This window comes from Mycobacterium sp. (assembly GCF_025965855.1).
GTDB lineage: Bacteria > Actinomycetota > Actinomycetes > Mycobacteriales > Mycobacteriaceae > Mycobacterium.
In genome coordinates, this window is sequence record NZ_JAOPWB010000007.1 from 1 (window position 1) to 57,578 (window position 57,578).

At 68.5% G+C, this 57,578-nt stretch carries 38 protein-coding genes and 3 pseudogenes; 17 read left to right on the plus strand and 24 right to left on the minus strand.

Features of this window, described 5'->3' with window-relative positions; translation table 11 throughout:
• The first annotated feature begins 94 nt into the window (after positions 1-94).
• The 4 genes and pseudogenes from JWP83_RS00495 (at position 95) to JWP83_RS00510 (ending at position 2,528) form a co-directional block, all read left to right on the plus strand.
• Positions 95-523 (plus strand): hypothetical protein, encoded by a 429-nt coding sequence (locus JWP83_RS00495; protein WP_297724534.1) that lies wholly within the window; start codon positions 95-97, stop codon positions 521-523.
• Positions 524-611: 88 nt separating this feature from the next.
• Positions 612-743, plus strand: a pseudogene (locus JWP83_RS00500) (dihydrodipicolinate reductase); the annotation flags it as partial.
• A gap of 63 nt (positions 744-806) precedes the next feature.
• Entirely contained in the window at positions 807-1,244 is a 438-nt protein-coding gene (locus tag JWP83_RS00505; protein WP_297724633.1) for a hypothetical protein, read from the plus strand.
• A 252-nt stretch (positions 1,245-1,496) separates the two neighbouring features.
• Positions 1,497-2,528 (plus strand): fused (3R)-hydroxyacyl-ACP dehydratase subunits HadA/HadB, encoded by a 1,032-nt coding sequence (locus tag JWP83_RS00510; protein WP_297724537.1) that lies wholly within the window; start codon positions 1,497-1,499, stop codon positions 2,526-2,528.
• A gap of 83 nt (positions 2,529-2,611) precedes the next feature.
• Here the strand turns inward: JWP83_RS00510 and JWP83_RS00515 are convergent, their stop codons facing one another.
• The 3 genes from JWP83_RS00515 to JWP83_RS00525 form a co-directional block, all read right to left on the minus strand.
• On the minus strand, positions 2,612-5,245 hold the full coding sequence (locus JWP83_RS00515) for a sugar epimerase family protein (RefSeq protein ID WP_297724540.1): 2,634 nt from the start codon (positions 5,243-5,245) through the stop codon (positions 2,612-2,614).
• A 7-nt stretch (positions 5,246-5,252) separates the two neighbouring features.
• Positions 5,253-17,837, minus strand: coding sequence for a type I polyketide synthase (locus tag JWP83_RS00520; RefSeq protein ID WP_297724542.1), 12,585 nt, complete (start codon positions 17,835-17,837; stop codon positions 5,253-5,255).
• Between the two features lie 313 nt (positions 17,838-18,150).
• Positions 18,151-18,501 carry a hypothetical protein gene (locus JWP83_RS00525; RefSeq protein ID WP_297724545.1) on the minus strand — a complete coding sequence of 117 codons (351 nt, stop codon included), beginning with the start codon at positions 18,499-18,501 and terminating at the stop codon, positions 18,151-18,153.
• A gap of 160 nt (positions 18,502-18,661) precedes the next feature.
• Between JWP83_RS00525 and rbpA the strand changes: the two genes are divergently transcribed.
• Positions 18,662-18,997, plus strand: coding sequence for an RNA polymerase-binding protein RbpA (gene rbpA / locus JWP83_RS00530; RefSeq protein ID WP_297724636.1), 336 nt, complete (start codon positions 18,662-18,664; stop codon positions 18,995-18,997).
• Here the strand turns inward: rbpA and lnt are convergent.
• The 3 genes and pseudogenes from lnt to JWP83_RS00545 form a co-directional block, all read right to left on the minus strand.
• A pseudogene (lnt, locus tag JWP83_RS00535) lies at positions 18,965-21,669 on the minus strand (apolipoprotein N-acyltransferase); the annotation flags it as partial. The gene rbpA and the pseudogene lnt sit on opposite strands and share 33 nt — an antisense overlap.
• Before the next feature lie 199 nt (positions 21,670-21,868).
• A complete protein-coding gene (locus JWP83_RS00540) occupies positions 21,869-23,401 on the minus strand; it encodes an amidohydrolase (protein ID WP_297724639.1) in 1,533 nt (510 codons plus the stop codon).
• Between the two features lie 159 nt (positions 23,402-23,560).
• Positions 23,561-24,097: an FxsA family protein gene (locus JWP83_RS00545; protein WP_297724548.1), complete on the minus strand. Its 537-nt coding sequence runs from the start codon at positions 24,095-24,097 to the stop codon at positions 23,561-23,563.
• A gap of 73 nt (positions 24,098-24,170) precedes the next feature.
• Between JWP83_RS00545 and JWP83_RS00550 the strand changes: the two genes are divergently transcribed.
• Positions 24,171-24,878 carry a dienelactone hydrolase family protein gene (locus tag JWP83_RS00550; protein ID WP_297724551.1) on the plus strand — a complete coding sequence of 236 codons (708 nt, stop codon included), beginning with the start codon at positions 24,171-24,173 and terminating at the stop codon, positions 24,876-24,878.
• Positions 24,879-24,927: 49 nt separating this feature from the next.
• Here JWP83_RS00550 and JWP83_RS00555 read toward each other — a convergent pair whose 3' ends face one another.
• Positions 24,928-25,782, minus strand: a complete 855-nt coding sequence (locus JWP83_RS00555) for a type 1 glutamine amidotransferase domain-containing protein (protein ID WP_297724554.1) — start codon at positions 25,780-25,782, stop codon at positions 24,928-24,930.
• A 19-nt stretch (positions 25,783-25,801) separates the two neighbouring features.
• Entirely contained in the window at positions 25,802-26,188 is a 387-nt protein-coding gene (locus JWP83_RS00560; RefSeq protein WP_297724557.1) for a PPOX class F420-dependent oxidoreductase, read from the minus strand.
• 129 nt (positions 26,189-26,317) lie between these two features.
• Here JWP83_RS00560 and JWP83_RS00565 point away from each other — a divergent pair, with 129 nt between their 5' ends.
• Genes JWP83_RS00565 through JWP83_RS00580 form a run of 4 tightly spaced genes read left to right on the plus strand, consistent with a single transcriptional unit; the run spans position 26,318 to position 30,170 of the window.
• Positions 26,318-27,550 carry a hypothetical protein gene (locus JWP83_RS00565; protein WP_297724560.1) on the plus strand — a complete coding sequence of 411 codons (1,233 nt, stop codon included), beginning with the start codon at positions 26,318-26,320 and terminating at the stop codon, positions 27,548-27,550.
• Positions 27,547-28,692 carry a sulfotransferase gene (locus tag JWP83_RS00570; protein ID WP_297724563.1) on the plus strand — a complete coding sequence of 382 codons (1,146 nt, stop codon included), beginning with the start codon at positions 27,547-27,549 and terminating at the stop codon, positions 28,690-28,692. The genes JWP83_RS00565 and JWP83_RS00570 overlap by 4 nt, the downstream gene beginning before the upstream one ends.
• A gap of 55 nt (positions 28,693-28,747) precedes the next feature.
• Complete coding sequence (locus tag JWP83_RS00575) at positions 28,748-29,335, plus strand: TetR/AcrR family transcriptional regulator (protein WP_367185558.1); 588 nt, start codon at positions 28,748-28,750, stop codon at positions 29,333-29,335.
• A gap of 31 nt (positions 29,336-29,366) precedes the next feature.
• Complete coding sequence (locus tag JWP83_RS00580) at positions 29,367-30,170, plus strand: SDR family oxidoreductase (protein WP_297724568.1); 804 nt, start codon at positions 29,367-29,369, stop codon at positions 30,168-30,170.
• 74 nt (positions 30,171-30,244) lie between these two features.
• Here JWP83_RS00580 and cobN read toward each other — a convergent pair whose 3' ends face one another.
• Both cobN and JWP83_RS00590 read right to left on the minus strand, forming a co-directional pair.
• Entirely contained in the window at positions 30,245-33,820 is a 3,576-nt protein-coding gene (cobN, locus tag JWP83_RS00585) for a cobaltochelatase subunit CobN (RefSeq protein WP_297724571.1), read from the minus strand.
• Between the two features lie 3 nt (positions 33,821-33,823).
• Entirely contained in the window at positions 33,824-34,492 is a 669-nt protein-coding gene (locus JWP83_RS00590) for an alpha/beta fold hydrolase (protein WP_297724574.1), read from the minus strand.
• A gap of 123 nt (positions 34,493-34,615) precedes the next feature.
• Here JWP83_RS00590 and cobG point away from each other — a divergent pair, with 123 nt between their 5' ends.
• Genes cobG through JWP83_RS00605 form a run of 3 tightly spaced genes read left to right on the plus strand, consistent with a single transcriptional unit; the run spans position 34,616 to position 37,851 of the window.
• A complete protein-coding gene (cobG, locus tag JWP83_RS00595; RefSeq protein WP_297724578.1) occupies positions 34,616-35,725 on the plus strand; it encodes a precorrin-3B synthase in 1,110 nt (369 codons plus the stop codon).
• Positions 35,726-35,734: 9 nt separating this feature from the next.
• Entirely contained in the window at positions 35,735-36,361 is a 627-nt protein-coding gene (locus JWP83_RS00600) for a precorrin-8X methylmutase (RefSeq protein WP_297724581.1), read from the plus strand.
• Positions 36,358-37,851 (plus strand): precorrin-2 C(20)-methyltransferase, encoded by a 1,494-nt coding sequence (locus JWP83_RS00605; RefSeq protein ID WP_297724584.1) that lies wholly within the window; start codon positions 36,358-36,360, stop codon positions 37,849-37,851. The genes JWP83_RS00600 and JWP83_RS00605 overlap by 4 nt, the downstream gene beginning before the upstream one ends.
• Positions 37,852-37,895: 44 nt before the next feature.
• On the opposite strand, the gene JWP83_RS31090 is transcribed toward JWP83_RS00605, so the two are convergent.
• The gene (locus JWP83_RS31090) at positions 37,896-38,360 is read right to left on the minus strand and encodes a hypothetical protein (protein WP_367185559.1); all 465 of its coding nucleotides are present in this window, start codon (positions 38,358-38,360) and stop codon (positions 37,896-37,898) included.
• Here JWP83_RS31090 and JWP83_RS00610 point away from each other — a divergent pair.
• Both JWP83_RS00610 and sigC read left to right on the plus strand, forming a co-directional pair.
• Positions 38,267-38,884, plus strand: a pseudogene (locus tag JWP83_RS00610) (DUF2275 domain-containing protein); the annotation flags it as partial. The gene JWP83_RS31090 and the pseudogene JWP83_RS00610 sit on opposite strands and share 94 nt — an antisense overlap.
• A 168-nt stretch (positions 38,885-39,052) precedes the next feature.
• Positions 39,053-39,607 (plus strand): RNA polymerase sigma factor SigC, encoded by a 555-nt coding sequence (gene sigC / locus JWP83_RS00615; RefSeq protein WP_297724642.1) that lies wholly within the window; start codon positions 39,053-39,055, stop codon positions 39,605-39,607.
• Here the strand turns inward: sigC and JWP83_RS00620 are convergent.
• The 4 genes from JWP83_RS00620 to JWP83_RS00635 are packed head-to-tail and all read right to left on the minus strand — an operon-like array spanning position 39,604 to position 42,996.
• A complete protein-coding gene (locus JWP83_RS00620) occupies positions 39,604-40,329 on the minus strand; it encodes a cobalt-precorrin-6A reductase (protein WP_297724587.1) in 726 nt (241 codons plus the stop codon). The two genes, sigC and JWP83_RS00620, sit on opposite strands and share 4 nt — an antisense overlap.
• Positions 40,329-41,081 carry a precorrin-4 C(11)-methyltransferase gene (cobM, locus tag JWP83_RS00625; protein ID WP_297724645.1) on the minus strand — a complete coding sequence of 251 codons (753 nt, stop codon included), beginning with the start codon at positions 41,079-41,081 and terminating at the stop codon, positions 40,329-40,331. Before cobM ends, JWP83_RS00620 begins: the two co-directional genes overlap by 1 nt.
• Positions 41,078-42,250 carry a precorrin-6y C5,15-methyltransferase (decarboxylating) subunit CbiE gene (gene cbiE / locus JWP83_RS00630; protein ID WP_297724591.1) on the minus strand — a complete coding sequence of 391 codons (1,173 nt, stop codon included), beginning with the start codon at positions 42,248-42,250 and terminating at the stop codon, positions 41,078-41,080. Before cbiE ends, cobM begins: the two co-directional genes overlap by 4 nt.
• Positions 42,247-42,996, minus strand: a complete 750-nt coding sequence (locus JWP83_RS00635) for an SDR family NAD(P)-dependent oxidoreductase (RefSeq protein WP_297724594.1) — start codon at positions 42,994-42,996, stop codon at positions 42,247-42,249. The genes cbiE and JWP83_RS00635 overlap by 4 nt, the downstream gene beginning before the upstream one ends.
• Before the next feature lie 35 nt (positions 42,997-43,031).
• Here JWP83_RS00635 and JWP83_RS00640 point away from each other — a divergent pair, with 35 nt between their 5' ends.
• On the plus strand, positions 43,032-43,442 hold the full coding sequence (locus JWP83_RS00640) for a F420-dependent biliverdin reductase (RefSeq protein WP_297724597.1): 411 nt from the start codon (positions 43,032-43,034) through the stop codon (positions 43,440-43,442).
• A gap of 154 nt (positions 43,443-43,596) precedes the next feature.
• Here the strand turns inward: JWP83_RS00640 and JWP83_RS00645 are convergent, their stop codons facing one another.
• The 4 genes from JWP83_RS00645 to JWP83_RS00660 form a co-directional block, all read right to left on the minus strand.
• Complete coding sequence (locus tag JWP83_RS00645) at positions 43,597-43,875, minus strand: hypothetical protein (protein WP_297724602.1); 279 nt, start codon at positions 43,873-43,875, stop codon at positions 43,597-43,599.
• Complete coding sequence (locus JWP83_RS00650) at positions 43,865-46,990, minus strand: ADP-ribosyltransferase (protein ID WP_297724605.1); 3,126 nt, start codon at positions 46,988-46,990, stop codon at positions 43,865-43,867. The genes JWP83_RS00645 and JWP83_RS00650 overlap by 11 nt, the downstream gene beginning before the upstream one ends.
• 86 nt (positions 46,991-47,076) lie before the next feature.
• The gene (locus tag JWP83_RS00655) at positions 47,077-49,323 is read right to left on the minus strand and encodes an alpha/beta hydrolase-fold protein (protein WP_297724609.1); all 2,247 of its coding nucleotides are present in this window, start codon (positions 49,321-49,323) and stop codon (positions 47,077-47,079) included.
• Positions 49,324-49,356: 33 nt separating this feature from the next.
• The gene (locus JWP83_RS00660) at positions 49,357-50,484 is read right to left on the minus strand and encodes a Xaa-Pro peptidase family protein (RefSeq protein WP_297724612.1); all 1,128 of its coding nucleotides are present in this window, start codon (positions 50,482-50,484) and stop codon (positions 49,357-49,359) included.
• Between the two features lie 103 nt (positions 50,485-50,587).
• Here JWP83_RS00660 and JWP83_RS00665 point away from each other — a divergent pair, with 103 nt between their 5' ends.
• Positions 50,588-51,544, plus strand: a complete 957-nt coding sequence (locus JWP83_RS00665; protein WP_297724615.1) for a 5'-3' exonuclease — start codon at positions 50,588-50,590, stop codon at positions 51,542-51,544.
• Between the two features lie 6 nt (positions 51,545-51,550).
• Here JWP83_RS00665 and JWP83_RS00670 read toward each other — a convergent pair whose 3' ends face one another.
• The 5 genes from JWP83_RS00670 to JWP83_RS00690 form a co-directional block, all read right to left on the minus strand.
• On the minus strand, positions 51,551-52,312 hold the full coding sequence (locus JWP83_RS00670) for a DUF4333 domain-containing protein (protein ID WP_297724618.1): 762 nt from the start codon (positions 52,310-52,312) through the stop codon (positions 51,551-51,553).
• Positions 52,313-52,368: 56 nt separating this feature from the next.
• Positions 52,369-55,158, minus strand: coding sequence for an RNA helicase (locus JWP83_RS00675; protein WP_297724621.1), 2,790 nt, complete (start codon positions 55,156-55,158; stop codon positions 52,369-52,371).
• Between the two features lie 87 nt (positions 55,159-55,245).
• Complete coding sequence (gene tatC / locus JWP83_RS00680; RefSeq protein ID WP_297724624.1) at positions 55,246-56,214, minus strand: twin-arginine translocase subunit TatC; 969 nt, start codon at positions 56,212-56,214, stop codon at positions 55,246-55,248.
• Between the two features lie 50 nt (positions 56,215-56,264).
• On the minus strand, positions 56,265-56,519 hold the full coding sequence (tatA, locus tag JWP83_RS00685; RefSeq protein WP_297724627.1) for a Sec-independent protein translocase subunit TatA: 255 nt from the start codon (positions 56,517-56,519) through the stop codon (positions 56,265-56,267).
• A gap of 108 nt (positions 56,520-56,627) precedes the next feature.
• A partial coding sequence (locus tag JWP83_RS00690) for a YafY family protein (protein ID WP_297724630.1) occupies positions 56,628-57,578 on the minus strand: 951 nt, incomplete at its 5' end.

Sequence of the window (57,578 nt, forward strand, 5' to 3'; positions counted from 1 at the left end):
ACATCTTCTACCTCACCCCCTTCCTCGCTCTCCCGAATCACCACACCGACAACCCAGAAATATTCACCGACTAAACGGGATTAGGAGCATTGCGATGATCGAACCGTCGCCAGCCGAGGAAAAGGACCCGACGCAGGATCTCGAGCCGGGGACGACGCCGTACTACGCACGAATGCATAAATGGATCAAGCGGGCCGTCTTGGTGTGCCTGGTGGCGCTGGTGATCGAGGGTGCGTTCACGTTGCCGTTCATGGCGGTCTATTACGGCTACCCCACGCTTAGCCTGACCGAAATCTGCAGTGAGCTGCTGAAGATTCGGTACTCCAATGACACCTTGGAGTGCAAGTACCCCTACCCGCCATTGGGGCCGCCAGAGGGTGCCGAGGGTAAGGCCACCGCACAGGACGTGTGGGGCATCCAGCCGATACCGAAGTACCACAGGCTTGGGTTCCGCGAACTCGTCAGGATCCACAACGAAAGGCTCACTCGCCAAGCGGCCCAACAGCACGCCGCGGCGCACTAGTGACAGGACTGACCCGTTGACCTATCGGGTCGTTCAGTGAACGACGGGTAACGTCGGCAAGATTCCGGTACGGTTTTCCCATCGATGGGTTCAAGGTCAACCGACAATCACGACCATGCTGAGCTTTCTTCCGCCGCCGGACTTTCGGGGCTAGACGTTGGACGACTACATCATGCTGGGTCTCACCATCACCGCTATGCCGGCGATCACCGCGATACCCGCCGCTACTACTTCCTCGTGGGGTACTTTGCGCCAATCCACAGCCTTCGACAGGAAGACGTCCATGCCTGAGCAAACGACCCCAATAGACTCATCGCCTCTGCTTCATCACGTGGTGTTCGCCGTGGCACCCGAGCGGCATGCCGCTGTCGGGCAACTATTCACCGACCTGGGATTCGCCTTCGAGAATTTCCAGCTGACCGAACTCGGCTTGGACATTCGCCTCGACTGGAATCGCGGTATCGAGCTGATCAGCCCGATCCCAGGATCGCCCGGGCCGGTGGCCACTTCGGTGAATGAGTTCCTCGAAAGTCACGGCGACGGCGTGTACAGCGTGGTGATCCGGGTTCCGGCAGCCTCGGCGGCTGAAGTCGTTGCCGAGCGCTACGGCGCGACAACGCGTTTCCGGCAGAACTCCGAGGGCGAGGGCTCCTATCTCGACGAAATCGACTTGTCAGTTTTGGGCCTGCCACTCACGTTTCTGGCGACCAATATTCCGTGACCGCCGACGAGCCAACCGATTAGGAACAGACTGGCGCGGGCGGCAGGGTTGACGGCGGCGTTCATGCACCTGCTCGGCAGGTGAAATTGGTGGGCGCCCAAACCCCTGCCGAAACTACCCGAGCGCCTCGTATCGACGATCACGCGGACGCGAACCGGCGAAGCGTAGCGGTGTCTATTACTACGGTGTCCGCACGTTAGTGTGCTTTGGTCGGCCCCAGCGAACCCGCCGATAGAAAAGTGGAGCAAATTTATGACCGCAGCAGCAGAAACGTCAGAAATTGAAGCGCGGGTCGGCCACTACTATCGGGTGGACGACACCTACCGGGTCGGCCGCGAGAAGATCCGCGAGTACGCCCGCGCAGTGCAGGACTATCACCCCGCACATTGGGATGCGGCCGCCGCCGCGGAGCTGGGCTACTCGGGCCTGGTGGCGCCGCTGACGTTCACGTCGATCCCGGCCATGGCGGCCAACCGGCACCTGTTCGAATCGGTGGTCGTCGGTTATGACACCTACGTGCAGACCGAAGAAGTCTTCGAGCAGCACCGCCCGATCGTGACCCACGACGAGCTGCACGTCGACGTCGAGCTGTCGTCGGTGCGCAGGTTCGCCGGCAGAGACCTGATCACCGTGACCAACACCTTCACCGACACTGCCGGCGAGCGGGTACACACCTTGCACACCACCGTCGTCGGCGTCACCGCCGAGGATGTCGATCCGGCGATCACGATGGCCGTGCAGAACGTGATCATGCACGACGTGAACATCCTCGGAATCGGCGAATCCGATGCGGTCTACGAGAAGACGGTGCGCCCCGAGGGTGAGGTTCGAATCGCCGAGGGAGGCGCGAGCCGCACGCCTGGGACGCCATACTTCGATGACCTGAAGGTCGGCGACGTGCTACCGGCGCACCACGTCCGACTGTCCCGCGGCGACCTGGTGAACTATTCCGGAGTGGCGGGCGACGCCAACCCGATCCACTGGGACGAGGATATCGCCAAGCTGGCCGGGCTGCCCGATGTGATCGCGCACGGAATGCTCACCATGGGTGTGGGTGCCGGATTCGCGTCGGCATGGTCGGGCGACCCCGGTGCGGTTACCCGCTACGCGGTGCGTCTGTCCCAGCCCGCGATCGTCTCTGCCGCCGACGGCGCAGACATCGAGTTCAGCGGCCGGATCAAGTCGCTGGACCCGGCCACCCGCAGCGGTGTCGTCATTCTCGCCGCGAAATCCGGTGGCCGGAAAATCTTCGGCCTGGCGACGTTGAACGTCCGCTTCCGCTGACCCCCGCGGACCTCAGCCTGCACCTGAGCCGACATCGACGATTTAGGGCGCCGCTTCGAGTTCGACGCGGCCCCAACCGAGTCTTAACCGATGCGGCCGCTCGCCGGAGATGACGGGTTGTCTTCGGGGGCCAGCTCAAGCACTTGAATTTCGCCGGTCGTCCCGTCGACCTCGATGAGGGCACCCGGCGGCAACGACCTGGTAGCTCCCTGAACGTCCACCACACAGGGAAACCCGAATTCACGCGCCACCACCGCGGCGTGCGACATCGGGCCGCCGAGCTCGGTCACCACGGCAGCGGCGTAGCAGAACGCGGCGGTGTACCCGACGTCGGTGACCTCCGCGACAAGGATTTCGCCGGGTTGCAAGTCGTCGATGGTTTCGGGCCGAACGATGCGCACTCGGCCGCGCACCTTCCCCCCGCACACGCCGACACCGCGGGTGGTGTCACCGCTGCTCAGAGTGGGCGACGTCGTCGTGGTTGGCTGCCAACTCCCGCTGAACACCGTCGGTGGAACGACGGCGACCAGCCGGCGGTGTTCGGCGCGGCGCCGGGCCACCAATCCCCCGACATCTGCTGGGAGTGCGTCGAGCTCGTCGACGAGCAGATAGAACACATCGTCGGCGGCGTCGAAGGTTCCGGCCCCGACCAGCCTGCGCCCATACTCGCGCAACAGGTTGCGTAGCACCCAGTTGGCCCGCACCACCTTGTCGCGACGGACCTCTCGGTCGCGCAGCTGTTGCGCTGCCAGGGCAGCAATAGGCTTGGCCCGCAGCGGAATCCGTGGCCGTTGCGGCTGCGGTGCCCCGGCCGCGCTGATCGATTTCGCCACCATCCGGACCAGCAGCTCGGGATCGTCGGAGTAGCTGGTGGACAGCATCTCGAGCTCGGCCGGTCCGCGGTGCCCGATCAGCGCCAGCTCGGCCAGCAGCGCGGCGTGGAACTCCGGTGCCTCGACCGCCAACTTGCCCAGCCGGTTTCCCGGTTCGGCCAGCAGCGCCGTAACTTTCGGATCGCACTGTGCGGCGAGCACCAACCGCTGCATCGCCTCCACCGATCGCGCGCTGACCAATTCCGGCCCGGCAGCTGGGGCGGTGTCTCGCCCACACAAACCGCGCAGCAACACGTTGAACGCCGCGCACAGCAGGAATGAGCCCGCCGCCAGCACCCAGCCGTGCACGACATCGTCGCGCGCCAACGAGATCAGGCTGAGCAGCCGGCGATCGTCGAGCCGAGAGAGGTCGTCGTCGGCAAGGCGTTCCAGCCGATCGACATCAGCCACGAATTCGCGGGTGTCCAGGGGCGAGCCGGCGCTAAGGCCGATCAGGTTGATACCGAACACCCCGATGTTGCGAACGGTCCGCAATTGCTTTCGCAGGCGGCCGGTTTCGGAGCGTAGACGCTCCTCGCCGAAGATCGGCAACGACGCCATACTCGGACCAAAGAATCCACTGTTGCTGACGACCGTCGCCGGCTTCACGAAAGGCACAGTTTCGGCCATGAAATGCGCGGTCGTGATGGCGCCGTACAGCCGGTGGGCGAACACCGCGACCATGCGCATCGCGATTTCGCGCTCGATCGTCCCCCCTGGCCGCAACCGCTCGGCTACGCACACGGCGCTGGCCCGCAGCCCGCGAACCGTTGCCGACGCCGATGACGGCGAGAACGGGCCGGGTAGTGCCTCCGACAAATTGGTGGCCAAAAACGTGGGAAAGCGCGGGTCGATCGGTGTGTCGAATTCTCCGTTATCTCCTGCTGGGCCAGCCCAAGTGGGCTTCACCCCGTCGTCGGTCGGCGCGTCGACCGACGGCAGCTCCTGGATATTGGCCAGCCGCCATGGTAACGAAACCACCCGCTTGCCCAGGGTGACCCGACCCCGCACCGCGAGTGCGAAATCTTCGATACATTCGTCGGACTCCCACGCGGGGCGGAATCCCCACTGCTCGCGCATCTTCGAGGTATCCATGAGCGGAGCGCTGCGCACCAGTTGCAGCTGCGCCGGCCCAACGCCCAGCCGCACGACGCGGCGGCCGAGCGCGGCGGCGATCTGCCCGAATGTCAACTCGCCCGGTGCAGCGAGATTGACTGGGCCGCTGTCGATCCCGGTGTCAACGATCGCGTGGTTGAACAGCCGGAGTGCGTCATCGAGGTGGACGACCTGCATGCGGGCATCGTCCGACACGCCGGGGAACGCCGGTAACGCCAACAGCCGGCGCACCCAGTTGTCGACGCTTCGGCCGAGGATCAGCGCGGAGCGGATCGCGAGCCATTCCGCCCCCGAGTCCGCGAGCATGCGTTCGACCCGAGCTTTGAGCTGGCCGTCGGCACTGACCGGAGTGATGGAGTCGTGCTCGGTCTTCGGCGTGTCTCCCCCGCCGTAGACATGTGCCGACGACGCGAAAACGATCCTCCTGGCATCGGTTTCAGCCATCGCCGCCAGCACGTTGCGGGTGCCTTCGATATTGACCTGGTGGCTGATCCGGCCGTCGTGTCCGGGGCTGTTCGCCCACGCGCAGTGCGCGACGACGTCCGCGCCGGCAAGGGCGCGTTGCACGGCGTCCCCGTCCCGGATGTCTGCGGCAACGAAATCGGCGGCACTGGGCCAGCTTTCGGGCCGGTGCCGGGCGATACCCGCCACAGCGTGGCCCTGGCTGAGCAGTCGGCTGGCCAGACCACGGCCGAGCACGCCGCTGGCGCCGGTGACCGCGATTCTCACCTAATGCCTACTCGTCATCGTCGCGCAACGCCGCGTTGACCAGAGCGTCGAGGTCCATGTCCGCGATGTCCTTTTCGGAAGTCAGCGCCGGTGTCGCCGGCTGCGCGGCACCCTCGGACTCGTTCGCCAACGCGAGCAGCAGTTCCAGCACTCCCGCCTGGCGCAGGCGCTTGACCGGAATGGACCCCACAACGCGCTGGATTTCGGCCTCGCCCGGCGCGGCTGCCGGGGTGTTCTGCTCGGATGTGCCGACGAGTTCGCGGTGCATGTAACCCGCCAGCGCGACCGAATTCGGGTAGTCGAAAATCAGCGTCGGCGAAAGCGCCAGTCCACTCGCGGACTTGAGCCGGTTGCGCATCTCGACGGCGGTCAGCGAGTCGAAGCCCAACTCCTGGAACGCACGGTCCGGGTCGATGGACTCGGGGCTCGAGTTGCCCAGCACGGTGGCGATGTTGGAGCGCACCAAGTCCAGCAGCACGGCATGCTGCTCGTCCTCGGGCAGCCCCTCGAGGCGCTGCAGCAGAGCCGATTTCGATTTCGCCGCGGCCAGCGAATCGTCAACCTGACGCCGGGTCGGCGCGTTGATCAAATCGACGAACATGGGCGGCAACGTGCCATTGTCGAACTTGACGCGCAGCGCCGCGAGGTCGATATGAGCGGGCAACATGAATGGCTCGTCGACAATCAGGGCGGTGTCCATCAATTCCAGCGCCTCGTCGGAGGACATCGCGACGATCCCGTCTCGACCGAACCGGGCACGGTCGGCGGCGCCCAGCGCACCGGTCATGGCGCTGGACTGGTCCCACAGGCCCCACGCCAGTGATATCGCCGGCAACCCTTGATTCCGTCGGTGCACGGCCAACCCGTCGAGGAACGAGTTGGCCGCCGCGTAGTTGGCCTGTCCCGACGCTCCCGCCAACCCGGCCATCGACGAGAACAGGACGAAAGCCGACACATCGAGCTCACGGGTCAGCTCGTGCAGGTTCCACGCCGCATCGACCTTGGCGCGCAACACCGCATCAATGCGTTCCGGCGTCAGCGACGAGATCACCGCGTCGTCGAGCACCCCTGCCCCGTGAATCACTCCGGATAGCGGTCGCTGCACCGGGATATCGGCGAGCACCTTGGCGACGGCCTCTCGGTCTGCCGCGTCGCAAGCGACGACCTGTACCTGGGCACCGGCCGCGGACAGCTCGGCCATCAGCTCCGCGGCTCCCGGCGCATCCAGTCCGCGCCGACTCATCAGCACCAGGTTGCGCGCACCGTGCCGGGCCACGACGTGGCGTGCCAACGCCGAACCCGCCATCCCGGTCGCACCGGTGATCAGCACGGTGCCCGCCGCCCAGGCGTCGGGCATGCTCATCACGACCTTGCCGACATGGCGGGCCTGGCTCAAGTACCGCAACGCGGCCGGCGCGCGCCGTACGTCAAACCTGGTGACCGGCAACGGTTGTAGTACGTCGTCACCGAACAGGGTGGCCAACTCGTCGAGCATCTGCGCAATGCGCTCCGGTCCGGCCTCGAAGAGGTCGAAGGCGCGGTAGCGCACACCGGCGTGGTCCCGGGAGACGGTCTCGGGGTCGCGGATGTCGGTCTTGCCCATCTCCAGGAACACCCCGCCGGGGGCAACCAGTCGCAGGGAAGCATCCACGAAATCGCCGGACAGCGAGTCGAGCACCACATCCACGCCTCGCCCACCGGTGACGGTCCGGAACTTGTCCTCGAACTCCAAACTGCGCGAGTCGGAGATGTGGTCGTCGTCAAAGCCCATGGCCCGCAGCGTGTCCCATTTGCCACGGCTGGCCGTCGCGAACACTTCCAGTCCGAAGTGCCGGGCCAATTGGACCGCGGCCATGCCGACGCCACCGGCGGCGGCGTGCACGAGTACCCGCTGACCGGGCTTGACGCCCGCCAGGTCGACCAACGCGTAGCACGCGGTGGCGAACACCACCGAAGTTGTCGCGGCCGCGGTGTGTGACCATCCGGCCGGAACCTTGACCAGCAACCGCTGGTCGGTGGTGGCGATCGTCCCGGTCCCGTCCGGGAACAGGCCCATGACGCGGTCGCCGATCGCGAAACGGCCATTGTCCGAGGCGGTTTCGGGCCTAGTTTCCAAGACGACGCCGGAGGCCTCGATACCCATGACGGCGTCTGGGTCAGGATAGAGACCCAACGCGATCATCACATCGCGGAAGTTGGCGGCGATGGCCGACAGGGCGACCCGCACCTGGCCGGGGCCCAGCGGCGCATCGGCATCGGGGATCGGCTCCAATCGCAGATTCTCGATCGTGCCGTAGCTGCTCATGCCCAGCCGCCACGGGCCATCGTCGGGTGGCACCAAAAGACCGCCGACGGCACGGCTGCCGCGCACCCGCGCGGTGTAGACCGTCCCATTCCGCCGCAACACCTGCGGCTCGGCCGCCGCCAAAACCGCCGCCATTACGTCAGGATCCAGCGGCGAATCGGTGTCGACGAGCACGATCCGGCCGGGATGCTCCGTCTGCGCCGACCGCACCAGCCCCCACACCGCCGCACCCGCCAAATCGGTGACGTCCTCCCCCGGCAACGCCATCGCGCCACGGGTCGACACCACCAACGTTCCTGCCCCTTCACGGGCCAACCACGACTGCAGCACCGGCAGCACCGCGCGCGTGGCCGCGTACACCTCCGTCAGGATGTCCCCGGCCACCGGTGCCGATTCGAACAGCACGGCCGAACCTTCGGAATTGTCTGATTCCTCCAACTCCCCGGCGCCCCAGGCGCACACCGACACCGGCTGCACCGCGGGGGACGACAGAGCGGACCAGACAACCTCGAAGAGCCGGTCCGGCCCCGAATTGGACACCGCGGCCAGCAGCTGCTGATCGGTCACCGGCCGGGCCACCATCGACGCCACCGAGAGCACCGGCAGCCCCAACCCGTCGGCCAACTCGATCGATACGGCCGAATCGCCCACGGGCACGATCCGCGCACGCACCGCCGCCGCGCCCGCGGCGTGCAAGGACACCTGCTGCCAGGAGAACGGCACCAGCATCGAACCTTCGGCGAGCTCGCCGCTATCCGACGCCAAGATCACCGCGTGCAATGCCGCGTCGAGCATCGCGGGGTGGATCCCGAACCCGGCCACCGAAACTCCGGCGTCCTCGGGCAGCGCGACTTCGGCAAACACCTCATCGCCGCGGCGCCACATCGACGTCAAGCCGCGGAATGCGGGCCCATACGCGTATCCCCGCTCGGCCAGCTGCTCGTATCCGTCGCCGATATCCACCGGGACCGCACCCACCGGCGGCCACGCCGACAGGTCCGCGGTCGGCTGGACCGACCCCGGGCGAAGTACGCCTTCGGCGTGCAGCGACCAGCCGGACCCCGCCTCGGCGCGCGAGAAAACCGACACCGCGCGGGCGCCCGAATCGTCCGCACCACCAACAACTACCTGGACCGCGACCGACCCACCGGCCGGCAACACCAGCGGCGCCGCCAAATTCAGCTCGTCGACAACCCCGCAGCCCACCTCGTCGCCGGCCCGGATCGCCAACTCGACAAATCCCGCACCCGGGAACAGCACGACACCGCCGACGGCGTGATCGGCCAGCCAGCCTTGCGCGCTCGGCGACAACCGGCCGGTCAGCACCACGCCGCCCGAGGCCGGCAGCTCCACCACCGCGCCCAGCAAGGCGTGCTCGCCGGCGGCCAGCCCCAGCCCGGCGGCATCGGCCCGGGGACCGTCGCCCGCGAGCCAAAAGCGGCGCCGTTCAAAGGCATACGTGGGCAATTCGACGAAATTGGCTTTGGAATCAGCTCCGCCGAGCGCAGCGCGCCAGTCCACGTCCATCCCGGCGACGAACCCTTGCGCGACGGCGTTTGTCAGGGCCACCGGCTCCGCGCGGTCCTTGCGCAGCGCCGACATGGTGGTCACGGCGGCATCCGGTAGCGACTCTTCGATCGACGCCGCCAGGCCCCCGCTCGGCCCGACTTCGAGGAAGCGGTTGCCGCCGGCCGAGTGCGCGAAGCGGACGCTGTCGGCGAATCGCACCGCTTCGCGTACGTGCCGCTTCCAGTACGCCGCCGACGCAAAGTCGTCGCCCGCCAGCTGCCCGGTCACGTTCGAGACGATCGGGATGGTGGGCTTGCCGACGGCTAGTCCGCTGGCGACGGTGCCGAATTCGTCGATCATCGGATCCATCAACGGGGAGTGGAACGCGTGGGAAACCGCGAGTTGGTGGACGCGGCGGCCGTCGGCGCGGAGCTGATCGGCCACCGCGGCCACTGCCTGCTTTGCGCCCGAAATCACCACCGAGGCCGGCCCGTTGATCGCCGCGATGCCGGCGCTGGGCACCAGCAGCGGCCGCACCTCCTCTTCGGTGGCCTGCAGGGCGATCATCGCCCCGCCCGCCGGCAGCGCCTGCATGAACCGGCCCCGGGCGGCCACCAGTACCGCCGCGTTCTCCAGCGACAGGAAGCCGGCGACGTGTGCGGCGGAGACCTCACCGATCGAGTGACCCATCACGAAATCGGGCCGCACGCCCCAGGATTCGATCAGCCGGAACAAGGCAACTTCTACCGCGAACAAGGCCGGCTGCGCGAATTCGGTGGTGTTGAGGAGGTTTTCGTCGTGGCCCCACATGACTTCGCGCAGTGGCCGCAGCAGGTGCCGGTCCAGTTCGGCCACCACGCTGTTGAACGCCTCGGCGAACACCGGGTATGCGGCGTGCAATCCCATTCCCATGCCGAGTGTTTGCGAGCCTTGGCCGGGGAAGACGAAGACGGTCTTGCCACCGGGGCGCGCAGTGCCCTGAACTGGCCCGGGCATGATCGAGCCGGCCGAGTCGACCCCCGCCAGCTCATCCAGCCCGGTTAACAAGCTTTCGCGGTCAGCCCCGACGACGACGGCCCGATGCTCGAAGGTTGAGCGGCCCGCCAACGACCACCCCACATCGGCATCCGCGAGCTCACCGTGGGCCCGAACATGCGCGACCAACCGCCCGGCCTGAGATCTCAACGCCGATGCCGATTTCGCCGACACCACCCACGGCACCACCGGCACCGTGGGGCTCTCCACGACGCGGTGCGACTCGGCGGGCACCGCCTCGAGGATCACGTGTGCGTTGGTGCCGCTGATCCCGAACGAGGACACCCCGGCCCGGAGCGTCTTGCCCTGCGCCGGCCAGGGCCGCGGCTCGGTCAGCAACGACACCGATCCCGTCGACCAATCCACATGCGGGCTCGGCTCGTCGACATGCAATGTCGCCGGCAACATCTCGTGGCGCATCGCCAGCACCATCTTGATCACACCGGCGACGCCGGCCGCGGACTGCGTGTGACCGATGTTCGACTTGATCGACCCTAACCACAGCGGCTCACCCGATCCGCGGCCTTGCCCGTAGGTCGCCAACAGCGCCTGGGCCTCAATCGGATCGCCCAACGTGGTGCCGGTGCCGTGGCCCTCGACCGCGCCGACTTCGGCCGCGGACAACCCGGCGTTGGCCAACGCCGCGCGCACCACCCGCTGCTGCGACGGGCCATTGGGCGCGGTCAAGCCGTTGGACGCGCCGTCCTGATTGATCGCCGAACCCCGCACCACCGCCAGCACGGGGTGCCCGAGCCGCTGCGCGTCCGACAGCCGCTCCACCACGAGCATGCCGCCGCCCTCGGAGAATCCGGTGCCGTCCGCCGCGCCGGCGTAGGCCTTGCACCGCCCATCCGGGGACAACCCGCGCATGCGGCTGAACTCCACGAAGATGTCGGGCGTGGCGTTGACCGTGACGCCGCCGGCCAGGGCGAGATCGCAGTCACCGGAGCGCAGCGACTGCACCGCCATGTGCAACGCCACCAACGACGACGAACACGCCGTGTCCACCGATACCGCCGGGCCCTCCAACCCCAGCACATACGACACCCGGCCCGACGCGACGCTGGGGGTCATGCCGGTCAGCCGGAACCCCTCCGCCGAGTGGGCGGTCGATACGCCGTATCCCTGCGTCGTCACCCCGGCGAACACGCCGGTGGCGCTGCCGCGCAACGTGCCGGGTTCAATCCCCGAGCGCTCCAAGGCTTCCCAGGACAACTCGAGAAACAGCCGTTGCTGCGGATCCATGGCCAGCGCCTCGCTCGGCGCGATGCCGAAGAAGGCGGGGTCGAAGTCGGCGACGCCATCCACGAAACCCCCGGTGCGGGTATTACACGTGCCTGGAACGTCGGGGTCCGGGTTATACAGCCCGGCCAGGTTCCAACCCCGATCGCTAGGGAATTCGGAGAGCACGTCCCGGCCCTCGGTCAGCATCTCCCAAAGGTCGTCGGGGGAGTTCACCCCGCCCGGATAGCGGCAGGACATGCCGACGATCACGATCGGGTCATCGTCGGTGGCGCGAACGACCGGGGCGTGCTTGACCTCTTGCGGCACTCCGGCGAGTTCGGTGCGGATGTAGCTCGCCAGGGCGTTCGGCGTCGGGTAGTCGAAGATCAGTGTGGGCGAAAGGGACAGTCCGGTAGCGGTTTTGAGCCGGTTACGCAGTTCGACCGCGGTCAGCGAGTCAAAGCCCAACTCCTGGAACGCCTTGTCCGCATCGATCGCCTCGGCGGACGTGTTCCCCAGCACAGTGGCGATGTGCGAGCGCACCAGGTCCAGCAGCACCGCGTGTTGCTCGGCTTCGGGCAGCCCGTGCAGGCGATGCGCGAGCGCCGATTTCGATTTCGCGGCCGCCAGCGAGTCGTCGACCCGGCGCCGGGTCGGCGCGTTGACCAGGTCGCTGAACATCGGTGGCACCGCGACGGCATGGGCGCGCAGCGCGCCGAGATCGATGCGGGCGGGCGCCATGAACGGTTCGTCGACGATCAGTGCGGTGTCGAACAGTTCCATCGCCTCCGCCGAGGACAACGCCAGGATCCCGTCGCGGCCCAGCCGGGCGAGATCGGCGGCGTCCAGCCCACCCGTCATGGCGCTGGCTTGATCCCACAGCCCCCACGCCAGCGAGATCGCCGGCAACCCGTGCGCCCGCCGATGCGACGCCAATCCGTCCAGGAACGAGTTGGCCGCCGCGTAGTTGCCCTGGCCCGACGAGCCCACCAGCCCGGCCATCGAGGAGAACATCACGAAGGCCGACAGATCCAGACCGCGTGTCAATTCGTGCAGGTTCCAAGCCGCATCGATCTTGGCCCGCAACACCGCATCGACGCGCTCGGGCGTCAGTGAGGTGACCATCGCGTCGTCAAGCACGCCTGCCGCATGAACGACGCCCGAGAGCGGCCGCTGCGCCGAAATATCGTCGATTACCGTCGCCAGCGCCACACGGTCGGCCGCATCGCAGGCGACCACCCGGGCCCGGGCCCCCGCCGCCTCCAACTCGGCCACCAATTCGGCGGAGCCCGGCGCATCCGGACCGCGGCGGCTCAGCAGCGCCAAGTCCCGAACGCCGTGATGCGCCACCAAGTGACGGGCCACGGTCGAACCGGCCATGCCGGTCCCGCCGGTGATCAGCACGGTGCCGGCAGCCAGCCCGGACGGCAATTTCATGACGACCTTGCCGATGTGGCGGGCCTGACTCAGGTACCGTAACGCGGTGTGCGCGCGTCGCACGTCAAACGTCGTCACCGGCAACGGCTTTAACACCCCGGCATCGAACAGCTCCGCCAGCTCCAGCATCCACTGATGCATCCGGGGACGGCCGGGCTCGAAGAGGTCGAAGGCGCGATAGCGCACGCCGGGATATTCCTGGGCGACCGCGCCGGGGTCGCGGATGTCGGTCTTGCCCATCTCCAGGAAGACGCCGCCGGGTGCGACCAGCCGCAGCGAGGCATCGACGAATTCGCCGGCCAGCGAGTCCAGCACCACGTCCATGCCGCGGCCACCGGTGACCGCCCGGAACTTGTCCTCGAATTCCAGGCTGCGTGAGTCCGCGATGTGGTCGTCGTCAAAGCCCATGGCCCGCAGGGTGTCCCACTTGCCGCGGCTCGCGGTCCCGAAAACCTCCAGGCCCAAATGCCGGGCCATCTGAACGGCCGCCATTCCGACGCCACCGGCGGCGGCGTGCACCAACACCCGCTGTCCCGGTTTGACGTCGGCCAGGTGGATGAACGCCATGTACGCGGTGGTGAAAACGGCCGAGATCGCGGCGGCTTCGGCGTAGGACCAATCGGCGGGCTTGTGCACCAGCAGGCGGACGTCGCCGGCGACCTGCGTGCCGCTGCCGTCGGGGAAGAATCCGTACACCGAATCGCCGACCGCGAACTCGGTGACCCCCGGCCCGACTTCGACCACCACACCGGCGCCTTCACCGCCGAGCAGCGCGTCGTGGGTGAACATGCCCAGGGTGATCATGACGTCGCGGAAGTTCGTGGCGATGGCGCGAAGAGCCACCCGAACCTGGCCCGGCTCGAGTGGCGCATCAGCGTTGGGCACCGGCTCCAGGCGCAGGTTTTCGAACGTGCCCGCGCTGCTGATACCCAGCCGCCACGGTCCGTCGCCCGGAGGCTCCAAGAGACCATCGACGGCGCGGCTGCCCTGCACTCGCGCGTGGTAAGCCTTGCCGCCGCGCAGCAACAGCTGAGGCTCGCCGAGCGCTAGAACGGTGGCGAGCGACCGATCATCCAGGGGCGCATCGGTATCCACGAGCACGATCCGGCCGGGGTGCTCGGTCTGCGCCGACCGTGCCAGGCCCCACACCGCAGCGCCCGCCAGATCGGTGACGTCCTCGCCCGCCAAGCCGACCGCGCCCCGGGTGGCCACCACCAGCACGCCGGAGTCATGCTCGGTCAACCACGACTGCACGGTGGCCAGCGCCTGGTGCGTGCGTTCGTAGGTCTGCGTCAGCGGATCTTGCTCAGCGGCAACGGATTCGAAGAGCTGATGGGACGGAGTGGGGTTGTCGCCGGCCGCTGCGGTTGTCGTTGCGGGCGACCAGTTCACCTCAAACAGCCGGTCCGGGCCCGCCCCGGACACCGCCTTACGCAGCTGCTGCTCGCTCACCGGACGGGCCGCCATCGCCCGCACCGACAGCACCGGCAACCCCAGCCCGTCGGCGAGCTCGATGCAGACCGCCCTAGAGGCCGCCGACGTTCCCGCCGGCGCGATGCGCGCGCGCACCGCCGACGCGCCCGCGGCATGCAGCGACACGCCCTCCCACGCGAACGGCAACACCACTTCGTCGGTCTGGCCGGCGATTTGGTGGCCCATCACCAACGCGTGCATCGCTGCGTCAAGCAAAGCGGGGTGCACACCGAACCCCTTGACGCCCCCTGCGGCGTCGGGTAGCCGCACCTCGGCGAACACCTCGTCGCCGCGGACCCACGTCGCGGTCAGTCCCCTGAACGCCGGGCCGTAGCCGTACCCACGCGCCGCCAGCTGTTCGTAGCCGCCGGCCGGGTCGACCGCGACCGCGCCCGCCGGCGGCCACACCGACAGATCCGCGCTCGCCTCGACCGAGCCGGTGCTGAGCGTGCCCTCGGCGTGGCACACCCAGCCGGAGCCGGCATCGTGGCGCGAAAAAATCGACACGCTGCGCCGGCCGGTCTCTTCCTCGGCTCCCACCACCACTTGCACGGCTACCGAGCCGGACCCGGAATCGTTACCGGGCAACATCAATGGCGCCTGCAGCGTCAGTTCGTCGACCGTCGAGCAACCGACTTCGTCACCGGCACGGATCGCCAACTCCACAAACCCGGCGCCAGGGAACACGGCCACACCGGATACGGCGTGATCGGCCAGCCAACCCTGCGAACTGGGCGACAACCGGCCCGTCAGCAACACCCCGCCGGACGCCGGCAGTTCCACGACCGCGCTCAGCAGCGGGTGCTCGCTGGTTGCCAGCCCCAGGCCGGTGGCGTCGGCCGCAACACCTTCCCCGGACAGCCAAAACCGGCGGCGGTCAAAGGCATACGTCGGCAGCTCCACGAAGCCGGCCCCATCCAGCACTCCGCGCCAAGCCACAGTCACTCCCGCGACAAACGCGGTGGCGGCCGAAGTCAGGAACCTCGCGAGCCCGCCGTCGTCGCGACCCAGGGTGGGGACAACGATGGCCTCTGTGGTTGCCGGAGTGTCGCCGGCGGCGCAATCGTTGGCAGTGTCTTCGATCCCGGCGATCAACGCGGGGTGCGGGCTGGATTCGATGAAGGTTCGGAATCCGTGCTCGCACGCACTGCGCACCGCCTGGTCGAACTGCACGGTCTGCCGGATGTTGCGGTACCAGTAGTCCGCGTCCAATCCCGCCGTGTCCAAACGGTTTCCGGTCACCGTTGAAAAGAAGGCGGTGCGCGAGGATCGCGGCTCGATATCGGTCAGGACTTCGGCGAGCTCCCCTCGGATCGCCTCGACCTCGACCGAATGCGAGGCATAGTCCACGTCGATCCGCCGGGTACGCAGCTCCAGGTCGGCGCAGAAGCCGACGAGTTCGTCCAGCGCGGCCACATCGCCGGACACCACGACGGCGGACCGGCCGTTGACGGCGGCAATGCTGACTCGATTTCCATAGGGCGCCAACAACTCCCGGGCCCGCTCGGTGCTGCACGCAATAGACAGCATGCCACCGGGCCCGGCCAGCGACCTCAGCAGCTTGCTACGCAATGTGACCACCCGCGCGGCGTCTCGCAACGACAGCGCGCCGGCGACATAGGCCGCCGCGATTTCGCCCTGCGAGTGCCCGATCACCGCATCGGGACTGACCCCGATCGACTTCCATAGTTCGGCCAGCGACACCATCACCGCAAACAGCACCGGCTGCACGACGTCCACCCGGTCCATGCCCGGAGCTCCGGGGGCACCACGCAGGACGCCGGTCAGCGACCAGTCGACGAACTCGGAGAAGGCCTCCTCGCACGCCTCGATCTGCCGCGCGAATACGGGTGCGGTGTCCAGCAATTCGATACCCATGCCCAGCCATTGGGAGCCTTGGCCGGGGAAGACGAAGACGGTCTTGCCCGCCGGTGCGGCGGCTCCCCGAACGACCCATACGGGTGCCTCGACGTCAGTGGTGGCGAGCTCGTCCAGGCCCGCCAGCAACCGGTCGGGATCACCGCCGACAATGACGGCCCGATGCTCGAAGGCTGACCGGCCCGCCAGCGACCACGCCACATCGGCGGCGTCGAGATCACCATGGGCACGCACATGCGCCGCCAGCCGGGCGGCCTGAGACCGCAACGCCGAGGCCGACTTTGCCGAGACCACCCACGGCAGCGCCGCGGGCTTGGGGCCGGGCTCCCGTTGCGGGGCCTCGGGCCCCGAAACCGGCACGGCCTCGACGATCACATGCGCGTTGGTGCCGCTGATCCCGAACGACGACACCCCGGCACGACGCGCCCGGCCATCACCCGGGTCAGCCTTCCAAGGCCGGGCTTCCGTCAGCAGTGACACCAAGCCCGCCGACCAATCCACGTGCGGGCTGGGCGCGTCGACATGCAGCGTCGCCGGCAAGGTCTCGTGGCGCATCGCCTGCACCATCTTGATCACCCCGGCGACGCCGGCGCCGGCCTGCGTGTGGCCCATGTTCGACTTGATCGATCCCAACCACAGGGGCTCGTCGCGATCCTGCCCATACGTAGCCAACAACGCCTGGGCCTCGATCGGATCGCCCAGCGTGGTCCCGGTGCCGTGGCCCTCGACCACATCCACGTCGGCGGGCGAGAGCCCGGCATTGGCCAGCGCGGCGCGCACCACCCGCTGCTGCGACGGACCGTTGGGTGCGGTCAGCCCGTTCGACGCGCCATCCTGATTGACCGCCGAACCGCGCACCACCGCGAACACCGGATGCCCGAGCCGTCGCGCATCCGACAACCGCTCGACGACCAGCATGGCCCCGCCTTCGGACCAGCCGACCCCGTCGGCCGCGCCCGCGTACGCCTTGCAGCGGCCGTCCGGCGACAGCCCGCGGTGCCGGCTGAACTCCACGAAGACCGTGGGGGTCGCGTTGACGGTCGCGCCGCCGGCCAGGGCCAGGTCGCACTCGCCCGTACGCAGGGACTGCACGGCCATGTGCAAGGCCACCAACGACGACGAGCACGCCGTATCCACCGACACCGCCGGGCCCTCGAGGCCGAGCACGTACGACACCCGCCCGGAGGCGACGCTGGAGGTCATGCCGGTGAGCCGGTAGCCCTCGATCTCCTCGGCCAACATGCCGTAGCCCTGAACGATGAGTCCGGCGAAGACGCCGGTGGCGCTGCCGCGCAGTCCGGTGGGATCTATCCCGGCCCGCTCCAATGCCTCCCACGACAGCTCCAGCAGCATCCGGTGCTGCGGGTCCATCGCCAGCGCCTCGCTGGGCGCGATCCCGAAAAACGCCGGGTCGAAGTCCGCGACACGGTCCACGAAACCCCCGGTGCGGGCGTAGGTCTTGTGGCGCGCGTCGGGATCGGGGTCGAACAGCCCCGCCACGTCCCAGCCTCGATCGGTGGGGAATTCCGTGATCACGTCGCGGCCGTGGGCCACCATCTGCCACAGGTCTTCCGGAGTTTCGACCCCGCCGGGGAAGCGGCACGACATGCCGACGATGGCGATCGGCTCGCTCGACCGCTCCAGCAGCGCACGGTTGGTGCGCTTCAGGCGTTCCACCTGGACCAGCGCTTTGCGCAGCGCTTCGGTCGCATGCTGGAGTTGGTCCACCATCACTAACCTCGCCTAACCTTCACCTGGCATGTGGCCGTCTTGTATCCGCCGGATGCGGCATCGCCGAGCGCCCTTGCCGAGTCACGGAAGTTGCTGCACGAATCGGTCTCGTGGATTTTTCGACCAGCGTCGTGCTGCTCTCCGACCCAAGAATGTCGCTCGTGAGTATGGCCAACTCCGGCGGGATTTCAAAACGTCCGATACTCCCGGCTCCCACAGGTGGACCGGCTTTGACCTGTACACCCGAGTACGCCTGGCCCACCGCCCATGGCGCGACTTTACTCGGCTACCCATCGGTGGTGGTCAACGCGGGTTAGACGCCTGCCCGGCGCCAACCGTCGGCGGCGCGGGCGGCCCGGATCAGCACGTCGCACAGGTCGCGTAGTTCGGCTGTCGCGGCCCCCTCGTCGAGCGCCGTGGCGACATCCTCCGCCGCGCATCGCACCTGGTAAACGCGATCCGAGAGGTCCGCAGCATCCTCGGCCGACAGCACCACCGCGTCAGGAGGCAGGGCCCCGGCCTCACCCCGATTCAAAGAGGCGCGTTGCTCGTAGGCGCGTTGCCGGCAGGACTGCCGGCAGTACTGGCGGCGACGGCCCATCCCGGCGTCGGTCACGTCTCGACCGCACCAGCGGCACGGGTGGGGGTGGGCACGGCGGGGCACGCCTGCCGACTTTAGTCGGCCGCTTTTCACAATCCCGTATCATGGGAGGTCGCGTCGCGTATGCCGCGTGTCGGCCTGGGAACTACGCAGACCGTCATAACGTTTGCTAAACGGGACAAGAATTGCACCACAGCCCAGAGGATCTAAAGGAGTAGCACGCATGGCCGATCGCGTTCTGAGAGGCAGTCGCCTTGGAGCCGTGAGCTACGAGACTGACCGCAACCACGACCTCGCGCCGCGCCAGATCGCGCGATACCGCACCGAGAACGGCGAGGAGTTCGAGGTCCCCTTCGCCGATGACGCTGACATCCCCGGCAGCTGGCTGTGCCGCAACGGCATGGAGGGCACCCTCATCGAGGGCGACCTGCCCGAGCCGAAGAAGGTCAAGCCACCGCGCACGCACTGGGACATGTTGCTGGAGCGCCGCTCGGTCGAAGAGCTCGACGAGTTGCTCAAGGAGCGCCTCGATCTGATCCGGTCGCGCCGCCGCGGCTGACCCAGCGCCGCGCCGCGGCGCGATTGATCACGTGCGGTTGTTGGCCCGGATTGCGCGGGGACGCGTGCTTCGCCCCTCGATGCCCCATCGAGTGACTTTGACCAGCGCCTCGCGGATGTTGGATCCGCTCATCTTGGAGACGCCGAGTTCCCGCTCGGTGAAGGTGATCGGTACCTCGGCGACGACGAACCCGTTGCAAACGGTGCGCCAGGTCAAGTCGATCTGGAAGCAATAGCCCTTGGAATCCACGCCGTCGAGGCCGATCGTCTCGAGGACTTCGCGGCGATAGGCCCGGTAGCCGGCGGTGATGTCATGGACGCCAATGCCGAGAGCGACCCGCGCGTAGGTGTTGGCCGTCCACGACAGCGCCCAGCGCCGCCACGGCCAATTTCGTACCGCCCCCCCGTCGACATAGCGTGACCCGATGGCCAGATCGGCGCCGGCGTCGACCGCATCGAGCAGCAGGTGCAACTGTTCGGGCGCGTGGCTGCCGTCGGCGTCCATCTCGACGAGCACCGAGTACTCCCGACTCAAGCCCCAGGCGAAACCCGCCAGGTATGCCGCGCCCAGGCCGTCCTTCTCCGTCCGGTGCATCACGTGGACGCGATCGGGGTCGGCCGCGGCCAGCTCGTCGGCGAGCTGGCCGGTGCCATCGGGGCTGTTGTCGTCGACGATGAGCAGGTGTGCATTGGGGCACGCAGCTATCAGGCGCCGGTGAATCACCGGCAGGTTCTCCAGCTCGTTGAACGTCGGGATGATCACCAGGACGCGCTCGCTGGGACGGTTGCCCGGGACCCGGGGCGCCGGCTGGCCGGTGGTCATGTAGCTCCTCTGTCTCGCCCGAAATCGGGTAGGCCGCCCTCCTCGGGCGGAGTGTCGTCATCGCCGCCCTCGTCCGGCGCATTGCCTTGCGCGGTCTCCGCGTCGCCCTCATCGGGCGGGGGTTCGCCCGGGGGCTTACCGGCGTCTTCCGATTCACCGCGAGGCCTGGACCTCAGACGAATCGGACGCGCGAACCATCCATTGTGCCGCATAGCGACCAGAATGACCGCGCCGGCCGCCGCGACCAAAACCCACTGCAGGATCGGACCCCAGCGGGTTGCCGGCGTCAGCTTCGTCTTGAGGCGCACCTGCATGTCCAGGTAGGCGGGCTCGAAGAAGTCGGTGCGGACCAGCTCAGCGCCGTCCGGGGCGATCACCGCGCTGATCCCGGTGGTTCCGGCGACCACGACGTAGCGGTCGTGCTCCACCGCCCGGACCTTGGCGAACGCCAGCTGTTGTTCGCTCATCGTCTGGTTGAAGGTCGCGTTGTTGCTCGGCACGGCCAGCAGCTGGGCGCCGCCCAGGACCGCCTTTCGCGGGGCCCGGTCAAAGATCACCTCCCAGCAGGTGGACACCCCGACCGGCACCCCGGCGATGTGCACCACGCCGCTGCTTTGGCCGGGCACCATGTGACCGGCCCGGTCGGCATAGCCGGACAGGTGCTTGAACAGCCACGGCATCGGCAGGTACTCGCCGAAGGGCTGCACGATTTCCTTGTCGTGGCGGTCGGCCGGCCCGGTGACCGGATTCCACACGATCACCGTGTTGGTGTACTGCGAGCTTTCCGGCGTACGCCCGGGCACATCGAGCACGGTGCCGACCAGTATCGGCGCCCCGATCGCCGCGACGGCGCGCGCGACCTGCTCGGCGGCGTCGGCGTTGACGAGTGGGTCGATGTCCGACGAGTCCTCCGGCCAGATCACGAATTGCGGTTGTGGGGCCAGCCCCGCACGCACGTCCTCCGCGAGCCGCTGGGTCTCCCGGACGTGGTTGTCCAGCACCGCTCGGCGTTGCGCGTTGAAGTCCAGACCCAGCCGCGGCACATTGCCTTGCACCGCCGCGACGGTGACCGACGGTTCGCCACCCGCTCCCGCGCCGGCGTGCCGCACCTGCGGCCAGATGATGACGGCGGCGAACAACACCAGGCAGATGCAGACGCCCGGCAGCACCACGGCCGGCGGCGGCGCCGGGTCTTTCGTGGCTGCCGTGTCTGTCGCGCCGGCCGGGTGACCGGTTTTCCACCACTTCGCGATCTCCAGCGCGATCGCGGTCGCGCTGAATCCCACCAGCACGGTCGCCGTGGACAGCAGCGCAACCCCACCGAGCTGAACCAACGGCAGCAACGGACCCTGGGTTTGACCGAACGCGACCGCGCCCCAGGGGAAGCCGCCGAACGGGAAGATCGACTTCAGCCACTCCTGGGCCGACCACACCAGCGCGAACCAGATCGGCCAGCCGGGCAGCCGCCGCACTATGACGGCGCACAGGCCGAAAATGCCGGGAAACAGCGCGCACGTGGCCGCCAACACCAGCCAGGGCACGGCGCCCACCAGGGTGCTGATCCACGGCAGCAGTGGCACGTAGAAGGCCAGCCCGAACAGGAATCCGTAGCCCAAACCACCCGCCGGTGTCGTGGCCGGATGCTGGAGCACCCACGCCAGCAGCGCGGCGGCGACAACGGCGGCCCACCACCAGTTCAAGGCGGGGAAGCTGGCGCAAAGCAGAAGACCACCCCCGATGGCGAGCAGCAGTCGTGGCAGGCGTGGCCGCAGCGCGGCCCAAACGCCGGGCAGTCGTGCGATCACCGCTGCGTCAAGCCCCGCGAGGGCCCGGCGCGCCGCGGCGCCCAACCGTTCGGCCGGGCTCGGCGCGTCGGGTGCGGCAGGGAGATCCGAGGGCTGATCGTCGGGCGCCGCCGGTTCTATGTGGACTTCGACGGGCTCTTCCTCGTGCTCGGATTCGGCCTCTTCGCTTATCGGGTCGGTGCGCCTGCGGGCGCCGCCGGGCGCGGGGTCCTGGTCAGATCGCTCGTCGCGGCCGAACCACTCCTTAGCCATGGATGACAGCGCCTCGATGCACGGTTCGACGGCAACGCGGCAGGGCGTCGGTGGGGCCCAAGCGCGGCAAGGCGGGTACCCGGGAGCGCGGATCGGTGGACCAGCGCTGGACGGCGTCGCGAGGCGCGTGGACGTCCAGGGCCCCTGCGTCCCACACCGCATAGGAGGCCGGCGCGCCGGGCACCAGGGTTCCCGCCTGGCCGTCGCGCACGCCGCTCGCCCGCCAGCCGCCGCGGGTGGCGGCCGCGAACGCGGCCCGCGCCGACACAGCGCTGCCCGGAGTGTGGTGATTGACCGCCGCGCGCACGCTCACCCACGGGTCAATGCCCGTTACCGGGGAGTCGGAACCTAGCGCGAGGGGCACGCCTTGGGATGCTAACAGCGCAAGCGGGTTGAGTTGACTGCCTCGTTCGGCGCCGAGCCGCCGGGCGTACATGCCGTCGGTGCCGCCCCACAGCGCATCAAAATTGGGCTGCACACTGGCGATGACGCCCCACGCGCCCAGTTTGGCGGCCTGGTCGGCGGTGACCATCTCCAGGTGCTCGAGGCGGTGCCCGCAGCGGGCGACGGCGGCCACCCCGAGGTCCGCGACGACCCGTTCCAACGCCGCGACCGCCGCAGAGACCGCCGCGTCGCCGATGACATGGAAACCCGCGGTCACCTCCGCCTCGGTGCACGCCCGCACATGGGCTTCGACGGTGTGGGGGTCCAGGTGGCAGGTGCCGACGCGGTCCGGGGCGTCGGCATACGGCTCGTGCAGCCAGGCGGTGCGCGACCCGAGCGCCCCGTCGACGAAGAGATCGCCGGCCAGCCCGCGGGCCCCCGTCTCGTCTCTTAGCGCCCGCGCCTCCGCGGCCGTGGTCACCGCCTGGCCCCAGTAGCCGATCACCTCGACGCCGCCCACGAGATCACGCAGCCGCAGCCAGTCGTCGAGCCCGCCGATTTCGGGGCCGGCGCATTCGTGCACCGCGACGATGCCGGCCGCGGCGGCGGCCCGCAGCGCGGCCGTCCGGGCGTCGGCCAGCTGTTGGGGGGTCAGCTGGTCCCGGGCGACGGCCCGGACCAGGTGGTGGGCGTCACCGACCAGCGGCCGCTCGGGGGCGAAACCGGCCGCCGCGGGCAAATCCGCGACCAGCCGACGCAGCGCCGTCGAGGCCAGCGCGGAGTGGACGTCGACGCGAGTCAGGTAGGCGGGCCGGTCACCGAGGACGGCATCCAGTTCGGCGGTGGTCGGCGGGGTGTTCTCGGGCCACGATGATTCGTCCCAGCCATGCCCCCACACTGGCTGTCCCGGGTGGGCGGCCGCGTAGTCGGCGACCAGCTGGAGGCACTGGGCGCGCGACGCGGCGGGTCGCAGGTTCAGGCCGCTGAGCATCAGGCCGGTCGCGGTGAGGTGGATATGGCTGTCCACGAACCCCGGCGCCACGAAGCCGCCGTCCAGGTCCTCGACGTCGGCGCCGGGGAACTGGCTGCGCCCGACGTCGTCGCTGCCCAGCCAGGCGATGACGTCGCCGCGGACCGCCATGGCGGTGGCGTCGGGATGGGTCGGGCTGTGCACCCGCCCGTTGACCAGCAGTGTGGTGGATGCCTCGGTCACAGGCCAAAACTACGTGCGACGGTGCCGCAGGTCAGTCCCGCCCGGCGACGATGCGCGCCGCGCGGCGGTGGCCGTGGAGCCGGGCAATCAATCCCAAGCCGGATTTCCCGGGTGTCCACCGCGGATATCGCTCGGCAGGGGTCGCGGCGGCGTGAAGTCCCTGACGTCGATGACCTCGCCGTCGATGTAGTTGCGGCCGTCGCCGGCATAGCCATCATGGGTGTCGGCTCCAGAAAACGTCGCGTCGGTGATCAGCGGCGCCCGCCGCCGCAAGCCACGCATCCCCATCGCGGTCAATCCGGGGCCGGCGACCTTCCGTATCGGCGGGATCAGCAACAGCAGCCCCAAAGCCGTGGTGACCACCCCCGGAACGAGGACCAGGGCGATGGCCAGCGTGACCAGCGCCCCATCGCTCGCCGCGCTGCGCGGCTCGATCAGCCCGGACCGCAATTGCCCGATCTGGCGGATGAGCTGCGACCCCGCCATCGGGGCCAGGAGGCCCCACCCGAGCACGAGCGTGGCCAGCAGCGCCAGCAGCGTCCAGCCCCACCCGACGGCCGAGACCAGCGCGACGACCGCCGCGAGCTCGACGACGGCATAGATCAGCAACAGCCGCGACATCATGTGACGCCAACGTCCGCGGGCCGCTGTGGAGTTCCCCTGGTGGCGCCCCGCGCGGCTGCAGTTAGATGACGTTATGACAACGATTCAGATCGACACCCCGGACGGATCGATTGATGCGCTGTTGAACCTTCCCCAGGGACAAGGCCCCTGGCCGGGCGTGGTGGTGATCCACGACGCGTTCGGCTACCGGCCGGACAAGGAGGCCACCAACGCACGCATCGCCCAGGCCGGCTATGTGGCGCTCACGCCGAACCTGTACTCGCGGGGCGGCCTCGTCCGCTGCATCACCAGGGTCATGCGGGAGCTACTGACACAGCGGGGCCGCGCCCTCGACGACATCGTGGCGGCCCGCGACCACCTCAAGGCGATGTCGGAGTGTTCCGGGCCCGTGGGCATCGCGGGCTTCTGCATGGGCGGCCAGTTTGCGCTCGTCATGTCGCCCAAGGGTTTTGGCTCCTCCGCGCCGTTCTACCCCACTCCCCTGCCCCGCAACCTCAGCGACACTCTGGACGGGGCGTGCCCGATCGTCGCGAGTTTCGGCGGCCGTGACCCGCTGGGTAGGGGCGCCCCTGACAAGTTCCGCGAGGCGACCGCGGCAAAGCAGATAACCACCGACATCAAGGTCTACCCCGGCGTCGGGCACAGCTTCGCGAACACCCTCCCCGCCCAGCCGCTGCTTCGCATCGCGGGTTTCGGCTACGACCAGGCCGCCACCGATGACGCGTGGCGCCGAGTCTTCGCCTTCTTCGGCGAGCATCTGACGGCGGGCACAACGGCGTAGCGTGGCGGCGGATCTATAGAGGTATGATGCGGCACTGAAATGTGTTGTGTCACTTCAACTTCTGCGACACGACGGCCGCGAAGGTGTGCGTGTCGCCGGGCCAGCGCGCCGACACGTAGCTGCCGTCGTCAACGACGAATGCCGGCCGCGAGTCGCTGGCCGTGTCACGCACCATCCCCGATGACTTGAGCCACCGGTGCGGCGTGGCGCTGCCGACATCGCGGAAGTCCGTCGGATCCTCAAGGGCGCGAGTGACTTCCGACTGAACGGACATGTACCCGGCGGGCTGACCGGGGTCCTCGGTATAGGTCCGGTAGTAATCGCGATCCCAGAATCGGGTGATCCGCGTGAGCCGCCAGGCCAGGCGCTCCATTGCCCACGTCAGCGCCGTGGTCTTGCGCCCGTACAGCACCGAGCGACCGGTGGTGGGATCGACGCTGCGCGCCGCGAGCAGCGCGCCGTGACAAATCGCTGCCACGATCAACCCACGGGCAAAGGCGTCCACGACGAGCCGCTGTAGGACGTCGCTGTCGGTGTAACTGCGCATTCCCCGGGCACGATGCCCGCCCGGCAACAGCAGCGCGTCGATGCCGTCCAGGCTGGCTTGTGACCAGCTGACCGGATGCTGGTACTCGGCCGAGCGCAGCATGTCCCGATACGCGCTGCGACCGTCGCTGTTGGCCCGCAGCATCAGCCCGACGACCGGGACGCTGCCCAACACCGGCAGCGCGGACCATAAGTCCAACCCGCGGCCGGTCACCATGATGTCGTCGGCGACCCCGGGGGCGCCGCTTTCGGTGGCGAAGACCACCCGGTGGCCGTCCCGGGCCAGCACCCTCCAGCTGACGGCGACCTCGGTCGGGTCGAAGTCGCGGTCCGGGATCGGGATCAGGACGGTGCCCATCGTTGCCCGCCGAGTCGTCTTAGCCCGGCGACACTTTGAGCTCGAGGCCGACGTTGTTCTCAATGCCACCGCGCAGCTTGCTGAAGAGGTTGAAGACCTTGCCGACGATGCCGTACCGACTGCCGATCGCGTCGTAGACGGCGCCGGTTTGCGACTTGTCGAGGATCGCCGCGGTGCCCTCGACGGCCTCGCTGGTCGGGCGGCCGCGCATGGTGCAGGTGGCCAGCGTCACGCGGGGCGTGTTGGGGATCCGCTTGACCTTCCACGATTTTGCCTCGGTGATGACGAGCAGGCGGTCGCCGTCGGCCGCGGCCCAGATCGGAACCGGCTTGGGCTTGCCGTCCTTGGTGAAGGTGGTCAACAGGATGTATTGCGCCTTGGCGAGATCGGCGAAGGTGGGCCTCACGGTGTCAACTTACCGCCGAGCGAATGCATCGTTGACATTCGCATCCATCGGCTGCAATAGTCATCAAGCGTTAAACGTAAATCGAGTTTTCATTTAAGGGCCTTGTAGCACCGACCGGAGTGGGGAAACGTGGGCGACCCGAACGAGCCGCCGGCGTGGTTGCCGTTCTCGATTGCCGAGGCGGCGGTGTCCGGGGACCCCGTCAACGTCGACCTGGCACAGGCTTGGTCGTATCTGCTGGACCGGCTTCGCGAGGCCGCCCAGGTCGTCGAATCCGACCCGGCGAGCCGAAACCGAGCCGATCTCGCCGCGGGTGTGCGACATCTCCTCGTGCTGCTTGCCGCGGGCATCGATGAGGTGTTGCGGTTCGATCCGGATCCGGTCCCGTTCGTCCAACGCACCACTACCGATGACGTCGTGACCTGGGGGATGGAGTGTCCGGACTGCATTTACGCCCGTGCCGTGCTGCGCGGCGGGCAGAGTTACCGACTGTTCGGCAATCGCGGCACCGCCCGCTACGTCGGATTGCAGACGATGAGCGGCATCGCGGCAACGGCGAACGAACTGGTCGACGAACTCGAGGTGGATGCCGACGGAAACTTCGAGGTGGTGCTGTCAGCCTCCGAAGAGACGGGGCGCACGGGCAATTGGATGCGTATCGACGGCGAGCATCCCACGTTGACGGTGCGGCACTTCTTCTACGACTGGGACACCGAGGTGGCATCGTCGCTGCGCATCGAGCGCCTCGGCCGCGCGGTAGAGGCCACCAGCCGTCCGGTCGATCCGGACGTGGCGGTGACGAGGCAGCTGGTCGCCCTGGGCGACTTCGTCCGGGACAACCTGGCGTTCTTCTTGCAATTCGGCGCGGCGGCTCCAGCGAACGGGTTCTTGCCACCGATCGACCGCACCGATATCGGGGCCGCCGCGGAGAACAGGCCGGTGATCGGCCGGTGGGAGCTGCGCACCGGGGAGGCGCTAATCGTCGAAGTAGAACCGCCCGAGGGGATTTACTGGAGCTTTTCCATCGGCAACCCGTGGTGGGAAACCATTCATTACGGGCGCCATCAATCCAGCCTGAACGCCCATCAGGCCGCGGTGGATTCCGACGGCCTCGTGCGGGTGGTGCTGTGCGCTGAGGATCCCGGGGTTGCGAATTGGCTCGACACCGAGGGCCACAGCAACGGACCGATCATTCTGCGTTGCGTGCGCACCAAAACGGCGCCGACACCGACGACGCGAATCGTGCCCGTCGGCGATATTCGGGCGGAATTGCCTTCGGACACCGCAATCGTCACCCCCGAAGAGCGGAGATCCATCCTGGTGGCACGCCGCCACGCTGTGCGCGAAAGGTTCGGACGATGACCTTCGACGCTGATGAGTTGGAGCAAGGCGCTTGCGCCGCAACCGGACTCGATGATTTCGGTTCGCCCTACTATCGCGAGGGCCTCGAACGCATCGTCGAAGCGCTGAACACCGGGGCCGACCTCAACGACATGGGCCGCGTCATCCAGCACGCCACCATCAGCAACGCCCTGATCCAACGCCTCAAGATCGAGGACGCGTACGCTCACCACCCCGAGATCGACGACCAGGTAGTCGGCGGACCCGTCTTCGTCATCGGTTTACCCCGCACCGGGACCACCGCGCTGAGCCAACTGGTGGCTGCCGATCCTCAGTTCCGCTCGCTACGCATGTGGGAATCCCAGGCGCCCACGCCTCCGCCGGAGGCCGCGACCCAGCACAGTGACCCGCGGATCGCGCAGGCCGAGGCCGGCCTGAACATGCTCCACGACATGTTCCCTCTGATGAAGACCCTGTACAACTCGGAGCCCACGGCCCCCACCGAATGCCAGGACCTGATGGGAATGAGCTTTCGTACCTTCCACTTCGACGGCGTCGTCCGCGCACCCGGGTATCTGGCGTGGCTGATGGATTGCGACATGCGCGAGACGTACACCTTTCACCGGCGAGTGCTCAAGCTCCTGCAATGGCACTGCCCACCGGTCCTGTGGCATCTCAAGACCCCCGTGCACATGTTCGCCCTCGACGCGCTCGTCGAGGCATATCCAAACGCCAAGTTCCTGTGGAGCCACCGTGATCCGGCCAAGGTGATGGCCTCGGTGTGCAGCCTTATCCAGTACGTGCGCAGCTGGAGTAGCGACCGCAATGACGCCAGGGAGCTTGGCGCCGAGCAGCTCGGCAGCTGGGTCGAAGGCGTGCGGCGGGCAATGGAGTTCCGCGCCCGGCACGGCGACGAGCGATTCGCCGACGTCTCCTTCGCCGACTTGCAAACTGATCCGGTACGCACCCTGCAAACCAGTTACGAGACTTTGGGTTTGACCTTTACCGATGCCACTTTGCGTGCGGTCACGCGATGGGCGCGGGAACATCGACCGGGCTCGCGCGGTACCCATGACTACGAGCTGGCCGACTACGGCCTGACCCCCGGAGGTGTTCGTGAGCGGTTTGCGGACTACCTCGCCGCCTACGATGCGACGGGCTGACCCCGTGGGCACTCCTCGCACGCGTCGACGCGACAAACTGGCTCCAGACCCAACGGTGCGCCGCGAGATTCTGGCTGCCGCGTCAACGACTCTGCGGGAGCAGGGAGTTCGAGGCGTCAGCATCGCTACGGTTCTAGAACGCGCGTCATTGGGCACCCGGGCGTTCTATCGGCATTTCGACTCCAAGGACGAAATGGTGGCCGCGCTCTTCCTTGAAATGGCGCGGGTGGAGGAACGGCGACTACGGCGGCGAATGGCTTCTGCTACCACGGAGATCGGCGCGGTGGCGGCGTGGATCGACGGACGACTCGACTTGGCGTTCGACGACAACATCAAATCCGACTTACGCCGCGTGTCGCTGGAGGCCCAATCCCAGATGTTCGCCTCCCCCGACCTTGTCCAGCCGGCGTACGAGCAGTTGCTCAAGCCGCTGAGCGGAGTGCTTCAACGCGGCCTGCAGCGCGAAGTGTTCCGTCACATCGATCCGGTGACCGACGCGCAGGCCATCCACGCCGTGGTGTGGGCGGCCATCGAGCGGCAATGGGCGACCGGCGATTGTGACCGCGACAGCGTCCGCCAACGCACGCTTCGTTTCTGCTTGGGCGGGCTGGGTGTGACGGCAAAAGCGATCGCCCAGGTTTAGCCAACCACACACAAACCGGAGGGAGACACCGATGGACCTGGGCTTCGCGGGATCGACGGCCGTGGTCACGGGCGGCAGCAAGGGCATGGGGCTGGCTATCGCCGAAGCCCTTGCGGCCGAGGGAGTCAGCGTCGCGGTGATGGCGAGAAGCCAAGGAGCGCTCGACGCCGCCGTGTTGTCGCTGCGTGCGGCGGGCGCTCCGGATGCCGTGGGGATCAGCGTGGATATGGCTGATCCCGAGTCCATCGCCGATGGCTTCGCCGCACTCTCCGAGCGTTGGGGGCGACTCAACAGCCTGGTCCACACGATAGGACCGGGTGACGGCTATTTCGAGCAGATGGACGACGCACAATGGGACGAAGCGTTCGCGCTCGGCACGATGTCGGCCGTGCGATCGATCCGCGCCTCGTTGCCGTTGCTGCGCTCCGCGGATTGGGCCCGCATCGTGACGCTCTCTGCACACTCGATTCAGCGGCAGAACCCGCGCATCGTCGCCTACACGGCAGCGAAGGCGGCATTGACCAGCCTCACCAAGAACTTATCGAAAAGCCTTGCCAAAGAGGGCATTCTGGTTAATTGCGTGTGCCCCGGGACCATTGTGACTGCCAGCTTCACCGAGGTACTCAAAGACGTCCTCGCCGCGGATGGCCTCGACGCCACCAATCCGGTCGATGTCATGACCTGGATCGACAACAACTTTCACCAGCCCTGCGACCTGGGTCGCGCTGGACTTCCCGAAGAGGTCGCTTCCATTACCGCCTACCTGGCGTCGCGGCGAAACGGTTACGTCACGGGGGCCACGGTCAACGTGGACGGCGGATCGGACTTCATCTGAGTGTGTCCCGCGAGCAGACGGAGGATCGCACTAGGACGCCCGGCGCAGTGCGATACTGCGTCTGCTCGGCGCGCTCAGCCTTCCAGGTCACCCTCGGTTTCGAGCAGCGCCCGGCGCAGCCCGTCGAGGGTTTCCGGTTGCGGCTCCACCCACATGCCGCGGCCGGCGGCCTCCAGCAGCCGTTCGGCCATGCCGTGCAGCGCCCACGGGTTGGATTCGGCCATGAACTTGCGGTTCTCGGAATCCAGCACGTACCGCTCGGTCAGTTGTTCGTACATCCAGTCGGCCATCACGCCCGCGGTGGCGTCGTAGCCGAACAGGTAGTCCACGGTCGCCGCCATCTCGAACGCACCCTTGTAGCCGTGCCTGCGCATCGCCGCCATCCACCGCGGATTGACCACGCGGGCGCGAAACACCCGGGTGGTCTCCTCCGACAAGGTCCGGGTGCGGATCGCGTCGGGCCTGGTGTTGTCGCCGATGTAGGCGGCGGGCGCCTGCCCGGTCAGCGCGCGCACCGTGGCGACCATGCCGCCGTGGTACTGGAAGTAGTCGTCGGAGTCGGCGATGTCGTGCTCACGGGTGTCGGTGTTCTTGGCGGCCACGGCGATGCGCCGGTACTGGCGGTTCATATCTTCGGTGGCAGGCCGACCATCCAAACCGCGCCCGTAGGCAAACCCGCCCCACGCGGTGTACACCTGCGCGAGGTCGGCGTCGTCGCGCCAGTTGCGGCTGTCGATCAGCTGCAGCAGTCCGGCACCGTAAGTTCCGGGCTTGGATCCGAAAATCCTCGTGGTGGAACGGCGTTGGTCACCGTGCTGGGCCAGGTCGGCCTGGGCGTGCGCGCGCACATAGTTGTCCTCGGCGGGTTCGTCGAGCTCGGCGACCAATTGGACCGCGTCGTCGAGCATGGTGACGACGTGCGGGAAGGCGTCCCGGAAGAACCCCGAAATCCGCACGGTGACGTCGATGCGCGGGCGGCCCAGCTCTTCCAGCGGAATCGGCGCCATGCCCACGACGCGCCGCGACGCGTCGTCCCAGACCGGTCGAACGCCCAGCAGCGCGAGGACTTCGGCGATGTCGTCGCCGGCGGTGCGCATCGCCGAGGTGCCCCACACCGACAGCCCGACCGACTGCGGCCATTGCCCGCGGTCGGTCCGGTACCGGGCCAGCAGCGAATCAGCCAGCGCCACACCGGCTTCCCACGCCAGCCGGGACGGCACCGCCTTGGGGTCCACGGAGTAGAAGTTGCGCCCGGTCGGCAGCACGTTGACCAGGCCGCGCAGCGGTGACCCCGAAGGGCCGGCCGGGATGAAATGGCCGTCCAGCGCTCTTAAGACCTGATCGATTTCGTTCGCAGTGCCGGCGAGCCGGGGCACCACTTCGGTGGCCGCGAACCGCAGCACCGCCGCGGCTTCGGCATTGTCGGTGAGCTTTTCGGCGGCGTCGGGATCCCAGTCAGCCGCCTGCAGAGCCGCGACCAATCCGCGGGCGGTGGCCTCGGCCCGGTCGACCGACGACCGTTCGTCGGTGCCGTCCTCGGCCAGGCCGAGTGCCTGCCGCAGTCCGGGGATGGCCTGCTCGCCGCCGAACAGCTGGCGGGCCCGCAGGATGGCCAGCACCAGATCGAGTTCGGTGTCCCCCGTTGGCTTCTGACCCAGAACGTGCAGCCCGTCGCGGATCTGGACGTCCTTGATCTCGCAAAGCCACCCGTCGACGTGCAGGATCATGTTATCGAAGGCGTCCTCGGCGGGCCGTTCCGTCAGCCCCAGGTCGTGGTCCATCTTGGCGGCCCGGATCAGCGTCCAGATCTGCTGGCGGATGGCGGGCAGCTTGCCGGGGTCCAGCGCCGCGACGCTGGCGTGCTCGTCGAGCAGCTGCTCCAAACGCGCTATGTCGCCGTAGGTTTCGGCGCGCGCCATCGGCGGGATGAGATGGTCGACGAGCACGGCGTGCGCGCGCCGCTTGGCCTGGGTTCCCTCGCCGGGGTCGTTGACCAGGAAAGGGTAGATCAGGGGCAGGTTGCCCAGCGCGGCGTCGGGTCCGCAGGCCGCCGACATGCCCAGCGTCTTGCCGGGTAGCCATTCGAGGTTGCCGTGCTTGCCGAGGTGGACGACGGCGTCGGCGTGAAACCCGGCGTCAAGCCAGTGGTAGGCGGCCAGGTAGTGGTGACTGGGCGGCAGGTCCGGGTCGTGGTAGATGGCGACCGGGTTTTCCCCGAAGCCGCGGGGTGGCTGGACCATCAGGACCAGGTTGCCCGCTCGCATTGCGGCGAAGACGATCTCGCCGTCGGGGTCGTTGCTGCGGTCGACGAAGAGGTTGCCGGGCGCCGGGCCCCAGTGCTTTTCAACAGCATCGGCGAGCTCGGCGGGCAGCATCGCGAACCAATCGCGATAATCCTTGGCGGACACCCGAATCGGATTTCCGGCCAGCTGCCCTTCGGTGAGCCAATCGGGATCTTGTCCGCCGCGTTCGATCAACGCGTGAATAAGGGCATCCCCGTCGTCGGCCTCGACGCCGGGCAGATCGCCCACCTGATACCCGCGTTCGCGCATCGCGCGCAGCAGCGCGACCGCGCTCGCCGGAGTGTCGAGCCCGACCGCGTTGCCGATGCGGGCGTGCTTGGTCGGATAGGCCGAAAACACCAGGGCCACCCGCTTATCGGCCGCCGGGACATGGCGCAACCGCGCATGCCGGATCGCCAGCCCCGCGACCCGCGCGCAGCGTTCCGGATCGGCGACATAGGAGATAAGCCCGTCGTCGTCAATCTCCTTGAACGAGAACGGAACCGTGATGATGCGCCCGTCGAACTCGGGCACCGCGACCTGGCTGGCCACGTCGAGCGGGCTCAGGCCGTCGGCGTTGTCGCGCCATTGCTCGCGCGGGCTGGTGAGGCACAGGCCCTGCAGGATCGGGATGTCCAGGGCCGCAAGATGTCCGACGTTCCAGCTGTCATCGGAACCACCAGCCGCCGCCTCCGCGGGCCTCAGTCCCCCGGCGGCCAGCACGGTGACCACCATGGCGTCGGCGTCGCCGAGCCGGTGCAGCAGTTCCGGTTCGGCGGTGCGCAGCGAGGCGCAGTAGAGGGGTAGCGCGCGCCCGCCGGCGTCGTCGATGGCCCGGCACAGCGACTCGATGTAGGCGGTGTTGCCGGCGAGCTGCTGGGCGCGGTAGTAGAGCACGGCGATGGTGGGGCCATCGGCATTGGTGGCCTTGGGCCGCTGCAGCTCTCCCCAGGTCGGCGTCACCACCGGCGCGGTGAATCCGAAGCCGGTCATCAGCACCGTGTCCGAGAGGAAGGCGTGCAGCTGGCGCAGGTTCTCCACGCCGCCGTGGGCGAGGTAGATGTGCGCCTGCACCGCGATGCCGGCCGCCAGGGTGGACAGGCCGGTCAATTCGGCGTCGGCGGCCTGTTCGCCGCTGACCAGAACCGTCGGGAGGCCGCTGCCGATCACCGCGTCGATGCCGCTCTGCCAGGCGCGATAACCCCCGAGGATCCGCACGACAACGATCGACGCGTCGGTGAGCAGGTCCGGCAGCTCCTCATCGGAAAGGCGCGACGGGTTTGCCCACCGGTAGTTTTTGCCGCTGGAACGGGCGCTGATCAGGTCCGTGTCGGACGTCGACAGCAGCAGGATCGTCGGCTCAGCCACTTGTCATTCGTACCGCAGCGTCGCCGCGATGCGCGCGGCGACCTCACCGGCCACCTCGAGCGCCCGTCCGCTCCGCGCGGGCTCGTAGCGATCCGCGACCGGGTCGTAGTCCGCGCCGGCGATCGACCCGTGATCGGCGGCCAGCTCCACCAGCTCCACCGGCCAGCCGATCTGTTGGAGGTCCGCCGCGAACGCCCTGCTGGCGGTCACCGGTACGGCGTCGTCGGCGAGGCCGTGCAGCAAGGTGAACGGCGAACCGATGCGGTCGGCGGACAGCATGTCGGTAGGCGGGCGACCGGAGATCGGATCGGGAACCATGAAGGCGCCGGCCAGGCAAACCGTATGCGCGAGGGCGAGGTCGAAGCGCGCCGCATCAAGCGTCAGGGCCGCCGCCGCACAACCGCCCAAAGACCACCCGACAAGCACCAAGGCGTCGGCGAGGTTGCGGGTGAAGTCAAGTGAACGCAACAGGTCCGCACGCCCGCCGTCGTCGGCGTGCGAGTTCCAATCCGGCGCGACAACCACCGCACCGTGGCCGGCGAGCATGCCGGCCAGGGGCCGGACGGCGGCGCGGGCGTCGGTCTGCATGCCGTGCCACAGCAGGATCGCGGGCCGCGTCGAATCGCCGAAGACATCGGCCCAACGTCCCGGGGCGTACTCCAGCGTCCTCACGGGCAAGAGGGTGCCCAAAGCAAGCCGGATCCGAACGTGCACTCAGCGCGAAAAATTCGCCGGAAGCTCGCAACGAATACACGTTCGGCGCGAAACGGGAGCGCGAAGTCGTACCGTGGGCGGGTGGTCAGAGCCCGCGACACCGACGCCTGCCCGGGCGCGCTGCAGGTGCATCAGGCCGCCGACGGCGCGCTGGTGCGGGTCCGGCTGGCCGGTGGCCGGATCGCCGCCGCCCAGCTGGCCGCGCTGGCCCACGTCTCGGGAGAGCTTGGCTCGGGAACGCTTGAGCTGACAGCCCGGGGCAACGTGCAACTGCGCGGGATCACCGATGTGACGGCGGTTGCGGAGCTGCTCACACAAGCCGGGCTGTTGCCGTCGCCAACACATGAGCGGGTCCGCAACATCGTCGCGTCGCCGCTCTCGGGCCGGACGCGCGGGCGCGCCGATGTGCGCGGGTGGGTGAGCGAGCTGGACGCGGCGATTTGCGCCGAACCCAGGCTGACGGAGCTGGGGGGCCGGTTCTGGTTCAGCCTCGACGACGGCCGCGCCGACGTGTCCGGCCTGGGCGCCGACGTCGGCGCGCACGCGCTGGACGACGGCGTCGTCGCGCTGCTGTTGGCAGGGCGGGACACCGGCGTCCGGCAGGCCGTCGCCAACGTCGCGCAGTCACTGGTCGCGCTCGCGGTGCGGTTCATCGAGGTACGCGGGAAGGCTTGGCGCGTAAACGAATTGGCCGACCTTGCGGAGTTGTTGCCCGGCGCCGAACTCGGTGCGGCTTTTCCACCCGTCACCAGACCACCAGTGGGCTGGATCGGCCAAGATGGCGGCCGGGTGGCGCTAGGCGCCGCGGTGCCGCTGGGCGTGCTGCCAGCGCGGGTCGCGGAATATCTGGCCGCCATCGAGGCCCCGCTCGTGATCACGCCGTGGCGATCGGTGCTGGTGTGCGATCTCGACGAGCGAGTCGCAGACACCGCGCTGCGCGTGCTGGCGCCGTTGGGCCTGGTTTTCGACGAGCAGTCCCCCTGGCTGAGCGTCAGCGCCTGCACCGGCAGCCCCGGCTGCGAGCACTCGGCCGCCGACGTGCGGGCCGACGCGGCGGCGTCGTTGGACGCGGATTCCGCCGTACACCGTCATTTCGTCGGCTGCGAGCGCGCGTGCGGCAGCCCGCCCGTCGGTCAGGTTCTGGTCGCGAGCGGACAGGGATATCGACTGCTACGCACACAGAGCCCTTAGGGTGAGCGGGTGCTCGACTACATCCGCGACGCGGCGGAGATCTACCGCCAGTCGTTCGCGGCCATCCGCGCCGAAGCCGACCTGACGCGCTTCCCCGACGACGTCGCACGGGTCGTGGTGCGGTTGATCCACACCTGCGGACAGGTCGACGTCGCCGACCACGTTGCCTACACCGACGACGTGGTGACACGTGCCAGCGCCGCCCTGCGTGGTGGTGCCCCGGTGCTCTGTGATTCGTCGATTGTGGCCGCCGGGATCACCGCCGCGCGGCTGCCCGCCGGCAACGAGGTGGTGTCGCTGGTGGCCGATCCGCGCGCCGCCGAACTGGCCGCACGCCGGCACACCACACGCTCGGCGGCCGGCGTGGAGCTGTGGGCCGACCGGCTGGCCGGCGCGGTGCTGGCCATCGGTAACGCGCCCACCGCCCTGTTTCGGCTGCTGGAGCTGATCGACGAGGGAGCCTCCCCGCCGGGGGCGGTACTCGGTGGGCCGGTCGGATTCGTCGGGTCGGCGCAGTCCAAGCAGGAACTCGTCGAGCGTCCGCGCGGCATGTCCTATCTGGTGGTGCGAGGCCGCCGCGGCGGCAGCGCCATGGCCGCCGCCGCAGTCAACGCGATCGCGAGCGACACCGAATGACCGTGCGCGGCACGCTGTGGGGAGTCGGATTGGGGCCCGGGGACCCGGAATTGGTGACGGTCAAGGCCGCCCGGGTGATCGGCGAGGCCGATGTGGTGGCCTACCACAGCGCCCGGCACGGTCGCAGCATCGCCCGCGGAATCGCCGAACCGTATCTGCGGTCCGGTCAGATCGAGGAACACCTGATCTATCCGGTGACTACGGAGGGGACCGACCATCCCGGCGGCTACGCCGGCGCGCTCGAAGACTTCTACGCCGATGCCACCCGGCGCATCGCCGACCATCTCGATGCCGGTCGCGACGTGGCGCTGCTCGCCGAGGGCGATCCGCTGTTCTACAGCTCGTACATGCATTTGCACACTCGGCTGACGCGGCGGTTCAACGCCGTCATCGTGCCCGGTGTCACGTCGGTGAGCGCCGCCTCGGCGGCGATCGCGACACCGCTGGTGGCCGGCGACGAGGTGCTGTCGGTGCTGCCGGGCACCCTGCCCGTCGGCGAGCTGACCCGGCGGCTCGCCGACGCCGACGCCGCGGTGGTGCTCAAACTGGGCCGCTCGTATCACGCTGTGCGGGAAGCACTTTCAGCATCAGGACAGCTTGACGACGCATTCTACGTGGAGCGGGCCAGCACGCCCGGACAACGCATCCTGCCCGCCGCGGAAGTGGACGAGGCCAGCGTGCCGTACTTTTCGCTGGCCATGCTGCCGGGCGGCCGGCGGCCGCGCGAGCAGTCGTCGCGGGCGGGAACCGTCGCGGTGGTGGGCCTGGGACCCGGTGACCTCGATTGGATGACGCCGCAGAGCCGACGCGAGCTGGCCGCCGCGACGGATCTGATCGGCTATGGCGGCTACCTGGACCGCGTCCCGGTCCATGACGGCCAGCGGCGCCATCCCAGCGACAACACCGACGAACCCACGCGTGCGCGGCTTGCCTGCGCGCTGGCCGAGCAAGGGCACACCGTCGCGGTGGTGTCGTCGGGCGATCCGGGCGTTTTCGCGATGGCGACCGCCGTGCTGGAAGAAGCCAAACAGTGGCCGGGAGTGCGGATCCGGGTCATTCCGGCGATGACGGCAGCGCAGGCCGTCGCCAGCCGGGTCGGCGCTCCGTTGGGTCACGACTACGCGGTGATCTCGTTGTCCGACCGACTCAAACCTTGGGACGTGATTTCCGCGCGCCTGACCGCCGCGGCCGCCGCCGATCTGGTGCTGGCCATCTACAACCCGGCGTCCAAGGCCCGGACCTGGCAGGTCGCGGCGATGCGCGACGTGCTGATGGTCCATCGCGAACCCGGCACTCCGGTGGTGATCGGGCGCAGTGTTTCCGGGCCGGTGGCCGGGCCCGACGAAGACGTGCGCGTGGTGCGCCTGGCCGATCTCGACCCCGCCGAGGTCGACATGCGCTGCCTGCTGATCGTCGGGTCCTCGCAAACCCAATGGCATTCAGACGATTTCGGTGACCGGGTGTTCACGCCTCGGCGCTACCCCGGCTGAATCGGCGCCCTCTCCGTTACCCCTCGAGCCATCGCCAGACGCCGTTAGTCGGCCATGTTCGGCGAGTGGTCGCCCCAGCCATTGGGCAGCATCGGTAACGTCGGGCCGTCGCTCGACCTTTGGCCAGTTAGCGTCATCAACCCGGCGGGCCGGGACACGCCGGATTTGGTTGCGGTTCCGGCAAACCCGATCGGCCCGCGCTGCTCAGCAATGTGGAGTGCACCTCGGGCGGCAAGGCGATCCAGATCGGGGCGGTCACCGTCGGGGGCCTTCGGGCAGGAACACGAATACCTCTTCGGTGGATGTCGTGGCGGTGAGGCTTGCCTCCAGTGGTCGGTTTGCCGGACGGTTTGGTTCCCACCGCCTCTTTCCCCAGGCCTTTGCGCGGCGACCGGGCATGCGCAACGATGCAGGGATGCGGTGTGACGTTGCGCGTGAGGCGCTTTCTGCCCGATTGGACGGCGAGCGTCCGCAGGTCCTCGCGCAACAGGTCGATGCCCACCTGGAATCGTGCCGCGCTTGCCGCACCTGGTTGATCGGCGCGGCGGTGCAGACTCGGCGGCTCGCCTCGATCGAACCCGGCGAGGGACCGGACCTGGTCGCAAAAATCATGGCGAGCCTCGATCAGCAGTCCCCGGCGTATCACCGCTCGCTGCGCTGGTTGCGGTCGCACTACCGCCGCTGGGGCCTGATCGGTGTCGGTGTGTTCCAGGTGGCGATCGCCGCCGCCCAGATCAGCGGGATCGATTTCGGCATGGTGTCGAGCCACATGCACGGCGCGATGTCTGGAGAGCACCTGATGCATGAGTCCACCGCGTGGTTGCTGGCGCTGGGTATGGCGATGATCGCCGCGGGCGTATGGCCCGTCACCGCGGTTGGCGTGGCGGCGATCACCGGTGTGTATTCCGTCGCGCTGTTGGGCTACGTCGTCGTCGACGCCTTCGCTGGCGAGGTGACCGCGACGCGCATCGCCAGTCACATGCCCCTGCTGTTGGGTCTGGTCTTCGCGTTGCTGGTGGCGCGCGAGCGGGTGGGGGCCGGGATGCCGCGCAACTCCGATATTGATGCCGACTACCCTGCCCGTGCGTCAGAGGCACCCGGCGGTCGGCGGCACCGGCATCTCTGGCCGATCAACCGCTCGGCTCTCTCTACGACGACCCGTCGTAGACTGACCACGCCCGCACAACTAAGGTGGTTGGCTATGACCGCGTCAAGCGACGACGAGGCCGTTACCGACCTCGCGTTGGCTGCCGCACGCGGGAACGCGCGGGCGCTCGAGGCGTTCATCAAAGCGACCCAGCAAGACGTTTGGCGTTTCGTCACCTATCTCTCCGACGCGAGCACCGCCGACGACTTGACGCAAGAAACCTTCCTGCGGGCGATCGGCGCGATCGAGCGGTTCTCCGGACGATCCAGTGCCCGAACCTGGCTGCTGGCCATCGCGCGCCGTGTCGTCGCCGATCACGTCCGGCACGCCCAATCGCGGCCGCGCACCGCGTCCGGCGCCGATCCCGACCACTTCCTCAGCCGTGACCGCCATGCCCGCGGATTCGAGGACCTGGTCGAGGTGACCACGATGATCGCGAACCTCACCACAGAGCAGCGGGAAGCCCTGTTGCTCACCCAGCTGCTCGGGCTGCCCTACGCCGACGCCGCGGTGGTCTGCGGGTGCCCGGTGGGCACCATCCGATCCCGCGTCGCCCGCGCCCGCGACGCGCTGCTGGCCGACGTGGAGCGCGAGCACCTGACCGGCTAGTCCAGCCCCGCAACCCATTCCGCGGCATCTTCCACCGTGCCCACCGCTGTGACCCCGGCCGGAAGCCGCGGCCTCGCGACCATCACCACCGGAATGTGCAGCGCGGCAGCGGCGTCCAGCTTGGCCCGGGTCATGTCGCCGCCGCTGTTCTTGGTGACCAGCGCCTCGATCCGGTGCTCGGCCAGCAGCGAGAGTTCGCCGTCGTAGCGATACGGGCCGCGCGACAGCAGCAGCTGGTGATGACGCGGCAGCGAGGCGGCATCCGGCGCGGTCACCGCGCGGATCAAAAACCACGCGTCGCTGTCCGCGAAGGCTTGGACGCTTGAGCGGCCGGTGGTGAGAAAAACCCGCGAATATTGTTGCTTTGCAGCGGCTTTCGCCGCTTCGGTGTCGGATTCGACGACTATGGCGTTGCCGGGCGCCCAGGCCGCACGGGCGAGCACCAAATGCGGTAGCCGCAGCGCGGCACACGCTTCGGCGGCGTGCGCCGTCATGGTCGCCGCGAACGGGTGGGTGGCGTCGACGACGGCGCCGATGTGTTCGTCTCGCAGCCAGCGTCGCAGTCCGTCGACGCCGCCGAAGCCCCCGATGCGCACCGGGCCGACCGGCAGGGCGGGATCGGGGACGCGGCCGGCCAGCGAGCTGATGATGTCGACGCGCGGGTGAAGGGTTTTCGCCAGCGCGCGGGCCTCGGCGGTGCCGCCTAGCAGCAGGACCCGCATCAGTGCCGGCTCCCCCGGATCCGCCCGGCGGAATACAGGTAGCTGTCGGTGAATCCCTCGGCGGCCAGCACGTCGCCGACGATGATCACGGCGGTCTTGGTGATGTTGGCGTCGTGAATCTGAGCGGCGATGCCGGCCAGCGTGCCGCGCAGCACAGTCTGCTGCGGCCAGCTGGCGAAAGCCACTACCGCGGCGGGCGTTTCGGGTCGGTAGCCTTGTAATAGTTGTGGGACGATGGTGTCGATCTGGGCGGCGGCCAGGTGCAGGACCAAGGTGGCACCGGATCGGGCGAGCTCGCTCAGCTCTTCGCCGGGCGGCATGGGTGTCGACAGGGTGGCGACCCGGGTCAGCGTCACCGTCTGAGCCACCCCGGGGACGGTGAGTTCGCGCTTCAACGCGGCCGCAGCAGCGGCGAAAGCCGGTACGCCCGGAACGATTTCGTAGTCGATTCCCAGCGCGTCGAGTCGGCGGCACTGTTCGGCCAGCGCACTGTACAGCGAAGGATCACCGGAGTGCAGCCGTGCGACGTCATGGCCCGCGGCGTCGGCGTCGGCGATCTCGGTGACAATCTGTTCCAGCGTAAGAGGGCCGGTATCAATGACTTTCGCGTCGTGCGGGCATAGCGCCAGCAGGTCGTCGGGCATGATGGAGCCCGCGTAGAGGCACGTCGCGCATCTTTCGAGGAGCCGCTGGCCGCGGACCGTGATGAGGTCGGCGGCGCCCGGGCCCGCGCCGATGAAGTACACCGTCACCTGGTCACCGCCCATTGGGTGACCGGCAGCTGCGGGCGCCATCCGGTGAAGTCGCCGAGCGGCTCGCCATGATAGTGCTGGAGGCTCCGAAGCTGGCCACCGAATCGTGAATAGGAATGTGCGAGAAAGGCTTCCGATTCGACGGTGACCGCGTTGGCGACCAGGCGCCCTCCTCTGGGCAGGTTGTCGAGGCACGCCTCGAGTAGGCCGGGTTGGGTCAGGCCGCCGCCGATGAAGATCGCCGATGGCGCTTCGACGCCGTCGAACGCCTCCGGCGCCTCGCCGTGGACGTCGATGCTGACGCCGAAGGCCGCGGCGTTGGATTCGATGTTGGGGCGGCGCCGCTCGTCGCGCTCGAAGGCCGCCGCGCTGCAACCCCGCCAGCTCAGGCACCACTCGACGCTGACGCTGCCCGAGCCCGCGCCGACGTCCCACAGCCGTTCCCCGGGTCGCGGCGCCAGCGCGGCCAGCGTCACCGCCCGGACCCCGTGTTTGGTGATCTGGCCGTCATGGGCGAACGCGTCATCGGGATACGGCGACATGCGTTCGTCGGGCAGGTAGCGGACGGCGATGATGTTGAGGTCGTCGACGTCTTGTGGCGGGTCGTCGGCCCATTGGCGCGCGGTGGCGTCGCGGCGGCCTTCGGTTGGGCCGCCGAGGTTTTCGAGCACGCTGAACTCGGAGTCGCCGCGGCCGTACGCGTTGAGCAGTGTCGCCAGTTCCTTGGGCGTGGATCCGTTTTTCGACAGTACGATTGCCCGCCCGCCGCGGCGCACGGCGGTGTGCGGTTGCGCGGTGACCAGGCTGATCACCTCGGTGTCGTGGGCGTTCCAGCCCATCCGCGCGCACGCCAACGTCACCGACGACACGTGCGGCAACACCCTGACTTTTTCGGGGCCGTACAACCGGATCAGCGTGCCGCCGATGCCGTGCAGCAGCGGGTCGCCGCTGGCCACCACGTGGATGTCCGTTGCGGCTTCGACGGGCAAGGTGTGCAGTGCGGGCAGCATCGGGGACGGCCACTCCCGGCGGCGCGCGACCACCGTGTCGTCCAGCAGGTCGAGCTGGCGCCTGGACCCGTATATGACTGTGGCTCTCTGCAATTCGGCGCGCGAGGTTTCGGCGAGCCCGGCCATGCCGTCGGCGCCGATACCGACAATGACGATCATCGGGGCATCCTGCGCCAGACGAACTGCGGCAGCAGCCGCATCACGAAGAACATCGGCCGCAATGACCACGGGATCCACACGGTGCGTCGACCCTTGGCCAGCGCACGCGCGGTCTCCGCGGCCACTTGCTCGGGGGTGCTCGACAGCGGCGCGGGCCTCATGCCCTCGGTCATGCGTCCGATGACGAATCCCGGGCGTGCAAGGAGTAAGTGCACGCCGGTTCCGTGCAGCGCGTCGGCCAGGCCGCTGGCGAAGCCGTCCAGGCCCGCCTTCGCCGAGCCGTAGACATAGTTGGCGCGGCGCACCCGAACTCCGGCGACCGAGGAGAAGACAACCAGCGAGCCGCGGCCGGCGGTGCGCATGGCGGCGGCGAGGTGCGTGAGCATGCTGACTTCGGCGACATAGTCGGTGTGCACGATGGCGACCGCGTGCTCGGCGTCGGTCTCGGCGCGGGCCTGGTCGCCGAGGATGCCGAAGGCCAGTACGGCGGTGCCGATGGGTCCGTGTTCAGCGACGATCGATGCGACCAACGGGCCGTGCGAGGCCAGGTCGTCGGCGTCGAATTCCCGGGTGTGCACCGCCGCGGCTCCGGCGGCTTTGAGGGTAGCGAGCTGGTCGTCGAGCTGATCGGCTCTGCGTGCGGCCAGCACCACCGTCGCCCCCGGGGCCAGGCGACGCGCGAGCTCGATGCCGATTTCGCTGCGGCCGCCCAGGATTAGTACCGGACCCGCGCCCGTGTCGTCCACGGCTGCGATTATGACCTGCGCTAGCGTGAGCGGTGATGGCGAATACCACTACGCGGCTCACCGACGATGCGTTGGCCTTCCTGTCGGAACGTCATCTGGCCATGCTGACCACGCTGCGGGCCGACAATTCCCCGCATGTGGTCGCCGTCGGTTTCACGTTCGATCCCAAGACCCACATCGCGCGGGTGATCACCAGCGGTGGCTCGCAGAAGGCCGTCAATGCCGACCGCGCCGGGATGGCCGTGCTCAGCCAGGTGGACGGCGCGCGGTGGCTGTCGCTGGAGGGCCGGTCGAAGGTGAACAACGATGGCGATGCCGTGCGTGACGCCGAGCTGCGCTACGCCCAGCGGTACCGCACTCCGCGGCCGAACCCGCGACGGGTGGTAATCGAGGTGCAGGTGGAGCGAGTCCTCGGGTCGTCGGATCTGTTGGACCGGGGCGAGTAGTTTGATTTAATCGGTCTTGGCCAGATGGCTAACCCGCGGACAACAACGGGCGGCACACACCATGAATCGGCCAGTTTGATGCAATCCTCAGTTGGATTAACGCTGATCATCTACCTAAGCGGGTGGCTGTCAAACGTCATATTCGGATGTTTAACTATTTCCGCCGAGGGTCATACTCTGTACCGGAAGTATCGTCCCAGAACTTAGGTGACACTTCTGTGACTCGATCTTCGGGAGCCACGGCGTCGACCTTTGCCTGGAACTCATCGAACATTTTTCGAGCAGCCGCTAGTTCCTCTTCTGTCGGCGGAGTTACCCCTGCCTCTTCCGGCGTTGAGAAAATCTTTCCGGCGATTTCTCTACTCACTATGAATGCTCCTATCTCTTCTGGGCTCTTCTGGGCTGCGAGGTCAACTGTGATTTCACCGTTCAATCATCTCGATAATCGTCTTGCCTGTCAAAGGGTCTATCGTCTTGCCTGCAACAAAGAAATGTGTACCCGGAGGAAATAATATCTCGCGCTCGCCGGGAAACATTGAGACGGACGAGACGTCGCGCCCCGTAAAGGAAACTATCCTAAACTCCACATTCCCCGAGAAAGCCGTGGACCGTGCAACAGCAGGATTCGTTGTAGTACTTACGAAAGCCTTTTCTGTGATAACTTCACCCGGTCGATATTGCGCAAGCACGTCGGGCGAAAGGTCAGTGCCCCGAACTACCGGCCCGCGATACGTGGGAAGCTTTTGCAACGCGTTCTTTATGGCTTCGATACGAGCATGATGAGACGCATCCACCGCATTGCTCCTCAACGCGTCGTTTAAGTCTCGAAAGCCGAACCCAGTGTAGTTGGCAAGGGCGGATAGATCATGCGGGCGCAATGGGTCGCTCAGGCTCGGATGATCACCGCCGTCGGCAGGCCCGTCGTGCTCGCCGCCCTTATCACCGGGTTCGTGAGGCTTGGCGTGCTGGGGTGGCAGTTTGGCTTCGCGACCACCCAGCGGATCGCGGCGGTCGCCGGGCCCTGGAGGACGATTGCTGTGCGGTGGCTTCGGTTCGCCCGGCGGCCCACCATCGCCGGCCCCGCGCGGGCTGCCGCCCGGTATCGGCATTCCGGTGGGGCGACCCCCCGCGGCCGGCGCATGCGGCACTGATTTGGCCGGCGGCGCGGCAACGGATGGGTGCGCAGCGACGGGTTCGGGTTCAGATCCAGTCGCCGCCGCTGGCGCACGGGCAGGCGAATGGTCAGTCAGCTGCGGAATCGTCGAGGGCACTCGCTCGCCCGCCGCGGCGGGCACAGGTGCAAGTGATGAAACGGCGGCGGGGACTGACGGCGATTCATGCGCGCCCTCCGCCGGCGCGGTGACAGGTTCATGCGGACCTTCCGGCGGTACCGAGGCAGGTTCATGCGGGCCTTCCGCCGATGCCGGCTGATGCGGACGTTCTACCGAAGCCGGCACCGATTCGTGAAGAGCACCTACCGGAGGTGACGCCGGTTCATGTGGGGTATCTACCGCCGGCGGCCCTGCATCATGCGGACCGCCCACAGGCGCGAGCGTCGGTTCATGCGAACCCTCCACCGGCGCCGATACCGGATCGTGTGGACCCGCCGCAGGTGCGAGCGTGGGTTCGTGCGTCGCAGTCGGCGGCGCCGGCGCCGATTCGTGCGGACCAGCCATACCCGCGCCCGCTGGCGCAGCCGGAGCCTCTACCGGTGCCGACGGTGCACCATGCGGACCGCCCGCGGTTGGTGCCGGTGCAGCCGGAGTCTCTAGCGGTTCGTGGGGGCCAGCTGCGTGCGCCGGAGCTGGCGGAGCACCCGGCGCCGACACCGGATCGTGTGCGCCACCGCCGGCTGATACAGGCCCCGACGCTGGCGGGCCACCCGCCGGATCGTGCGGGCTACCACCCGCCGGTGCCGGCTGACCACCCGCCCCACGCGGCTCCGGAGAATCCGGCTCTGGCGCGGGCGCCGGGCTCTCCGGCGTACCCGGCGCGGTGTCCGGCGCGCGCGGTGCCGGCCCGACCGGCGCCTCGGGCGCCTTTGGAGGTAACGCCACGGGCTGGCCGCTCAGCGAAGGCTCGATCTCGGGCAGATTCCCGGTAACGCCTTCAAGGTCTTTGGTCAGACTGCTGCCCGTCCCGGTGATATCGGCCAACGCACCGCGGGGACCCGCGACACCCGCTATCCCATCGGCCGCTCTCGCGGCGGCACGCTCGGCGTCCACAGCGGCCTCGGCGCCTTGTGCGGCCACTCCACCGGCTTCCGCCGCCCCGCCGACTTCCCCTTCCCCGGGAATGAAAAGCATTGCGCCATCGAATACGTTCTCCCCGAAGCCCAATCCCGGTCGGGCCGTGCTCCAATCGTCAAGGTGCAGCAGCGATTTGAGCTGCTGCCAGTTCGCTTCGCCGGCCTCCTGAGGGTTAATGACGGCGTTGAACAGACTTCCTTTCCACAAGCCTTTCCCCAAGCCCGCCCAGGTCTCGGCTGCACCGTGCGGATCCACGAGGAACCACCGCGGGTCGAGATCCCCGATGGATAGCGCCATTCCGACAGCGCCCTTTAAGACACCCTCATTCGCATTGACAAAAACGTCGAAAGCGGTCGCCACCTGATTCCCGACAGCATCGCCCAGAAAGTCTGTCAACTCACGGCGCACGTACTTTTCCAGTTTGACGACCAAGCCGTCGACGATCCCCAAACCCTGCTTGACGCCCTGTTCGGCGGCCCGGGCCTCGCGCCCCAAGTTGTGCAGTACGTCGTTGATGTCCTTGGCGATCTTCCTGATCTCGTCGAGCGCGTCGCCTTTGACGATCAGCATCAGGTCGTGCCCCAGGTCGGTCAGTGACCCCAGCCGGTTCAACAGATCGCGGATCGAGTTCTGGGCGTGGTCCACCTCGTTGGCGAAACCGTCGAGGGCGGTGGCCAGCTTTCCGGAGGCCTCGCCGATTTGCCCGATGCCGGTGCCGATTTGCGACAACGCCTCGTCGATCTTCCCGCCCTCAGGAATCTGATGCGCATCCAGTAGCGACTTGGCAGCGTTCAGCGCGCTCCGCATCCCGCCCGCCGACCCGGCGAAGCCCCGCCAACGAGCCGCGGCCGCATGCAGCCCGGCCACGTCGCCGTCGGGCCACACATCGTCGACGAACGACTCCACCACCGCCCAAAGCAACGGTGGCGGCTGCCCTTTACCCCAGGTCCCCGGCGGAACCGGGGCCGTGATCTTGGCAGGCTCGGCAGGCGCCTGCAAAACGTCGGCGCCACCGCCGAGCTTGGAGGCGGCTTCGGCCTTCGAATAGTTCGACGCGCCTTGCTGTATCAGGGCCCCGCTCTGCCGGCACGCGTTGATGGCGGCCGCCGCGGCCTTTAACAGCGACTCGGCCGAATCCTGATAAGCGAGGCCGAAGACCTCACCGGCCGCATCCAGGCCGGTGTGGGCCGCAACACCAGCGGTCAACACCGTCAGATTCGCGGCCAGGCCATCGCCGGCGCCGATCACCGCGCTACCCACGGCGAACAGCGCCTCAGGATCGACGACCAACGGCACCACGCGCGAAATTCTCGCCCAGCTCGCCGCGCGCCGCCAATCACCCGGTCGCGCGCCAAGCTAGCCAGGACGCGCTATGACCACAACACTCACTCCCCAACACCCAGTGCGATGCGGTGACGGCCCGCCGGTACCGCCACCGTCAGCCCGGCCGGCTGGTCGTCGAGTTGCACCGCAGTCCCGTCGGGTAGCCCGGCAAGCGTGATCTGCGCGGCGGTGTCGGTGGCCACCATGATCGTCGACGACGGCAGCCCGGCCAGCCCGGCGCGCGCAACGTCGACAGTGAGGCCAGCGACCCCGGCGAGGCGCAGCGTCAGATACGGCAGCGCGCCGACGGGCCGTCCCACCTGCCAGTCCAGCTCGCTATACAGCCCGGGGGTCGGGTCGAAGTGCGGGACAAAGCCGCGGTGATGCCGAATCGTGTGCGTCGGGTCCGGGCGGGCATACGACCGCGCGTCGACCTCGGCCACGGCCCCGCGCCGCGCGGTCACCACGAGATCGGCCGTCAGCTCTGACAACCACCACACCTGGTGCGGCCCGATACCCAAATCCGCGCGCACCAATTGCGGATACCACGCGAACGTGATGTGGCCCGGATCGGCTTGGCGCAGACCGGTTCCCATGTGCGAGATCGGGTCCTCGAACTTGTCCTGAAGCACCCAGGCGATGTGGTCCTCGAGCGGATAGACGGTGAACCGGTGGCGGTAGCCGAGGCGGTCGAGTTCGAGCACCTGCTCGGCCGCCGACGCGAACGGCACCAGTTCATCAACCAGCCCGTGCGCGATGACATACGGCAGCCAGCGGGCGTTCACCAGCAACTTCCAGGTGTCACCCTCCCGGGCGCAGGGCGAGTTCAGGTCAAGGTCGGCCGGGATGTCGACGTTGGGAATCAGCCGCACACCGCACGCCGGCGGACCGGCCAGGACCACCGCCTGCGAGAAGACCTGCGGATAGCTCAAGCCGAGCTTGTAGGCCGCGTACCCGCCCATCGAATAGCCGGAGATGACAGTGCGATTCGGGTCGGTGCCCAGCTGTTCGGCCACCCGCGCCCACACTTCCCACACGTCGAGTTCGCCGGTGTCGAAGTACCAGGTCGACGGGCCCCGGGCCAGCGGCGTGACCACCACCGAGTCGCGGCCCTCGCAGACCTCGCGCAACAGCCGAGGGTCGATCGCCGCGAACTGGCTCTGCCCGAGCGCAAGCGAGTGCAACAACAGTGTCAGCGGCAGCGCGCGGCCCGGCGCGTAACTCGACGGCAGGCAAATCGAATACGGCTGGACGCGGCCGAGGAACTGCGGCTTGGTGCTCAAAATATCGTCGGCGGCGATACCTTGCCCGAGCTCGACCGAGGACACGTACCAGCGGGTCGACGGGCCGGTGATCAGCGGCTCGGGCTCGGTGTCGCGCGCGGCGAGCTGCGCCCACGGCACGGTCAGCGCGAACGCGGACACGTCGCCGCTGCTCAGGGCCGCGGCCTGGGCCGAATCCGACCAGAAGTTCAGGTGCGGCGGCTCCTGCGCGTTGGTGCGAAACGCGACGTTGTAGACGTTGGGTTGGCCGGGCAGCGCGCCGCGCCCGGCGGGCACGTCGGCGAACTCCTCCCCCGCCGCGTTGGCCAACCCCGCAGCCAGCCGGACCGTCCAGCTCCCGGTCGGTTCCACCAAGGACCGCGGAACCTGCGCCAAAAACGACCGCGACTCCATGTCGACGCCGTGCTCGACCGGCGTCCTCACCTGGGTGGTCAGGTCGATCAGCGCGGCCCCGCTGCCCGACACCAGCAGGGCCATGTCGATGCCCTCCGAGCGCACGCCCGCCCCCGCGGGCCAGTCCGCGGTGGCCGTCCGGGCGGGGTCGGTGTCGAAGGTGAACAGCGCGATGGGAACCGAGGCGTCCAACAGCGTGTTCCAGTCGACCCGCCACCACGTGTGGGTGTCGGTCAACCCGATGGCGACGCGGAAGATGTCGGCGCCGTTGCGGGCCGCGGGCCCATCGGGATAGACGTAGGTGCCCCGTGGCGGCGCCTGGATCTTCAGATCGCCGACCGGGATGCCCGTCGCGCCGTGGTCGTCGTATAGGAAGTCGGTCCAGAACAGGGCACCGCCGGCCAGCCGGCCCGCGCCGCAGGTGCGCGGAAAATCCTCGCCGAACGGCCAATTCGACGGCACGGGCAGCCGCGGCTCGGGACGGCGCGCCGCAGGGGGCACGCCCTCGGGCATCCCGTCGACGACGACGAGCTCGCCGGGCGGCGCCGGGGCGGGCGCAATGGGGCGCAACACCGCGTCGGCGATATGACGCGCGACGCGGAACGGGAGCAGCGTGAGGTCCAGGATCGACACGCCGCCCAACCTACGCGGGAGGGATGACCCCAGCTAGGACGCGGGCACCACGATCATTTCGTGCGGCCGGTTGTTGAGGGCCAGCGCGCCGTCCTCGGTGACGACGACGATGTCCTCGATCCGGGCGCCCCACCGGCCGGGAAAGTAGATGCCGGGCTCGACGGAGAAGGCCATGCCCGCCGCCAACGGCACGTCGTTGCCGGCGACGATGTACGGCTCCTCATGCACCGACAGCCCGATGCCGTGCCCGGTGCGGTGCACGAAAAACTCCGCGAGCCCCGCCTCGGCCAGCACGTCGCGGGCGGCGGCGTCGACCTGCTCGGCGGTCACCCCGGGACGCACCGCGTCAAGGGCCGCGCGCTGGGCTCGTTGTAGCACCGAATACTGTTGCGCCACATCGGCTCTGGGCTCACCGATGCTGTAGGTGCGGGTGGAGTCGGAGTGATAGCCGGGCTCGTAGGCTCCGCCGATGTCGACGACGACGACGTCACCGACTTGCAATTCCCGATCCGAATAGCCGTGATGCGGGTCGGCCGCATGCGGTCCGGAGCCTACGATGATGAACGCCACCTCCGAATGCCCTTCGGCGACAATCGCTTCGGCGATGTCGGCGGCGACGTCGGCCTCGGTGCGGCCCGGGCGCAGGAACTCGGGCACGCGGGCGTGCACCCTGTCGATGGCCGCACCGGCCTTGCGCAGCGCGTCGACCTCGCATTCCTCCTTGACCATCCGCAATTCGCGCAGCACGTCGGTGGCCAGGACCGGAAGCACGCCAAGCACGTCGGCCAGCGGCAACAGGTGCAGCGCGGGCATGGAATCGGTGACGGCGGTCGCGGCGGGCCCGCCGCCCAAAGCGGCGCTCACCAATCGGTACGGATCCTCGCCGTCGACCCAATCCCGCACCGCCAGGCCGAGTTCCGCAACGGCCGACCCCTTGAGGGAGGCCAGCTCAAGCCGGGGCACCACGACCGTCGCGTCGCCCAAGGCCGGCAACACCAGGGCGGTGAGCCGCTCGAGGGTCTGGGCGCGCGAGCCGACGAGGTAACGCAGGTCGCAGCCCGGGGTGATCACCAGGCCGGTGAGGCCGGCGTCGGCAGTCGCGGAGGCGGCCGCGGCCAGCCGGCGCGCATACACGCCCGCGTCGAATCGGTGGGAATCCATGGCAGTGAGGCTAACCCGCTCGGTTGAACGTCGACTTGTTGCGCCGATTTAGCTGAGTGGTCAACATCAAGTCGACGTTCGGCGGCGTGAGACCATAGCCCGCATGCCCGCACCCGTGTTGCTGCTCGACGGCGCCAGCATGTGGTTCCGCTCGTACTTCGGGGTGCCGTCGTCGATCACCTCCCCCGACGGCCGGCCCGTCAACGCCGTGCGCGGGTTCATCGACGCGATGGCCGTCGTGATCACCCAACAACGGCCCGGCCGGCTGGTGGTGTGCCTGGACCTGGATTGGCGGCCGCAATTCCGGGTGGACCTCATCCCGTCCTACAAGGCGCACCGGGTCGCCGAGCCGGAGCCGGAAGGCGAGCCGGACATCGAGGAAGTGCCCGACGACCTGACGCCACAGATCGACATGATCATGGAACTGCTGGACGCGTTCGGGATCCCGACGGCCGGCGCGGAGGGTTTCGAGGCCGACGACGTGCTGGGCACGCTGGCGGCGCGGGAACGCACCGACCCGGTCGTCGTGGTCAGCGGAGACCGCGACCTGCTGCAGGTGGTGACCGACGATCCCGTCCCGGTTCGGGTGCTCTACCTGGGCCGCGGGCTGACCAAGGCCACCTTGTTCGGGCCGGCCGAAGTGACCGAACACTACGGCGTCCCGCGGGAACGGGCGGGGCCGGCCTACGCCGAGCTCGCGCTGCTGCGCGGCGATCCGTCCGACGGCCTGCCCGGTGTGCCGGGCGTCGGTGAGAAGACGGCGGCCGCGCTGCTGGCCCAGCACGGTTCGCTGGACCGGATCCTGGCCGCCGCCCACGACCCAAAGTCCAAGATGGCCAAGGGTTTGCGCGCGAAGCTCCTGAGCGCCACCGATTACATCGAGGCCGCCGGCCGCGTGGTGCGGGTGGCCACCGATGCGCCGGTCGCGTTGTCGACGTCCACCGATGCCCTACCGCTGGCCGCGGTCCATCCGAAACGCACCGCCGAATTGGCGACCGAACTCGGCGTCGGGTCGCCGATCGCCCGCCTGCAGAAGGCGCTCGACGCGCTGCCCGGCTGACCGCCTCTACTGGGGCCGGCCCACCTCGTAGGTGCCCTTGCTGTCCTGGAAGGTCACCGTCACGTGCTTCTTGGCGCCGTCGATGTTGACGTCGCAGTCGAACGTGCCGCCCTTCTTGACGACGGGGTCCTGGCCGTGGTTGCACGAGACGTCTTTGACGTTCTTGGCGCCGTAGCCGTTGGTCTCGTCGCTGAGGACCTGCTGGACACCGGCCTGCGCCTTGCTGACGTCCAGTTTGGTGGTGACGAAAAACCCGGGCTGCCAGAAGCCGAGCACCAGCACGACCGCGATCAGCAGCAAGGCGATCACGCCGGCCACGCCGCCGATCAGCGCCATCGAGCGCTTCTTCCCGGGCTGTTGCTCGTAGGGGGGGTACTGCTGCGGGTATTGGCCGGGCTGTCCGTATTGACCCGGCTGACCGTATTGGCCGTACTGTCCGGGCTGGCCGTACTGGCCCGGTTGGGCGTACTGGCCGTACTGGCCGGGCGCGGCGTACTGCGTGGGCTGTTCACCGTACTGCGCGGGTTGGCCGTAGCCGGGCTGCTGGGGGTACTGCTGCGGGTATGCCTGCTCGGCCGGCTGCTGTTGGTATTGCGGGTACTCGGCGGGCGGCGTGTAGGCCGGAGCCTGCCAGGTGTGCTCCTGGCCCGGCTGCTGGTGCGGCTGCCAGGGCGACGGCGCGACCTGGGTGGGCTCCGAGGACTGATCGCCGGTCTGACCGGGCGGCTGCCACTGGTGGCCCGGGTCCGATCCCTGCGGTCCGCTCATTCTTTCTCTCCTCAGTTCCCTTGTGTCCTGGCCCTGTAACGGTAGCTCGGCCCAGCCTACCCGGCGTCAACTGCGACGACGCCGCGCCGGACGTCATTGATGGCGCGCTTGGCGGCGGCGCGAAGCTCGGCATCCGGTGCGGCGTTGCGAACCTGGTCCAACAGGTCGAGCACCTGGCGGCACCACCGCACGAAGTCCCCGGCCGACAACGGCGAGCCGGCACCCTGAGCGTCGGCGGCGGCCAGCGCCGCGGCCAGATCTCCCGTCCGGGCCCACCGGTAGATGACGTTGACGAAGCCGTCATCGGGTTCGCGGCTCAGGGCGATCCGGTGCGCCTGCTCGTCGGCGCGCAGCCCGGCCGACAGCCTCGACGTGTGCTGCAGCGCCTGCCGCAGCCGCTGTGTGGGCACCTCCGCGGCCAATGCGGCACCGGCGCCGTCGCCGCCGCGGGACTCGTAGAGCACCGCCGAGATCACAGCCGCCAACTCGGCCGGCTGCAAACCCGCCCACGCGCCGGTGCGCAGGCATTCGGCGACCAACAGGTCGCTCTCGCTGTAGATGCGGGCCAGCAGCCGGCCGTCGTCGGTGACGTGGGGGTCGGTGGCCGGACCCTGGATGAAGCCGCGTTCGGTGAGCAACCCGACGATCCGGTCAAACGTGCGGGCCAACGAATTGGTGGCGGCGCCGACCTTTTTCTCCAGTTGCGCGTTGTCGCGTTCGACGCCCAGGTACCGCTCGGCCTGGCGCAGCTGGGGTTCGAGGTTGGGGGCGCTGTGCGCGGGGTGCCGGCGCAGCTCCGCCCGGACCGACGCCAGCTCCGGGTCGTGGAACGCACCGTACGCGCCATCCCCATCACCGCGACCGCCGCGACGCGTGGCCGGAATGGCCAGCCCGGCGGCGGCCGACCGCAGCGCCGAGGCCAGGTCGCGGCGCACTCGTGGCTGGCGGTGTTCGACGCGCTTGGGCAACGACATCGAACCGACCGGTGCCGTCGCGCCCGAATAGTCCGCCGACGAAATCCGCCCCGCCCACCGGTTTTCGGTGAGGACCAGCGGGCGCGGGTCGGAGCTGTCGCGGGCCGACTCCAGCACAACCGCGAGCCCGCCGCGCCGGCCGTGCGTGATGTTGATGATGTCGCCCCGGCGCAGCGCGGCCAGCGCATCGCTGGCGGCTTGCCGCCGCTGCAGCCGCGACGCGCGGGACTGCGCGCGCTCCATCTCGGAGATCCGCGCACGCAGCCGCGCGTATTCGAAGATGGGCGCGTCCTGTCCGCCGAGCTCGGCGGCGATCTCGTCGAGCATCCGCTGGCCGCGCTCGATGCCGCGGACCAGGCCGACGACCGAGCGGTCGGCCTGATACTGGGCGAACGATTGCTCAAGCAACTGGTGCGCCTGTTCCGGGCCCATCCGGTGCACCAGGTTGATCGTCATGTTGTACGACGGGGCGAACGAACTGCGCAGCGGGAAGGTGCGCGTGGAGGCCAGGCCGGCCACCGCGGAGGGTTCGGTGGTTTCGTCGCTGGGATTCCAGAGCACCACCGCGTGGCCCTCGACGTCGATGCCGCGCCTGCCGGCGCGGCCGGTCAGCTGCGTGTACTCCCCCGGCGTCAGCGGCACGTGCTGCTCACCGTTGAACTTGACCAGCCGCTCGAGCACCACCGTGCGCGCGGGCATGTTGATGCCCAGCGCCAGGGTTTCGGTGGCGAACACCGCCTTGACCAGGCCGGCGGTGAACAGCTCCTCGACCGTGTGCCGGAACACCGGCAACATCCCGGCGTGGTGGGCCGCCAATCCGCGCAGCAATCCCTCCCGCCACTCGTAGTAGCCGAGCACCGCCAGGTCGGAGTCGGCCAGGTCCCCGCACCGGTGGTCGATCACCTCGGCGATCTGCGCGCGCTCCTCCTCGGTGGTCAGCCGCAGCGGCGACCGCAGGCACTGCTGGACGGCGGCGTCACAACCGGCCCGGGAGAACACGAACGTGATCGCCGGAAGCAGCCCCTGTGAATCCAGGATCGCGATCACGTCGGGCCTCGCGGGCGGCCGGTAGAAGCGCGGCCGGCCGGAACCGGCCCGCGAACCTCCTCCTCTTCCCGCCTGCCGGCGGGGACCACGCCCGTCCGACATCCGGTCCGCCTCGCGGCGATGGGCGATGTGGCGCAACAGGTCTGGGTCGACGCGAAACTGGTGCTTCTCGGCGGGCTCGTCGGCGTCCCGATAGTCGAACAGGTCGAACAGACGCTTGCCCACCAACACGTGTTGCCACAGCGGGACGGGCCGGTGTTCGTCGACGACGACGGTGGTGTCGCCGCGGACGGTCTGGATCCAGCCCCCGAACTCCTCGGCGTTGCTCACCGTCGCCGAGAGGCTGACCAGCCGCACCTCGTCGGGCAGGTGCAGGATCACCTCCTCCCACACCGGGCCTCGCATCCGGTCGGCCAGGAAATGCACCTCGTCCATCACCACGTAGGAAAGCCCTTGCAGCGCAGGCGAATCGGCGTAGAGCATGTTGCGCAGCACCTCGGTGGTCATCACCACGACGGGCGCGTCGCCGTTCACCGACATGTCGCCGGTCAGCAGCCCGATCCGGTCGCGGCCGTAGCGCGCGGTCAGGTCGGTGTGCTTCTGGTTGCTCAAAGCCTTGAGCGGTGTCGTGTAAAAGCATTTGCCGCCGGACGCCAGCGCCAGGTGCACGGCGAATTCGCCGACCACCGTTTTGCCGGCGCCGGTCGGCGCGCACACCAGCACGCCGTGGCCTCGTTCCAGCGCCGCGCAGGCCCGCTGCTGAAAGTCGTCGAGCGAAAAACTCAGTTCGGCGGCGAACCGCGCCAGCTCGGGCAGTTCGGTCACGCCGCTGCCGGATCGCGCGAGGGTGCGCAAATGTACGTCAACATCGGCGTGTCGGTGCACAGACACGCACGCTCGCGCGAAGGGGAACTACGTGACATCGTCATGCTGACCGGCGGTGAACGAGGGCTCCGGGATCTGCTCCGATATCGGCGCCGGCGGCTCGATCACCGACGCCTCGTCGTCGGGAATCGTGACCTGGGCTTCGCGCTTGGCCTTCCGCCTGTCGTGCAGTCGGGCGATCTGGATGGCGAACTCGAGGAGCACCGACAGCGCAATCCCGAGCGCCGTCATCGAAAACGGGTCGGAGCCGGGCGTGAAGATCGCGGCGAAGGCGAACATGCCGAAGATCAGCCCGCGCCGCCACGACTTGAGCCGCTGGTAGGTCAGCGCGCCCGTCATGTTGAGCATCACGATCAGCAGCGGGAACTCGAAGCTGACCCCGAAAACGATCAGCAGGTTGATCAGGAAGCCGAAATACCGGTCCCCGGACAGCGCGGTGACCTGTACGTCGCTGCCGACGGTCAACAAGAACCCCAGCGCCTTCGACAGCACCAAGTAGGCCAGCACGGCGCCGACGACGAACAACACCGCGGCCGGCACCACGAACCCGACCGCGAAGCGGCGCTCCTTCTGGTAGAGCCCGGGCGTGATGAACGCCCACAGCTCGTAGAACCACACCGGGCAGGCCAGCACGAGCCCGGCCGTAAGCCCGACCTTGAGGCGCAACATGAATTGGTCGAACGGCGCGGTGGCCAGCAGCCGGCACTGCCCGTCGGCGCTGATGGTGGCCCGCGCCGATTGCGGCAGCGAACAATACGGATGGCGCAACCACTCGCCGAGGCTTTCCAGCCCGAAGATCGAATGCGAGTACCAGACGAACCCGAAAATCGTCGTGACCAGGATCGCGGCCAGCGAGATCAGCAGCCGGGTGCGCAGCTCGGTCAGGTGATCGACCAGCGACATCGTCGCGTCCGGGTTGGAGCGGCTGCGCCTATTGCGAGGGTTGAGCCGTCTCAGCAGGCCGGCGGTGCGCGCTGAAACCTTGAAGCCTTTCACGGGGGTCGGTAGCGGCCGGTCAGTGGCGCTCGGGCACCGCGGCGACGCGGCTAGGCCGGGCGCGCTTCGGTGTGCCCCTGCTCGGTGGCCGCCGGCGGGTCGACCCGCTGCGACTGCACGGGCTGCGGAGTTTCGAGAGAAGGCGTTTCGGGCTTGCCTTCGGTCTGCATTTCACGGATTTCCGACTTGAAGATGCGCATCGACTTGCCCAACGAGCGCGCCGCATCGGGGAGCTTCTTGGCACCGAACAGCAGGATCACTACGACAGCGAGGATCGCCCAGTGCCACGGACTAAGACTGCCCACTTTGATTACCTCCAGACATCCACCCGATGCTACCGCAGCGCAGCGTTGCGCCGGTGTGCCCGCGCCACGGCGTGGTGAGCCCCAACGGCGCCGCGGCCCGGGCTTCTTCTAGTTCAAGACCTGGTAGGACTCCAGGGCCGCCGCGGCCGCATCCCGTACACGGTGAGCGAGGGACTGCGGTTCAAGCACCCGCACGGCTGACCCGAAGCCCAGCAGCAGGCGCGTCATCCAGTCCTCCGAGGCATAGGTCATGACGGCCTCACACGACCCGTCGGCCAGCTCGAGCACCTCCCGCATCGGGTAGTACTCGAACATCCACGAGGCCGCGGGCGCCACCCACAGCCTGGCCGACGGCAGCGACGGATCGCCGTCGAACAGCGAGGTGTCCGGCGGCGCGTGCAGCGCCGGTTCCGGCGGGGCCGCCGGCTCGCCCAGCTCGGTGGCGTCCACGATCCGGTCGAAGCGGAACAGCCGAACGCCTTCGGCGTCGCGCGACCAGGCCTCCAGGTAGCTCTGCCCGCCGATCAGCAGGACGCGGATGGGGTCGACGATCCGGCTGGTCAGGGTGTCGTGCGAGGCGGAGTAGTAGTCGATGGCCAGCGCGCGTTTGTACTGCACCGCCGTGCGGACCGCGGCCGCGGCCCGACTTTCGACGGGCGCGGGCTCGTCGACTGCTGTGCCCGGGGTCCCGAGAACCGAAGCGTCCTGCCCGACGGCGCCGGCGGCGGCCTCGATCTTGGCGATCGCGCTGCGCGCCGCCTCCGGGTCGACGACGCCCGGGATGTCGGCCAGCGCCCGCAGCGCCACCAGCAGGCCGGTGGCCTCGGGCGACGTGAGCTTGAGCGGCCGATCGATGCCCGCCGAGAACGTCACCTCGATGGTGTCGCCGGAGAACTCGAAATCGATGAGGTCACCCGGGTAATAGCCGGGAAGACCGCACATCCACAGCTGGTTGAGGTCGTCCTCGAGCTGCTTCGCCGACACGCCGAGGTCCGCGGCGGCTTCGGCGCGGGTGATCCGTGGGTTGGCCTGAAAGTACGGCACCATGTTGAGCAGCCG

Excerpts from the sequence above, each read along its gene's own strand:
- JWP83_RS00545 (WP_297724548.1), bottom strand. The coding sequence starts at position 24,097 with ATGATGTCGCGGCTGTTGCTGATCTATGCCGTCGTCGAGCTCGCGGCG.
- JWP83_RS00505 (WP_297724633.1), top strand. The coding sequence starts at position 807 with ATGCCTGAGCAAACGACCCCAATAGACTCATCGCCTCTGCTTCATCAC.
- JWP83_RS00520 (WP_297724542.1), bottom strand. The coding sequence starts at position 17,837 with ATGGTGGACCAACTCCAGCATGCGACCGAAGCGCTGCGCAAAGCGCTG.
- JWP83_RS00580 (WP_297724568.1), top strand. The coding sequence starts at position 29,367 with ATGGACCTGGGCTTCGCGGGATCGACGGCCGTGGTCACGGGCGGCAGC.
- sigC (WP_297724642.1), top strand. The coding sequence starts at position 39,053 with ATGACCGCGTCAAGCGACGACGAGGCCGTTACCGACCTCGCGTTGGCT.
- JWP83_RS00510 (WP_297724537.1), top strand. The coding sequence starts at position 1,497 with ATGACCGCAGCAGCAGAAACGTCAGAAATTGAAGCGCGGGTCGGCCAC.
- JWP83_RS00605 (WP_297724584.1), top strand. The coding sequence starts at position 36,358 with ATGACCGTGCGCGGCACGCTGTGGGGAGTCGGATTGGGGCCCGGGGAC.
- JWP83_RS00660 (WP_297724612.1), bottom strand. The coding sequence starts at position 50,484 with ATGGATTCCCACCGATTCGACGCGGGCGTGTATGCGCGCCGGCTGGCC.
- JWP83_RS00495 (WP_297724534.1), top strand. The coding sequence starts at position 95 with ATGATCGAACCGTCGCCAGCCGAGGAAAAGGACCCGACGCAGGATCTC.
- cbiE (WP_297724591.1), bottom strand. The coding sequence starts at position 42,250 with ATGATCGTCATTGTCGGTATCGGCGCCGACGGCATGGCCGGGCTCGCC.
- JWP83_RS00540 (WP_297724639.1), bottom strand. The coding sequence starts at position 23,401 with ATGGCGGTCCGCGGCGACGTCATCGCCTGGCTGGGCAGCGACGACGTC.
- JWP83_RS00570 (WP_297724563.1), top strand. The coding sequence starts at position 27,547 with ATGACCTTCGACGCTGATGAGTTGGAGCAAGGCGCTTGCGCCGCAACC.
- rbpA (WP_297724636.1), top strand. The coding sequence starts at position 18,662 with ATGGCCGATCGCGTTCTGAGAGGCAGTCGCCTTGGAGCCGTGAGCTAC.
- JWP83_RS00620 (WP_297724587.1), bottom strand. The coding sequence starts at position 40,329 with ATGCGGGTCCTGCTGCTAGGCGGCACCGCCGAGGCCCGCGCGCTGGCG.
- JWP83_RS00555 (WP_297724554.1), bottom strand. The coding sequence starts at position 25,782 with ATGGGCACCGTCCTGATCCCGATCCCGGACCGCGACTTCGACCCGACC.
- JWP83_RS00665 (WP_297724615.1), top strand. The coding sequence starts at position 50,588 with ATGCCCGCACCCGTGTTGCTGCTCGACGGCGCCAGCATGTGGTTCCGC.
- JWP83_RS00640 (WP_297724597.1), top strand. The coding sequence starts at position 43,032 with ATGGCGAATACCACTACGCGGCTCACCGACGATGCGTTGGCCTTCCTG.
- JWP83_RS00550 (WP_297724551.1), top strand. The coding sequence starts at position 24,171 with ATGACAACGATTCAGATCGACACCCCGGACGGATCGATTGATGCGCTG.
- JWP83_RS00670 (WP_297724618.1), bottom strand. The coding sequence starts at position 52,312 with ATGAGCGGACCGCAGGGATCGGACCCGGGCCACCAGTGGCAGCCGCCC.